Origin of the sequence: Anabaena sp. CCY 9910 (genome assembly GCF_963920875.1) — a bacterium.
In the GTDB taxonomy this organism is placed as follows: Bacteria; Cyanobacteriota; Cyanobacteriia; order Cyanobacteriales; family Nostocaceae; genus Trichormus; species Trichormus variabilis.
Genome location: NZ_CAWUDJ010000014.1, coordinates 1 through 57,671, shown reverse-complemented (window position 1 = coordinate 57,671; position 57,671 = coordinate 1). Strand labels below are relative to the sequence as shown.

Genomic DNA, 57,671 nt, shown 5'->3' with positions numbered 1-57,671 from the left:
TTTTTCACAGCTCAAGTCGAAATTTATCTCAATGTTGTCGAAGTCATAGGTCATAAAATTCAATTCCGTATGGAAAAAGGGACTTTTGTTGACTTCACAGCCAATTTAGAACTGAAAGATTGTGGCGACGGAACCCTGCTAATTTATGGTGTGCAAGCTACCCCTAATATTCCTGTACCTTCTATTTTCATCCAACAAGCGATGAACTTTGAACTACCTGCCAATATGCGGAAAATGCGACAAGTTATCTCCAATTCTGTTAATTTCTGATTGGTGTTGGCAATAGCAGAGTGTTCAATCCTTGCTGAGTAAAATATTATTCTGCCAATTCCCCATCCTAAAAAACCGTATATGGATGAATCAATTGATATCCAGCTTCTTTGATTTTGCGATTGGAAACTTTGGCATTATAGGGACGATTACTCTTGAGGGTCTCATCCCAAATTACCTGAGCGAGATTATATTTACTCAACAGAGTATCTAACAATTCTCTACTAGGTAAATGCGCGTCATCTACTAGATTATAAATGCCTTGTAACGAGTTGTTGCGGGCAAATTCTATAGCCCCAACAATATCATCTAAATGAATCCAGTTTGTGGCATCACTGCCATCACCAGGACGAGTTGTACCGGGAACTCTACTAAATATTTTCACTAGTTCCCGTCCGGCTCCATAAATGCCTCCTAAACGTAAGATACAAACACGAAGATTGACGCTAGAAGCTGATAGTAAAATATCTTCTGTTTCCTGAAGAATTTCTCCATTTCGGCTGACGGGTGTAGTAGGTGTTTCTTCATCTACCCATTCACCATTTTTGTTACCATAAACTGAATAGCTGCTTGTATATATCAGTTGTTTAACATGAGAATTTTGCTGTAAAGCGGAGACTAAAGTTTTGGCTGTGTTGAGGTATGCTGCTTCATATAAGTCGCTGCCTTTTGCTCCCACACTCAACAAGACAACATCTTGATTTTGTAAAATATCTATTAATTTATCTAGATCATCTCCTTGAGTGACTACAACCTTGTGTGCCACTTTTTGTAATGCTGTCACACGTTCAGATGTAGTTGTTGTAGCAGTTATAACCAGATGAGGATTTTGTTGCCAATGTTGGGCGATCGCACAACCAACATAGCCACAGCCAATAATTGCAATATTCATTGTTGATTCAGAGTCATTAGTCATTAGTCAACAGTCCATAGTTCTTCTCTCTGCTTCCCAGTCCCTAGTCCCCAGTCCCCAGCCCCCAATTTTTAGGGAATTTCTACTGATTTACAGCATAAATTTCTCAAAATTAATATATTTATTCAATAGGGTTGATATTGCCCATTCTTCAGCAAATTTAATTAGTTATGCCCCTAGATTTAGAAAGATTTTATCAAGCTTGCAATCCTAGCAGACCTTTGACGATGGGTAATGCTAGCGATCGCTGCTATTATATCGATTTTGCGGCGGTACGGGGTGGTAAAATTATTGAGGCTTTACTACGTACAATTACTAAAATATCACCGGATGCTCCGACTTGTCAGCTATTTACAGGGCATCTTGGCTGTGGCAAATCCACAGAGTTATTGCGACTCAAAGCCGAGTTAGAAGAACAGCAATTTCACGTAGTTTATTTTGAGTCTACCCACGTCTTAGAAATGGCTGATGTGGATGTGACTGATATTTTACTCGCCATCGCCGGTCAGGTGAGCGAAAGTTTAGAAGCCATAAAAATTCAAATCAAACCCAACTACTTTACTAAGTTGTTTGGGGAAGTTGTGGATTTTCTGCAAACGCCAATTGAACTAGGGGTGGAAGGTGAGTTATCTATAGGAATTGCCAAGATTACCGCCAAAACCAAAGAAAGCCCCCAGCTACGGCGAAGATTGCGAGATTACTTAGAGCCACGGACTCAAAATATACTACAATCGATTAATTCGGAATTATTGGAACGTGGTAATAAAGACCTCAAAGCCTTAGGAAAGAAGGGATTGGTGGTTATTGTTGATAATTTGGATAGGGTAGCAATTCGACCTTTACCATCCGGACGATCGCTACCAGAATACTTGTTTATTGAACGGGGTGAGCAGTTACGCAAGCTCAATTGTCATGTAGTTTACACCATTCCTTTGGCTTTAACTTTTTCTAACTATAGCGCCGAACTGCAACAACGCTTAGGGGGAGGGGTAGCACCGAAGGTTTTACCGATGATACCCGTACGCCTACGGTCTGGGGAAATTTTTACTCAGGGATTAACAATGATGCGACAAATGATCCTCGCTAGGAGTTTCCCTGACATTAACCCTAGCGATCGGTTAGGCTTAATTACAGATGTGTTTGATAATTTAGAAACATTAGATCGCTTGTGTTTGATCAGTGGTGGTCATGTACGGGATTTATTAGGATTGCTGTTCGATTGTCTGCGTGAACAAGACCCACCTTTTGGGCGGGAATGTGTCGAATTGGTGATTCAACGACAACGAGACTACCGTGCTAACGCCATTGACCCCCACGAATGGGAGTTAATTTTTCAAGTGGTGCAGCAGCAGAGGGTAAGAGGTGATATTGAATACCATACACTTTTGCGGAGTCTGTTTGTTTTTGAATACCGTGACCATCAAGGAGCTTGGTTTGCTGTCAACCCAGTTATAGCGGAGACACAAAAATTCAAATCATGGTTGAAGGACACCCACCAGTAGATATTAAAGTAGCGAATGAGCGTGCTTTTACAAGTTTATGGAGAGCGATCGCTCTTTCTCATGGTAATTTTTCTGTAGCTTTGGTTTACTGTAATTATCGAGTCTTGCAGGAGAAAATATTGCAACGACTAGATGAAATATTTGCTGAGAATCCCGTTCAAAAAGTTGTCTTACCTCCTAATACCAGAAGTCTTTATACAACTCTCCATTTAAATTTACTCCCTCAACAGCAACAGCCATCAGCCTTGATGGTTTTGGGTTTAGAATCAGTCGAGGAAATTGACGATTTACTCAGAGCCATTAATCATATTCGAGATGAATTTCCCAAACGTCATTCATTTCCGATGATTTTTTGGGTGAATGAAGAAGTTTTGCAAAAAGTCATCCGTTTAGCGCCGGATTTTGCCAGTTGGGCGGCGACACCGATTCGGTTTGAGATGACAACACCAGAGTTGTTGCAATTTCTCCAACAGGAAACCGACTCTTTATTTGCCAGAGTCTTACCCAAGGATATGGGACAACCCCAACAGCCTCAATTTGGTGATGATTATTCTACTTTAGAGCAGGTATGGGAACACAGTAATGAACTGCACTACGCTATTGCTGAACTCCATGAGAGGGGTATTACCTTAGAGCCAGAATTAAACGCCAGTTTAAAATTTGTGTTTGGCTTAGATGATTATGTCAGCGATCGCATTCATCACGCCTTAAATCATTTTCAACAAAGTCTGCAAATTTGGCAACGGTTGGGGAACGGGGATTGGGGATTGGGGACTGGGGAATGGGGTATATCTTTTCCTGTCCGCCCTACTCCTTTATCTTCCCCAATTCTCAGACAGGGGGTTTTGCAATTATATATAGGGTTATGTTACTGCCGTTTAGCCGAGCAGAATCAGCTAGATAATCGTCGTCATTGGGAAACAGCCAAATTCTATTTTCAAGAGTGTTTGGAGATTTTGCAGGTAGCTGGAAGACCAGATATAGCATCAGAATTTATTGGTCAATTGGCGGAAGTTTTGGAACATCTGCAAGGATGGGATGAACTACGAACCGTTGCAGAGACAGCACTGGAGTTACATCATACCTACGGTAGTCAAATTCAACTGGCTTGCGATTATGGTTTTCTGGCGCAGGTGGCGTTACAGCAGTCGCGCTGGGTGCAGGCGAGTATTTTGGCACATGTATCACTATTAAAATTAACTGAGGCGCAAAACCATAACGATAGTGACCGTCATCATTGCCTATTTCCCTTACTGTTAGCACAAATATATTATTTAGTTTTAGCTAAAGCCCAACAAAACTTAGGTGAACAAGCAGTTGCACAGGAATATTTAGATAAAGCAGCCAAAGAATTACCAGCCGCTTTAGAAAATAGCACCCATCAATATGACGCTCATCGTTATATTAGACTGCTGCGGACATTGCGATCGCTCTATTTTGAAGCAGGTCGATATCTAGAAGCCTACCGCATCCGCCAAAAACGCCGTTCTGTAGAACAGCAATATGGTTTTCGGGCTTTTATTGGTGCGGGAAGATTGCAACCCCAAAGACAAGCAACCAACCCCGCTTTGATGTTACCCTCTGGAAGCAGTACTGTAGCCTTAGAAATCGCCGCTTCCGGTCGAGAACAAGATATAAATAACTTAATCGGCAGAATTAGCCGGGCTGACCAAAAATTGATCGTGATTCACGGCCCCTCTGGGGTGGGGAAAAGTTCCACCGTCACAGCTGGTTTAGTCCCAGCGTTACAAAATCGGGCGATCGGTGATCAAATTGCCATGCCTGTAGTATTGCAAGTATACACCGATTGGGTGCGGGAATTAGGAAAGGCTTTAACTGAGGCGGTGGCGCATATTTCCGGAGATGTCAGCATTACGCCGGAGATTTTATCAACACCGACACCAGCAATGGATGTGGGCTATGCTCGACCGATGGCGATCGCTGATATATTAGGACAATTACGCCAAAATGCCAATAACCACCTGATCACGGTGCTGATTTTCGACCAGTTTGAAGAATTTTTCTTTGGTTATAGCGATGGCGTTCCGCCCACCGTAGGTGATCGTCAACAAAAGAAAGAATTTGATCAATTTCTCAGTCAATGTCTGAATATATCCTTTGTCAAAATCATTTTTTCCATCAGAGAAGATTATTTACACCGATTATTAGAATTTAAACATCTTTCCTACCTGGAAGCGGTTAATAATAACATCCTTGATAAACAAATCCGGTATCAATTAAATAACTTTTCCCCAGAATATGCTAAAGTCATCATTCAAAAATTAACAGCACGTTCTCAAGTCAATTTGGAACCAGCTTTAATTGATGCAGTAGTGGAAGATTTATCAACTGAATTAGGGGAAGTCCGCCCCATCGAATTGCAGGTAGTCGGCGCACAAATCCAAGATGAGCGCATTAATACCTTAAAACAATATCAGCAATATCGACCAAATAAACTCATAGAAAGATATATCAAAGAATTGATCAAAGAGTGTGGCCCTGAAAATGAGCGTGCGGCTTTACTTGTTTTATATTTATTAACAGATGAAAGCAACAAACGACCTTTTAAAACCCGTGCCGAATTAGCTATTGAATTGGCAGAATTAGAAGACCCTGAAAAATTAGATTTAGTCTTAGATATTTTAGTTAATTCTGGCTTAGTTGTCTTGTTTCCTGATATTCCCGAACGTTATCAACTAATTCATGATTATTTAGTCGATTTGATTCGCTATCTCCAACAACAAGAGTCCAGCTTACAAGCACAACTTGACCAACTACGCCATAAAGTCCAACAAAGTCAAACGGAAATTGCCCGCCTTAAAAGCGAACTCAGCCAAAAAAAGCAATCTAAACTCACAGATACTCATCTCCAACAGGGTTTAGATTTAGTTACAGAATTAAGGGAATTACGCAAGCGAGAAGAACTAACTCAACTAGAAATTGAACAATTACGTGCCGAACTCAAAGAAAAGGAATTAACCGCCCAACTAGCCGAAAGCCAGAAACAACAAAGGCTCAGCCAAGCCAAACTCAATCGTTCACTAAAAATTGCCCTGGCGGCCTCATGTCTCGCCATTCTGGGGTTAAGTGTTTCTATTATTACAGCAGTAGATAGCGAAATTAAAACCCTCAGCGTCTCCAGCGAAGCCCTGTTTGCTTCCCAAAAAGGTCTTGATGCGGTGAAAGAAGGTGTCAAAGCCGCCAGAAAACTGCAACGGGCTATTTGGGTAGACCCTTACACCAGAGAACAGGTGCAAACAGCACTCTATCAAGCCGTTGTGGGAGTGAGGGAATACAACCGTCTAGACGGGCATACCGCAGGGGTAAACAGTGCGGTCTTTAGCCCCGATGGTTCCCTGATTGCTTCCGCCAGTGCCGATAATACTATCAATCTCTGGCGTAATGATGGCAGCTTAATCAACACCTTATCCAAACATACTAATGTAGTAAATAGCGTCAACTTCAGCCCTGATGCCTTGTTACTTGCGTCCGCTAGCCAAGACAAAACCGTCAAACTATGGAACCGAGTCGGTCAACTAGTAACCACCCTACAAGGGCATAGAGATGTAGTAAATAATGCTAGTTTTAGCCCCGATGGTTCCCTGATTGCTTCTGGGAGTAGCGACAAAAGTGTAAAACTATGGAGTCGAGAAGGAAAATTACTCAAAACTTTATCAGGTCATAATGATGCAGTTTTGGGTATAGCTTGGACACCAGATGGTCAAACTCTCGCTTCCGTAGGCGCTGACAAAAACATCAAGTTTTGGAGTCGGGATGGTCAACTACTCAAAACCTGGAAAGGACATGATGATGCAATCTTGGGTGTAGCTTGGTCGCCCAATGGGGAAATACTCGCCACCGCCAGTTTTGATAAGACTATTAAACTGTGGAATCGCCGAGGTAATTTATTAAAAACCTTATCAGGACACACGGCGGGAGTCACAGCCGTCACCTTTAACCCCAACGGTAAAACTATCGCTTCCGCCAGTATTGACGCAACCTTAAAACTTTGGAGTCTTGGCGGTCTGCTGTTGGGAACCTTAAAGGGTCATAACAGTTGGGTAAATAGCGTCAGTTTTAGCCCTGACGGTCGCACCTTCGCCTCTGGTAGCCGAGATAAAACGGTGACACTCTGGCGTTGGGATGAAGTGCTATTACGAAACCCCAACGGTGATGGTAACGACTGGGTGACAAGTATTAGCTTTAGTCCTGACGGTGAGACGTTGGCGGCGGCGAGTCGAGACCAAACTGTAAAAATTTTATCTCGGCAAGGGAAACTATTAAACACCTTCAAAGGGCATACAGGGTCAATTTGGGGCGTAGCGTGGTCGCCCAATCAGCAGATGATAGCCTCAGCCAGTAAAGATAGAACCGTGAAATTATGGAATCGAGATGGCAAATTATTACATAGCTTACCAGGTCATCAAGATGCAGTCTTAGCTGTAGCCTGGTCGTCGGATAGCCAGGTAATAGCTTCTGCCAGTAAAGATAAGATGGTGAAAATCTGGAGTCGAGAAGGGCAACTACTCCACACCTTACAAGGTCACACCGATGCAGTCAATTGGGTCAGCTTTAGCCCTGATGGTAAATTGTTAGCCTCCGTCAGCGATGATACCACCGTGAAATTATGGAATCGAGAAGGTCAACTACTACACACCCTCAAGGAACATAGCCGCCGAGTGAATGGAGTAGCGTGGTCGCCAGATGGACAAATTGTAGCTTCTGCCAGCATCGACGGGACAGTTAAACTGTGGAATCGAGACGGTAGCCTGTTAAGAAATCTACCGGGTGATGGTGATAGTTTTATTAGTGTCAGTTTTAGCCCCGACGGTAAGATGTTAGCGGCTAATAGTGATGATCAAATCAGGCTTTGGAACCAGAAAGGCACATTGCTGATGGTTTTAAAAGGTGACAAAGATGAATTAACCAGTGTTACCTTCAGTCCCGACAGTCAAATTTTGGCAGCAGGCGGCGGCAATGGTAAAGTGATTTTCCAGAATTTAGCTGATATTAAACTCGAAAATTTACTAGCGCGGGGGTGTGATTTACTACAAGATTATTTAAAAACTAATCTAGATGTGACAAAAAGCGATCGCACCTTATGCCCTAATACTAACAACAGGTGAGAGTCGAAATTTAGGGTGCGTCAGTATGAATAATTTCCTGGTGCAGCTAGGTTTTCTCACACTGACGCACCCTACTAAACTAATCTGGATGTGACCAAAAGCGATCGCACCTTATGCCCCAATACTAACAACAGGTGAGACTGTTGACTATTGACTATTGACCATTGACTATTGACTCATCTCTCCACAACTTCCCGTACTAGAACTGCCAACTTATCAGCACTATCGGGAACAGCGATCGCCTTGGCATTTTCCCCCATTTTGGCTAACTCTGCGGGGGACTGTAATAAATTTAAAACTTGAGTTTGCAATAACTCTGCTGTCAAATCAGATTGCTTAAAGGTTAACGCTGCGCCAGCTTTGGTAAATACCTCAGCGTTGTAAGATTGATGGTCTTCCGCCGCAAAGGGGTAGGGAATCAAAATTGCTGGTGTGCCACACACAGCCAATTCTGTTAAGCTACCAGCACCAGAACGGCTAATTGCTAAACTAGCCCGTTGCAGCAAGGTTGCCATATTGTCGTAGAAGGGTAATTCTATATATTGGGGATGTTTGAGACTATCAACATCAGGATCGCGATCGCCTGTTAAATGTACCACGTAAGCCCCAGCCTCAAACCAAGCTGGAGCCGCTTGACGCACTAACTGATTTACCGCCACCGCCCCTTGGCTACCCCCAAACACTACAATTACAGGGACACCGCCAGGAATGGCTAAATCTAGTTGCGAATTATTACTTAGGTTTAAGAATTGCGATCGCACTGGAGTCCCCACACAAACATTCGTCGCACGGGGTAAATACTTCGCAGCCACATCAAATCCTAAGGCGACTACACTACACCAAGGGCCAAAAAAGCGGGTAACTTTGCCGGGTAAAGCATTCGATTCATGAAAAATTACAGGTAAACCCAGAGAACGCGCCGCAATTACGGCTGGCCCGGCGATATATCCCCCTGTGGTGACAACTCCTTGAAAATTACCTTGTTTCAACAGTCGGCGGACTTTCAGAATCGAACCGATCAGTTTACCTAATATTACTAAAGATGAAAGTCCCAAGCCTTGCTGAAACCCTTCGACTGCAATAGTATTCAAAGGATATTGTTTAGGGACTAGCTGAGTCTCTAGGCGATTGGGGACACCAAGCCATTCAATCTCATAGTCTGGTAATTTTTCTGCCAGTGCGATCGCCGGAAACAAGTGTCCACCAGTCCCACTGGCAGCTATTAGTAATTTTATTGGTGCGTTTACCATGCAAACTCTACCGTTTAGCGCCTAGCTTAACTAAGATAAAACAATTTCCTGTCCTTCTCCACTCCCATCAGTAAACTCTTCGCTATGACAAAGATGATTTTTTTATTACTGAAACGCCAAAGTAGATTTCCTCGTAGCATTTGGCTGATTTTGTGTATTTTATCCTTGGGTCTCGTCAACATTTGGCAACCTACCCAAGCAATCGAAGTAGCCCAAAGCAGAACTACCCAAAACGCCCCTACTGAATTAAAAAGTCTGTTGACGCAAATTGATGCTGCGGCTAGTAAAGGGGATATTAAAGGAGTATTACAGTTCTATACCCCCACTTTCACTCATGGGGATGGGTTAAACCGCCAAACTCTGGAACAAGCCTTAGTAAAATTTTGGCAGCGTTACCCCAAATTGCAATACACCACACAACTACAGTCATGGAAGTCTGAAGGTAACGCCATTATCGCAGAAACTGTTACTAACATTACTGGTTCAGCGTCAGGAAATAATAACTTGGCTCTCAATGCCACTGTTAGATCCCGTCAGCGTATTACAGGCGGAAAAATCTCCCGCCAAGAAATTTTAGCGGAACGTACCTTAATTACTTCTGGGAACAAACCACCCCAAGTAGATGTTAAATTACCACAACAGGTAAAAGTTGGACAGCAGTATAGTTTTGATGCGATCGTCCAAGAACCCTTAGGGGAAGATTTGCTATTGGGAACCGCATTAGAAGAAGCAATTCAACCTGCCAAATATCTCAACCCCACATCCGTAGATTTGCAATTACTCAATTCCGGTGGTCTTTTTAAAGTGGGACGCGCCCCATCTACCCCAGGTAATCGCTGGATTTCCGCCGTTATCCTCCGTGGCGGTGGTATGACAATGGTGACACAGCGTTTACAAGTGGTGAGATAGTAGTAGGTGGGTCAATAGTCCCTAGTCCATAGTTGACTGTTGACTATTGACTATTGACCATTGACCATTGACTCTTAACCTATGATTTCCCTGAAGAATCAAATCGTTTTGATTACCGGCGCAAGTAGTGGGATTGGTAATGCTTGCGCTAGGATTTTTGCTGGTGCGGGTGTAAAACTTATCTTGGCGGCGCGAAGGCTGGAAAGATTGCAGCAGTTAGCTGATGAACTAAATCAAGATTTTGGTGTAGAGACTCACCTATTACAGTTAGATGTGCGCGATCGCCCCAATGTTGAATCTGCTATTGCTAGTTTACCCCCTGCTTGGTCGGCAATTGATATTCTAATTAATAACGCTGGTCTCAGTCGCGGTTTAGATAAGCTTTATGAAGGCGACTTTCAAGACTGGGAAGAGATGATTGATACCAACATCAAAGGTCTGCTTTATCTAACCCGTTATGTGGTTCCAGGGATGGTAAATCGTGGCCGTGGTCATGTCATCAACCTTGGTTCTATCGCCGGACATCAAACCTACCCTGGTGGTAACGTTTACTGTGGGACAAAAGCTGCTGTCAAGGCAATTTCCGAGGGCTTAAAACAAGATTTGTTAGGTACTCCAGTACGGGTGACTTCTGTTGACCCTGGTATGGTGGAAACAGAATTTAGTGAAGTCCGCTTTCATGGTGATACAGAACGGGCGAAAAAAGTTTACCAAGGAGTCAACCCACTGACACCAGAGGACGTTGCTGATGTCATATTTTTTTGCGCCACGCGATCGCCTCATGTCAATATTAACGAAGTCATCCTCATGCCTGTTGACCAAGCCAGTGCCACATTAGTTAATCGCAAAGCATAATACTGGGACTGGTGTGAGGGTGTGAGAGTGTAAGGGTGTAAGAAAAAAAAGAGTTATCACTAAACCCCCTAAACCCGTGCACCCCTACACCCCAACCCTTTTCATACGTAAGTCCTGAACAAAGTAGAATCTGGACATTTGTTGATTTATCCATTAACCTAGTGCAGAGGTTATCATATGAGCAACACTTACTGCTAGTTATACAAACGGGTGTAAGTATTTAACTCTTTGTCAAAAAATTCTGATTGAGTATGCTAGAGATGTAATGACCTGCATCTACCGAAATTACTGCATTATCTCTGGGCAAGTTAAAATCTTCAACTCATCATAATAGTGCTAATTGAGAATTAAAAATTAGCTGACATATCATCTTGGATTAATATAAATTCGACAACGATAGGATTAAGTATTTCTGAAATATAGGTAGTAGGGTGGACAATACCCAAACCAAAGATACTCAGATATTTTTTAGTAATCAACTCGGATTTCCATAACATAATTTAGTTTAGCATTTTGAGCCAATTCAGCAAACTATGACCGATTATTGCTATAAACGTGCAGTATCGTCAGTTGGCTAATTCATCAATAAGCCAGGCTTGTAATCAAACATTAAGAGTTAGTCTCTCAATAGCTTTCAGCAAACATGACAAGTGTAGCAGATGGAAATATATACTTTTAACATAATGTTAAGATATTGTTAACTAATTTTTAACGATATATAATATCATGAAGTAATATTGTAACTAAAAGTTAATAAATTATTGAATAACAGGCGTTGGTACATGATAAATTATCAAGGTTTAAACAACAGTCTTAACCAGGGTTTGTAATAGCTAGTAGGAAAATTGGTAGATGTCTCAACAGAACGGGAATTCTCAAAGAGAATACTATAATTTCAGAAAAAACGTAACGCTAGATATTAATAAAATCAGGCTAGTACTAGCAGGATGGAAAGTTAAGTTAGTAGAATCAGTCCCATTTCTGTTAGCTTGTGCCGTATTTTTAAGCGTTATCAGCTTAAAAAGCCCTTTGCTCCTTTTTTGCTTACTATTTGGTAGTTTAACCGCTATCATAATTCAACAAATTGGACAACAATTGCATTTACCAAAGCGGTGGCTTATTGTATGCCAAATATCAGCAATAGCAGTCATTCTTAGTTTATTTTGGTTAGATTATTTCGCCTTTCCTGCACAGGCACAATTTTTTGGCAAGGCGGAAAGTTTTTTCAAAAATACATTAACCCAAGGCACTACAAATAATACTAATACGCAACCAGCAGTAAGTTTAATTTTTAACGTATTACGGGGAATATTCTTACTGTATATTGCAGTATCTCTCATTGGCGTGATCAATGCAGTACGTAAAGATGAGGATTGGCAAAGTATTGCCAGGACTCCTCTGTTAGTTGTAATTGCTGTCACTATTGCAGATGTTTTAACAGGATTTGTCATAGGTGATACTAGTAAGTAGATGATGGATTAAATGTTTACGGATTGTTTATGTCTGAGGAACGGCAACCAGAATTTCGCCCAGTCAATCAAATTTTAGGCTCTCAGCCCTCACTAGGGCCAATTCCTGCCGATCAAATATTTCCTTGGACAATCATTTGTCTATCTGCTTACTTCATCATCAATGGAATTTTTGGGGGTATTTTCCCAGATGACTTTCAAAGATGGCTATGGACTTTTCTCATTGCTGGTTGGGGAATGGCCACTTGGTGGATATTATCGGGTGGTAGAAGCTGGCGCTTTTTAAGTAAGTTTATTGGAGTTCCCACTTGGACAAGAGGCTTTGCTCGTTATCACAGCTTGCTAGAAGTTAACTATGAAGCAAAAAATCGGAAAACAAAGCATCGGTCTCGCCGGACAAGAAAGTAGATTAACGCCGTTTGAAGATGCGTTACATTTATCAACCATGCTACGCATCGCGTTGGATGGTCGTGATATTGGCGCTTATATTTTAACGAAAGGAACTCAGAAAGATAAATTTTGCTTTGTTTTTGGGTTTGAATGTAAAGGCATCCACACCACTTTAAGAAAAGAACAAATAGACACAATCTTCAATAACATTGAATCTGGATTAAAAGACATTCCCGAAGGGGAAAGAATGACACTACATATGGGGTCTTTTAGTTCAGATCAACAACGGCAAACAGAATTAACAGACTTGATTCGGCGCGCTCCCTCTAGAGATATTAAATATTTGTTGATGGCGGAGAGAGCTAGAGCGCAAGAACTTACTGCGGCGGGGATTCGGAAGCCAAAATTCCTGAAAATATACGTTACCTATACAATTGAACCGAGTTCCACCAATGCCGATGATTGGATTGAAAAACTGTTAGGAAAAGCAGAAGGATGGTGGTTAAAGTTCAAAGGTGACATTGCAGAAGTTGAAAACCAACGAATCGAAAGTGTGATTGCTAAGGCTTACCAACAGGGATTTTGTCGTTGGGAGCAACTTTTATCTAACAAAATGGGTTTAGATATTAAACCTTTAAATGCTGTGGAACTTTGGGAAAACGTTTGGAGAAGGTTTAATGATACACAACCAATCGAGATTCCCCAATTAGTAAACTTGGATGAAAATGGACTGTATGAACAAGCTCATTCAGAATTATCGAGTACGCAATTATTGATAGAAAATATCCACAGTACAACACTGTTGATGGAGTCTGGTGTACCTTGTGCCGATCGCCGTTGGGTCAATGTGAATAATAATTACATTGGGGCGATGACTTTTTTGGAAAAACCAGGTGGCTGGCCGAATAAATTTGCCCAACTACGCTACCTATGGGAACTCTTGGCGCGGGAATCGGTAGTAGATACAGAAATTGTGTGTCAACTGACGGCGGCGAATCCAGCTTTGGTGAAGACGACTCTGCAAAGAGTGTTAAAGCAGTCGAACATGACGGCTATGTTAGCCCAGGAAAAGAGTAAAACGATTGATGTTAACGCTCAATTGAAATTGAGAAAATCCGTTGCAGCCCAAGAACAATTATTTGAAGGAGCCGTACCAATTTACACAGGTTTGGCTATTTTTGTCCATCGTCCCACTGTTGAGAAATTGGATGAAGCCACACGGTATATTGAAAACTGCTTTCAACGTCCGGCGCGGGTGGTGAGAGAAACTGAATATGCTTGGAAGATTTGGCTACAGTCTTTACCCATAGTTTGGGAAGGTTTATTAGTCAAACCCTTCAACCGTCGCCAGTTATATTTAACTAGTGAAGTACCTGGTTTAATGCCTTTAGTAATTACCAAAGCTGGTGATAAACACGGCTTTGAATTAATTGCCGAAGAAGGTGGTACACCAGTACAGTTGGATTTATTCAACCAACATAAGAATTTAGCCTTGTTTGCCACTACCCGCGCAGGTAAATCGGTGTTGGTATCAGGAATTTTAACCCAGGCTTTGGCGCATGGTATTCCTGTAGTCGCCTTAGATTTTCCTAAACCTGATGGGACATCTACCTTTACCGACTATGCCCATTTTATGGAAGGGAATGGGGCATATTTCGATATTTCTAAACAATCAAATAACTTATTTGAGCAGCCAGATTTACGATCGCTCGATCCAGAACAACAACGCGATCGCTTACTTGATTATACGGGCTTTTTGGAATCAGCCCTCATGACAATGGTTTTAGGCTCATCCAACGACAACCAACTATTAACACAAACCGTCCGTTCCCTACTCAACTTGGCTTTAAGCGCCTTCTTCGCTGATAAAGGGATACAAGAAAGATATAAAATGGCGATCGCTGGTGGATTTGGTACTCCAGCCTGGCAAAAAACCCCTACTCTCCACGACTTTCTGCATTTTTGTTCCCCAGAACATCTGCAACTAGATTCTGTCAGTGGCCGAGTGGAAGATGCACTCAGTCAAATTCATCTGCGCTTACGTTTTTGGCTTTCCAGCCGCGTAGGACAAGCCATATCTGCACCCTCTAGCTTTCCTACAGACGCACAACTATTGGTATTTGCATTACGCAACCTCTCAGATAACGAAGATGCAGCCGTACTATCCTTAAGTGCTTATTCAGCCGCCTTACGCCGCGCCTTAAGTAGTCCGGCCTCCATATTCTTTATTGATGAAGCACCGATTTTATTTGAATTTGATCAAATATCTGATTTAGTGGGTAGGATGTGTGCGAACGGCGCTAAAGCTGGGATTAGGGTTATTTTATCCGCACAAGACCCAGACACTATCGCCAAATCTAAAGCCTCATCCAAGATTTTACAGAACTTGACCACAAGATTAATTGGTCGTATCCAACCAGTTGCAGTAGATAGTTTCGTCAGCATCCTCAAATATCCCAGAGAAATTATTGCACGTAACGCCTCAGAAAGCTTTTTCCCCCGCAAAGAAGGCGTTTATAGCCAATGGCTATTAGATGATAATGGCATTCATACCTTCTGTCGTTATTATCCAGGTTATGAACAATTGGCAGTAGTTGCTAATAATCCCAACGAGCAAACAGCACGTCAACAAGCAATGCAAGATTACAGAAATAAATATGAAGCAATATCAGTATTTGCACGTCAGTTAGTAGCTAGTTTGCGTAATAGTTAATAAAAAATATGAATGGTGATAGCAATGAAAAAAACTATTTTCTTAACATTGGGATTACTGGGATTACTTATCGTTCCAGCAACAGCGCAACTGGGAAAAGTTTGGACTGAATTTCAATTCTACTCCACAGATTTGCAAAATTATTTAAAATATAACTTGAGTGAAACTTTAAAACCGCTAGAAACAAGCAGTCAAAATGCTTTCAACAGTGCAACAGGTGATTTGAATATACCCAATCCTATTGCAGCTGGTGAGCAGGTTCGCAAAGATATCATATTTTTCAATTCCATACCTGACAAATTTGAAAGTAATCAAGCGATACGTTCCAACTCCGTGACAAATGAAATTAATCGTTACCTCACCCGCAGTTCGGTAGAAGGAACACTAGGGAAAAATGGACAAAGAAGAATTAAAGCAAAATTGGAAGATACAGAAGCAAGTGTCACTAAAATTGAAGAGTATTCTGCTTTAACCGATCAAATTCAATCAGGTTTAGCCAGCATCATCGCTGCGGCTGCAAGTGCGGCTAATCCGGCACTTAGCGCCAGCCAAAGTCAAGCTGACTTGCAAGTGCAAAGTATTAAAATTCAAACTGAGCAATCAAAGATTATCAGTGAAAACTTATATCAAACGGTATTGGCAAATCAGTCTCTACAATATTCTAATTTAAATCTGGCAAATATTTCTCAACAGATGGAAGAGGCGAATCGGGCGCGGCGAGTAGACACATCCACTGAAGCAGCGAGGCTGTTGAGAACTACCTCTCAAATCGATTTATTTGGCCGAAAAAATGAAAATTAAACTACTACTTTATCTATTTTTCTCTGGTCATTATTTTCTTTCATAAAGACATAGAGAATATAGTTCTATAAATATTATGATTACACTCCCGGTTTACACAATCATAGCTGATATTGGCGTTACTGATACCTTGAATAGCGGTATGGCAACGGCTCGTAGTATTGCGGAAGGTTGGGATAATCAATGGCTAGATTTATTACAAAATAATACCAATGATAACTTATATGGAGCCTTAACAAAACTAGGAGTATTCTTTGCTGTCGGAACCTTATTATTCTTCGTCCTCCAGTGGTTTAATGATATGATTCACAGCGAATACTCCCGTCCAATATCGGCTCTTGTTTGGCCTTTTATTGTAGTTGTGCTGTTAAGCAATTCAGGTAATGGTAGTCTTCTTTCTACTTTGACATTAGGTGTCAGAAATTTTATTAACACGGTCAATCAGCAAGTAGTTACTACCGCAGATGCTGACTTAGTTTATCAGCAAGCATTAAACATGAGCATTGCGGAAGAAGTAGCTGGTTCACTACTCCGTCCTTGTCAATCTTTAACTGGTGAACAACAAACCCAATGCTTTACTAAAGCTAGTGAAAAAATCGATAACCTTTGGAGAGAATATAGAAATTTATATGGGAATAAGCCTTGGATAGTTAGGCTGGAAACTCAAGTCAATCAAATCAGATTTGGTACAGGTAATATATCAGAAACTGACTTTAGCTCTTTGATAGGAAATACAGTCCAAACTAGTGTTAAAAACTTTCTAGTTTCACTACAATATGCTTTTCAAAATCTCATAGAAGCAACTATGTTACTCATAGCAGTCTTAGGGCCGCTAGCTGTTGGCGGTTCCTTACTTCCGGTAGCTGGTAAACCGATTTTCTTATGGTTGACAGGGTTTTTATCAGCAGGAATTGCCAAACTTTCCTTCAATATTATTGCTATTATCACCGCCTCTGTAATTGTCAATGGCCCCGCACAAGACCCTAATGCTAATCCAGATTTGATGTGGTTTATGATCTTCTTAGGAGTTTTAGCACCACTATTATCTTTAGTTTTGGCAGGGTTGGGGGCTGTAGCAGTATTTAATGGTATTAGTAATGCAGCAACTATTGTTAGGGATAGGATATAGAAGTGGTAATTGGTAATTGGTAATTGGTAATTGTAGAGTTTAAATTTTCAAAATTAAATAGAGTTTTATATAAATTGGGTGGGGAAAATGGTCAATTTTTTACAGCAGAAAAAACAAACGGTTAGTATTCTGACGACATTTGCGATCGCCACCTTTAGTTTGCACTTATTAGTATTAGTTATCTTTCTCGTCCAAGGCTTAAATATCCGCCAGTTGAGTATCCGCAAACCCCCCAATTTTGTACAGACAATCGATGGTAAGCCAGCAGGCGTTACGGACGATTTAGCCAGAGATCCCTTAGTGATTCGCCAATTCGTTAGTAAAACGATGATATCCATGTTTAATTGGTCGGGAACTCTACCACCACAAAATGCGGAAGACATCGCCAAACCCCAGCCAGACCCAGGAATATTGATTAGAACAATACAAGGAGGTAGCCAGCGAGTCAGCACCAGTAGTTGGGTAGCGAGTTTCGCCTTATCAGAGGATTTTCGCAAAGGTTTTTTAAGTGCGATCGCTGATATGACTCCACCCGAAGTTTTTGCCAGCAATTCTACTCAAGCGATGTCAGCACAATTAACCATTAAACGAGTTTACCCCCCAGTAGCGATCGCACCCGGAACCTGGCGAGTGGGGATGGTAGCTGACCTGATTCAAACCAAAGGTAGCGATAACAGAAAAACAATTACTCCTTTCAATAAAGATTTATTAGTACGTGCAGTAGACTATTTTCCTTATCCCTTAGCTGAAAATAGCACCGACCTGCAAAAAGCAATTTATAGTAGTCGCACTGATAAATTAGAAATTTATGAAATCCGCAACTTATGTTTATTAGATGACTATAAAAACACAAACCCCAATGCAGCCTATCCCTGCGAAGCCGGCAGCTTTATTAGATAATTTACCCAGAAAAAAAGTTAGCAGTTAAAAATTATCTCTCCCCCAATCCCCAGTCCCCAGTCCCCAAACTTATGCAGCTACTTAAACCAGAAAATAAAAAAACTAGTATTTTACCCCTGTTCGCTGTGGGGACATTTGGGTTAAACCTGTTGACTTTACTGTTACTGATGTTCCACGGGTCGATGTTACAGCAATTAAATCGTCAATTTACACCCCGGAGTTTGGTACAACTAATTGATGGAAACGCCATTACAGCAGACCCCAAACCAAGTTCAGAGCGACATCCAGAAACAGTCCGCCGCTTTGTGGGTGAAACTATGAGCCTCATGCTTACTTGGTCACGCAAACAACCACCAGCAGCCATTTGGGAAGCTAGTTCACAGTTATTAGTTAATAATTTACAAGCAAAATTTTTATCAGAAATTAATCAGTTAAATTCTCCGAGCCAATTTGGTAATACTAATAGAGGTGATGATCATGTATTAGTAATCCAGAAAATCTCTCAACCAAAACTAGTGAAAGAGGGTCAATGGAAAGTAGAAATTTTTGCCAATCAATTAATTTTTAATGGTTCTGACAATTTAGGTAAGTCAATTCCTTTTAATAAACAAATTGTAGTTCGAGCTATAGATGAACCGTCTATTTCTCTACCATCCCAACCCCAGCCTTGGCATTTAGCAGCTTTCCGCTTAGGGGAATCTCGCTTAGAAATCTATAATATCTGCGATATCGAAGATACAAATTGCGCCGGAACTTCTAACTAACTCCCCACTCCCTAATTAATAAACCATGACTCCTTACTCCACCACTCCCGAAACTCAACCAAAACCCCTAACCCACCCCGAAGTAGATGCCTTTGATTGGGAATCCCACATGGCTAAATTAGTGGGATTGGCAGCAGAACCCACCAAAGAGGTGGCAGAGATAGCACCAACAAACCAGACATCCTCCGCACCACCACAAGAGGTACAAACAGAGCAACCCCTCGCATCTAACCCTTTTGCTAAATTAGCCTTGGTAGGTACGGGTACTTTAGTCTTAGTTGTCATAGCTGGCGGGTTTTTATCCCAGCTCATGAGTGCTAACAATCAAAAGCCAACACAGAATCCAGCAGCTGTGTCTCAGCCTGAAGCCGCAGCCACCAACTTCACCCCAAAGCCAAACCTGGAACAAGAAGTAGAAACTTTAAAAACTAAATTAGCACTGGCTGAACAAACCCAGGCGGTAAAAGTCGCCCAGCAAAATCTCAGAAATGCTGCCAGAGTTTCCGTTCCCCAAACAAACAATCCTGTTACACCGTTAGCATCGCCAACAACGCCTACATCAGCACCCCGCACGGTTATTATTGAGCGTCCTGCTCAAAATTCCTATCCACCTGCACCGATGCCAGTAGCCAGTTCTGCAAGTCCCCCACTACCGCCACCACCTTTAGCACAGCCGAATTCTGCACCCACCCCTCCCAACCCTTGGGAAGAATGGTCGAGGATGGCTAAGTTAGGTAGTTACGGCCAGGCAAATGCTGTAGATCAACCAAGTATGACCGTCTCTAGTCCGCCGCCACTTAATGTCCCACGGCCGACTACGAATTCTAATGGAGAACAACCGCCACAACCACCAAGTTCGCTGATCAGCCAAAGGCAATCCCGTAGCCCACAATCATTGAAGGTGGGAACTAGTGCAAAAGCAGTGTTGGCAACAGCTGTCTTTGGCGAAACAACTAGAGGCAGAGGCAACAATGACGACAACAACGAAAATAAAAATTTGTTTGTGGTTCGCTTAAAAGAACCCCTCAAAAGCGTGGATGGAACGATCGCCTTACCTGCCAACACCGAGTTATTAACTGAATTGCGATCGGTTTCCGAACAAGGGGTGATGCAACTCAACATCGCCAAAATGATTGTGGAGAATAATGGCGAACTCTCGGAAAGAGATATACCTAACAATGCACTGGCAATTCGGGGGTCTAAAGGTTCTCCTCTATTAGCACGCCAATACCCTGATCGTGGTTCATCTATTGCCGGAATGGATGCAGGCTTGTTTATTTTAGGTGGTGTGGCTAAAGCCGCAGAGTTATTTAACCGCACAGAATCCCAAATAACGACTTCGACCGGTGCTGGAACTACAATTAGCAGCAGTAACCCCCAACGCAACTTAGCGGCTGGAATTGTGGAAGGTGGTTTAAACTCCGTCGTCCCGCAAATTTCCCAGCGTAATCAACAGGCGATCGCCCAAATGATGCAACAAACAAATGTTTGGCTCCTTGGCGCTGGAACCGAAGTAGAAATTTATGTCAATCAACCAATACAACTTTAAGTAATTCGTTGCATGAAGGCTAAAAATAATTTTTCCCCCTTGTCTTTAGCTACTTGGATTTTTTCTGGTGCGATCGTTTTACTGGGAAGTCGTGCTGTAGCTGAAAATTCTGTTCTGCGTTCTATTTTTTCCTGCCAAGCACAAGGCTTAGGTGGATTAGTCCCGACTATCAAAGTCTGGTACGAACAAGGGACAAACCTGAGCTTTATTCCCGCAGGCGAAAAAATTCGCAAAGTTTGGTTAAATGACCCTTCTCAGGTAACACTAGACTTTGACGGCCCCATGTGTATGCAGTTTGGCCCAGAAAGCGGTGCTGATTGTAAAAACTCAGCCGCTAATGTTATTCAACTGCGACGGATTCCTAAACTCAATCTTCCGGGTGTGCGGAGTACCGATAATACACTTTTAACAGTAATTACTGAAGCTCAAGGTCAAAGTAAACTTTATACTTTTAAAGTTCTTTATGAAGATACCCCGCCAGAATATCATACCCTAGCTATTTTCGCTGATCCCGGAGGTGGTGGGGCATCTTGCGCCAGAGTTTCTAACTAAAGTTGTGAGTCATGACTGTTGACTAGTAACCAATTGTCAATCCTCATTAGAGGGAAATACTAACTCTATCTTGAAAGAGTTGTTTCCAGAGCGTAAAACCACTACTTTATTGTGGGGTAATAAATCATTTGTTACTCAATAACAATATTTAGTATCGGAAATGACGCGCTCTCCAAATCACCGTCGTTTATCTCTAATTCTTGCCAGACGCGCCAGTCTGGTATTAGGAATTATGGCGCTAGCAGGAATCGCTACTGGTGCTTGGTGGGCAAGAAATTATATATATAACGATTTAGCACCTTTAGTTGAGACTAACCTAGAGCAATTGCTCGGACGTTCCATAAAATTAGGGCAAGTCGAAGGTTTTACACTCTCCAGTCTCCGATTTAGCTCTCTATCAATACCAGCAACTCCCACTGATCCTGACACAGTAACAGCACAAGCTGTAGATGTGCAGTTTTCCCCGTGGCAAATTCTTGTCACTCGGACACTAGTATTAGATGTCACCTTAGTTAAACCAAATGTCTATATTCAACAAGAGCAAGATGGTCGTTGGGTAACGGCTGAAGTAAAGACAGGTGAAGGAAGTGGGCCAATCCAGACTCAGTTACAAACCTTAAATATTGTTGATGGAAATATTGAATTATTATCAGCCTCCGCACCAACTAAACCCCAAGGCTCGGTTGTACTAACACAGGTCGGTGGTATTGCCCGATTTTCGCCTGATAATGAGAGAATAGGTTATCAAATTAATGGTCAACTCACCAGGGGAGGAACGGTTAAAATATCTGGTGAAACACAACCAAAAACACAACTTACTAATCTTCAGGTTGTAGCCCAAAGCTTACTAGCATCAGATATCAGTCGTTTAGTTCAGTTGCCCATTGTTCTACAATCTGGACGTATTGATGCGGACTTAGCAGCGCAGATTCCCACCAATCAGTCAGAAATATCGATTACGGGAACGGCCACCGCCAATCAAGTTACAGCTAAAGTTGAAAATCTTCCGCAGCCTTTTTCTAAAGCCAATGGCAGATTAATATTTCAAGGACAGACAATTGCTTTAGAGAATTTGAGGACAAACTTTGGTCAAGTTCCCTTGTTGGCAAATGGTACAGTTAATACTCAAACAGGTTTTAATCTGGCGGCTCAAGTAAAGTCGGTTAGTGCCAAACAACTCTTAGACACCCTTAAGGTAAATTCTCCAGTCCCCGCAGTGGGAGAAGTAACAGCAGATATTAAAGTCCAAGGTGAATTACAGCAACCGATTCTGAGTGGTACAGCCAGCAGTATTAAACCGATTCAAGTTGACCGTGTTCTATTTACAGGCGTAAAAACTAATTTCCGCTTGAGTGTATCTGAAACGGCAACTCAAATTGCTGTACCGAATCTGATATTAATTCCCGCCGCAGGTGGTCAAATTACAGGAAGTGGTCAAGGTCAACTGGGCGGTAATGTAAATTTTGATATTCAGGCTGATGGTGTCTCAGGGGATATACTGTCACGTAGTTATGGCATAACTCCACCTATTCAAGTGGGAAATATCTCCGCTAAGGCAAAAATCACTGGTTCTTTGGGACAACAGCCTTTAGCTCTAAATATTTCTAGTGTTCAAGTGCAGCCACCATCTGGGGGGCAAATTGTTGGGAGTGGTCAAGTCCAACTTGCGCCCCAAGGTAACGTTTCGTTGAATATCCAAGCCCAAAATTTACCAGGGGATGCACTGGTAGAGACAAACGCAGCCATCAAAGTTGGTAATGTATCGGCAAATACTAGAGTTTCTGGCACTCTGGGCAATTTGTGGGCTGTGACCCAAGTACAAGCACCAACGGCTACCTATCCCACTACAGGGGAAATTGTTGTTGCTCAACAAGGAAGTAATCTGCTTTTACCCAGTGCTGTTTTGAATGTGGCAGGTGGTACTATCAGGGCTACAGGTCGGGTTGCTCAACAACGCTGGCAAGCGGTGGCGAATATTTCTCAAATTCAACTCGACCGATTTGAGCAGATACCGCCCCAGTTGCAGGGAGTCATCAGCAATGCGGTATTTAATTTATCAGGTAGTACAACGGCTATTCAACCTTCAACTATCCAAGCGACAGGACGGGCAAACCTAAATGTGGCAGGTGGTACAGTCAACCTGAGGAATGTCAACCTCAATGCTGGGCGTTGGCAAGCAGTGGCGAATGTTTCCCAAATTCAACTCGACCGATTTGAGCAGATACCGCCCCAATTTCAGGGAGTTATCAGCAATGCGGTATTTAATTTGTCAGGTAGTACGGCGGCTATTCAACCCTCAACTATCCAAGCTACAGGACGGGCAAACCTAAATGTGGCAGGTGGTACGGTAAACCTGAGGAATGTCAGTTTAAATGATGGTCGCTGGCAAGCTGTGGCTAACGCTGACCAGATTCAACTCAACCGCTTTTCCCCGCAACTACAAGGACGACTCAGCAGTAATATTCAGTTGGCAGGGACGACAGCATCTTTCCAACTAGCAGATATTCGCGCCGCAGGACAAATCAACGCTTCTCAAGGGTTGGCACAGTTGGCTCAACCAATTACTGCTCAATTTCAGTGGAATGGCAAGCAGATTATAGTACAACGTGCCACAACTCCGGGATTAAGTGCCAGTGGTGCGATCGCTGTACAATTACCTCAAACGGGTACACCCCAAATCGCTGGCTTGAATTTGAATGTCCAAGCGCAAAATTTTGACCTCAGCAAAACCGGTTTTCAAACCCCTGGAGATGTAGCCATAGCTGGGTTACTCAACTTTAATGGACAAGTGACCGGCACTCTCAATACTCCTGAGGCTAGCGGCAATATCCGGCTACGAAATTTCCATGTCGGTAGTTTAGCATTTGACCCGGTTTTAACTGGTAATGTGAATTTTCAAGGAGGACAAGGAGCAAGTTTGCGTCTAGCCGGGACACAAGACAAGATAGCCCTGAATTTAGATGCCAATTATCGCCCCAGTTCGTTTTTAGTCCAACGTGCTGGCGCTGTCGCGACAGGTAGAACTGAGGGAGATAACTTAATCATCAACGCCCAACAGTTCCCCATCGCTTTGGTGAGTGGTTTTTTACCTAATAATCAATTCAGACCTTTAGGTGGGGAGTTATCGGGGAATTTAGTTGTTAATTTAAATAATTATGCCGTAGCCGGAGATGTGGCAATTGCTAGTCCCCGGATTGCTAGAGCCTCAGCCGACGAATTTCGCGGTAATATTAACTACGCTGATGGTACTGCTAGTTTAGCTAACGGGTTATTACGGTTAGGTGATAGTAACATTGCTGTCAGTGGCAGTTTGCAAGCCGGTAATGACCCCAGCTTTCAACTACAAGCGAATTTAAATCAAACGAGAGTTGAAAATCTATTACAAGCATTTAATATATTTGATTTTCAAGATTTTGGTGGGGGTTTAGAATCACCGACGCTGGCGGGTGCAGAAGTACTCAACACTACACCTGTGCGTTTACCTAATGCAGATTTGCAAACCCAGTTAGAATATTTCACCAAAATTCAGGCATCCATCAGACAACAACAACAAGCAGATACACAACAAACACCAGCGTTGCCCAGCCTATCAGAATTAACTGGTGCTTTAAGTGGGGCAATTACAGCCAGTGGTTCGTTGCGGACTGGGTTAAATGTCGGCTTTGATTTTCAAGGCGCTAATTGGCGATGGGGTGATTACTCCATTAATGAAGTCGTTGCTAATGGTAATTTTGCTGATGGTATTGTCACCCTGTCACCATTACGTATAGGGATAAATCAGGGATTGGTGGCTTTTGCAGGACAGTTAGGAACTGAGGAGTTATCAGGACAGTTGAGGGTAGACAGTCTACCTCTATCACTCTTAGATCCATTCATCGCCCGATATCCTATAGATATTACCGGACAAGTAAATGCGATCGCTAATTTAGCAGGCAGTTTACAACAACCTAGAGTGACTGGGGAAGTAACCCTAGCCAATGCAACTTTCAACCAGCAACCTATACAAACAGGGCGAGTGAACTTTGACTATAACAATGCTCGTGTGAATTTTGATAGTACTTTACTGTTAACAGGCACACAACCCATTGCAATTACAGGTAGCATACCAGCCGAGTTACCTTTCGTCACCGAGCCACCAGATAACAATCAAATTAGCGTTAATGCCAGTGTGAACAATGAAGGCTTGGTGCTGTTAAATGTCTTGACTAATAATCAAGTTACTTGGGTAGATGGTCAAGGACAGGTAAATCTCAACGTTCAAGGGACTTTCGAGCAGCCAATAATTAATGGTAATGCCACAATTACCAATGCGACGATTGGCGCTCAAGCTTTAGCCAATCCCCTCACCAACGTTACAGGCACATTACAGTTTAATGGCGATAGGTTGGATGTCCAGGGAATTCAAGCCACATATAATCAAGGTTTAGTATCTGCATCGGGCAGCCTACCAATTTTCGCAACTGGGGAAACTGTAACTAATCCCCTAACAGTAGCAATCCAAAATCAACTCAATTTCCAGGTTACAGGCTTATATACAGGAGATGTCAGTGGTAATGCTGTGATTCGCGGAACAGCACTCAGACCTCGAATTGGTGGTGAAATTACACTCAGCGATGGTCAAGTGACTATTGGCAACACTACACCTAACTCAAAACAAACAACGACAACAGAAACTAACACTCGTGCCACAACTATAGAATTAAACAGCAATATTCCCGAAGCAACAGTCACACCACAACCACCAACTCGACCGAATTTGCCTGTAGAGTTTGCAGATTTACGCTTGAATCTGGGTGATGATGTGCGTGTCACCAGCCAGTCTCTACTGGGTTTTTTACCAGGGGGAGAGGTTTTTAGTCAGCCGATACTTAGTTTCGATGCCGAAGGCGATTTAACAATCAATGGTACCTTAGCAAATCCTCTCCCTGAAGGAGTCATTCGTTTAACGGGGGGAAGAATCAGCCTATTTACAACCGAGTTTACCTTGGCGCGGGGCTATGAACAAACCGCGCGATTTACCCCAAATCAAGGACTAGACCCGACTTTAGATGTGCGACTGGTGGCAATTGTACCAGAAGCATCGACTAGGAGCGATCGCACCTTAGAATCACCTTTTTCTGCGGAAATCAGTGATGTTTCTGCAAATAATTTCGGGACTTTACGCACCGTTCGCGTCCAAGCAAGGGCGACAGGGCCAGCTAGTGAATTGACAAATAATCTGGAACTAACAAGCGAACCACGCCGTAGTCGAGGCGAAATTGTTAGTCTGCTAGGTGGCTCGATTTTGAGTGACTTTGCTCAAGGCGATGCGACACAAGGGCTGACTAATTTTGCTAGTTCTACTCTTTTAGGTGGTTTGCAAGGCACAATTACAGCGATTGGACAGGCTGTTGGTTTTAGTGAATTTCGCATTTTTCCTACCCCTACCACTAATCAGGAATCTAGAAGAGCTTCAGTTCTCGATTTATCAGCAGAGGGTGTGTTTAACCTTAATCGCAATCTATCCGTCTCTTTATCACGAGCTTTTTCTACTACTGAACCTTTGCGCTATAATCTGCTTTACCGCCTTAATGATGAAATTCTGGTGCGCGGCTCAACTAATTTAGGAAACGAAAGTCAATTATTATTTGAGTATGAAACTCGATTTTGATTATTGTTCCCGTAGCCATACTGACTTGCGTAGACTGGAAGACAAACCCAGTAATCTTTAATTTTGAATGTAGGTTTTTTACAATGATGCTGAACAAGTCAGAGAAGAGATAAATAGAGAATCTATCGTAGGATGTGACTAGCTCTGATGTGAAAAACCTACACCTGTAAAGCTTTAGTTATAATCAAAATTTGTCAACGGTTTCCTGAACAACAAGGGGTTTTTACGCCTATTTTTATGTTTAGCGCTAGTCAAATAATTATCAGCATAGCGGAAAGCGGATGCACCATCATAAGCAGCGATCGCCACAGCTTGAAAAAATACCTTGGTCGGGACGAACTGATTAGATAACTTTTGAGTCAAAATTAACAAATCGTCATCCGTTGCTGGTACAGTTACTGTCTCTGCCCATTCTGAAGTATAAAAATTATCGTCAAAATTATCTTCAATTAGCAGTTTGGACATTTTCTACCTCCCCAAAGGCATAAGATGCGAAGCCTGCGATTAAGTTAAGTTGCTGTTCGCGTGTTTGTAGGTTTTCTGGGAGTTCAGTATAACTACAACCGATCTCTTGCAAGATATGTAAACAGTAGGCACTGATTTCACTACACGAGGCTCGCTCCCACTCATGAGCAATTTCTTTTGCCATCGCCTGATTGACGCGAATGACGTTCGTTACAGGGCTAATCATTAACTCACCCTCATAAACTGGATAATCGAAGTTTTGATCAAAAGGACAAAATTACGTAACCGTGATTCTGCTGAATTTATCAAGGCGGGAAAGGAAATCATCAGCGCATTTGCGGAACGATATCTCAGGCGATCGCCTCTTCTTCTGAAATTTGATACTACATAAAAACCATTTTTATGAACTATACCAGGGATTCTTACGCAGAAAATTATTACAAAGTCACATAATTATAAAAACAACCTGAAAATCTTATATCCGTATACTATAGAGTTTTTACTCATTACCAGTCTTTGTGCATTTTTGTCGTGTTACTACGTAGTTTTAAACCTTTATTTTTTGTCATCAGCAATTATGATTCAAGCTATAAAGATAAAGATTGAAACACTAGTATTTTTTGCCTAATTTCTTGAGCAACAGATTATTTAGTTTGTATATTCTGAAAGTAAATATTTTTTATGAAATAAATCAATAGATAATTTATTTGTGTTCGATCTATCTAAAGAATGATTTTAATGTAAATAATAATCAAGCCAAATTCAGTCTACTGGTCGATGTAGTAGTTTATTTTTTTAAGATATAAAATTATCATGCAAGCCTTTGAGCAAGAATAATTAAAACCGAGTGAATGCTTGAATTTTTCAATCAAATACAAGTATACCGAAATAATTATTCGCCAAGCTTGTAACTTAACAACTTCAAGGGAAGCAGTCTATTTATTTAATTTGCTTAAATAAAAATATGTGCTTCTTTCTCAAAGTAAGAGTTAAGAGTAGTTGATGCTAATAATGAGGGTTACAAATGAAGATTTTTAGTGTTGTTTTATCTATGTTACGCCCAGTCCGCTTTTTAATTGTTGCTTTTACTTGTGCATTGCTATTTCTATCTAGCACAGTTCCTGCTTTTGCCATTAGTAGCTACCAAAGTGAGCCTACAGAAGCTACAGACCAACTTTTAGAAACACAGAAAGCAACTGATGAAGTTGCCAGATCCGCACCTCCTGGGCTAAAAGAAGTTCAAAAGAAATCTAATGAAGGACTAAATGAAGTTCAAGGAGCCGCAGATATCGATAAGCAGAAGCGTCCTGCAAATTCCCAAGACTCAACCTCAGTAGAAGGTGAGATTCAAAACTTACTGGAAAAAGTCACCGGCAAAAAGTAAACATAAATAATCTGACAATCTCCAACTGTAAGAAGATAAGCTTTTGATAATAGGTAATAGGTAGTTGCTCAAAACACCTATTACCTATTATTTAGTATTTGGGAGCAATTTCACGAATCAACCATTATGTTTTTTAGGAATAATCTTGAATTTTTGAATTACAAGTATTCTGGGGATTGCCAGTCATAAAAGGGTTTTATTATATATTTCCCACTCTGATAATATTGAGATTTTTCTATAATCCAATCTCCAAGTAGTCCTTTAGTTGTAATTATTTGTAAAGGACAATCCTTCTAGTGACCGATGTAAATCTAACCGATATTTTGAGAACTTAATCTATAAGTTCACCGGAGAATGAAAAGCAATGCCTAGAATAAACATTGGTTTAACAGACGAACAGCGTCAAAGTGTAATTAATCTGTTGAATCAAGATTTAGCAGATTCTTATTTACTTTTGGTGAAAACAAAAAAATACCATTGGGATGTAGTCGGCCCACAATTCCGCAGTCTACATCAATTATGGGAAGAACACTACGAAAAACTAACAGAGAATATTGATGCGATCGCTGAACGAGTCCGGACTCTGGGTGGTTATCCCATAGGTTCAATGGAAGGATTTCTGCAAATCGCTACTCTCAAAGAACACGCCGGAGATGTTCCCAGTGCTACGGGAATGGTGGCTAATCTTGTACAGGATCATGAGCAATTGATTCGCAACCTCAGAGACCATGTAGACCGCAGTGGTGATGAGTTCCAAGATCAAGGAACTGCCGACTTCCTCACCGGACTCATGGAAGAACACGAAGAGATCGCTTGGATGTTGCGCTCATTTATTGAAGGGCAACCAATCGAGCCAAGTGGTACACAACCAGCAACAGAAACTAAAACACCTGTTGGTGTGTAATGCTTTTAGTCAATAGTCAAAATCAAAATTTTTGGACTGTGGACTATTGACTATTGACCACCCTCAGAAAAGTTTTTTGGTTCAGTGCCTAAGTCCTAAGAATAAATAAAAATAAAATTAGGGAGTATACAAGTGCCAGAAGTTTATCAAGCAGAACGTACTATCTCTGCCGTATTTAAAGAGCAGAAACAAGTTGATGATGTAATTCGCCGTTTGTTAGATAGAGGCGTACCTAGAGACCATATCTCAGTCATGGGTAGAAACTTTCAATCCGAAACTCGGATTGCAGGTTTTATCACCAAAAGAGATGTGATTTTGGGTGGTTTGCGAACAGGAGCGATTTTTGGTTCCTTGTTTGGTTCCTTCCTTAGCTTGTTAACAGGTGTAGGCGTACTGTTTATTCCCTTCGTCGGGCCGATTGTGGCAGCAGGCCCCATCAGTGCTTTACTATTGGGGGCGGCTAGTGGGGCGATCGCTGGTAGTGCTGGCGCTGGTTTAGTCTCAGTTCTGACCACCTTGGGAATGCCAGAAGATAAAGCTGCAATCTACCAAACCCGCCTACAAGCCGGTGAGTTTTTGTTATTAACCGAAGTACCAAGCGATCGCGCTGGTGAATTTCAGCTACTCTTGGAAAGTGCTGGTGCAGAAGAAATCAGCACAATTGATAAAACTTTGGCTCGTCCTTGTCCAGGGCCTTGCAAGAGTTCAGAAGATTTATCTCCTGAAGTGCGTTCTCATCTTTCTTCGGAAGCTCAAAGCACCTTTATTGAACGCTATAACGGTGTATTGAACGAGACTAGTGATGAGTTTACAGCTGAACAAGCAGCTTGGGAAGCTGTTCATCAAAAATTTGACGAAGATGAAAACGGCGTTTGGTCAAAAGCTAAAGTCGGAGTTTAGCAACGATATTTTGGTTTTTTGTTAATAGTTTCAGAGCTAAAAACTGAGATAACCGATTTATTAAGTAAGTCGGTTATTTTTTGCTAATTAACAAAGATAATCGAGTTATACCGTTTCTTAATGTAGCTTGCCTGGCGTAGCCATAGATGCACTTTATTCTGTACTGTAGAGACGTTGTATGCAACGTCTCTACATCATTTATTTGACGCAACTTCATAGAGAATTGGTATTAATGAAAAATATGAAGCAGTCAATATGATAAGTGGCAACTCATGGTAAATTACTAAAGCTTGGTGTTGGGAAACTCCGGTGCGATTCCGGGGCTGTGCCGCAGCTGTAATGAAAAGTCACAAGCGAAATTCTTGTAACTTTCCGAGTCAGAATGCCAATTCCAAGAGTTAGCTGTCTAATCTCTGCGTCGCACAGAGAAGGAGTGATTGTCTTGTTGTCTGGTTCAACACCTTGTCCTGGCTTGTTTTATGCCACACCTGCCCAAGATGGGATCTTGTCTCGCATCAGAATACCAGGTGGAATTATTAATAGTAAACAATGTCAGGCGATCGCAGATATTGCTGACGAATACGGCGGCGGTTATGTGGATGTGACCAATCGTGCTAACATCCAAATCCGGGAAATTCGCGCCGACATCGATTCTCCAGTCCTCAAGCGCCTGCAAGAACTTGGTTTGGGTTCTCGCAATACAGGTGTAGACCAAATCCGTAATATTATGACCAGTCCCACGGCTGGTATTGATCCCCAAGAATTAATTGATACCCGTTCCTTCGTTACAAGTTGGGATAGTTACATCACTGAAAATTCTGCCTTGTCAGGACTATCAGCAAAGTTTAGCGTGTGTTTTGATGGTGGTGGATTAGTTTCGGTAAGCGATCGCCTCAACGATATCACCTTTGCTGCCATTTTAGTAGAGAACAGAGTTTACTTCCGTCTGTGCTTAAGTATCGGTGCAAAAGGAAAACCACCCATTGACACCGGAATTTTGTTGTCACCAGAGGAATGTTTACCAGTCCTCATGGCTTTGACAGGGGTTTACTTAGCTCATACTGATGCTCATAATAAACGCAAGCCCCGACTCCGAGAAGTAGTGAATAGTTTGGGGTTAGATAATTATCTTCAAGAAGTTGAAAAACGTTTAACTATTTCCTTTGGGGAAAAGAACCTAACCCCCCTACCCCCTTTTCTACGAGGGAAGGGGGAGAAGACAAAGCATTTCTCCCCTCTCCTACAAGGAGAGGGGTTGGGGGAGAGGTCACATACTAAATACCACCACATTGGCATTCATCCCCAACACCAACAAAACTTATACTACATTGGTCTTGTTTTACCCCTTGGTCGCTTGGAAACTTGGCAATTAAAGAGTCTAGCTGATTTATCTGCCAAATATGGGAACGGGACTCTCAGGCTGACACCTTGGCAGAATTTATTGTTAACAGACATTCCCCAACAATGGCTGACTGAGGTTCAGAGTCACATTTTGGGGCTAGAATTAGACTTCTCAGCCGCAAATATTAAGAGTGGCTTAGTAGCTTGTTCTGGTATTCAAGGTTGTGCGGCTGCTGCTACAGATACCAAAAGTCATGCCCTCGCGCTAGCAGATTACCTGGAATCCCACATCACCCTAGAACACCCAGTAACTATTCACTTTAGCGGTTGTGATAAATCCTGCGCCCACCACGGTGACAGTGATATTACTTTGCTTGGTGTTAATAATAAAACTGGAGAAGGATATCAAGTTTTTGTAGGTGATGGTGATATTTATGAAAAATTCGGTCGGGAAATCCACCCCTATATAACTGTTGCTGAATTACCGACAACAATAGAACGAATACTAGAAGTGTATAAGAACGAACACGCAAAAACAGACGAATCCTTCGAGCAATCCACTAATCACCATGAAACACCCCAACTAAAGCAGTTATTTTCTCAAGCAAATCCCATGTCTGACTACATCCACGATGCTAATGAAATCTACCGCAATTCCTTTGCTATCATCCGTTCGGAAGCAAACCTAGATATACTCCCGCCAGATATAGCAAAAGTTGCAGTACGCCTGATTCATGCCTGTGGAATGACTGATATTGTCACAGACTTGGGATATTCAGCCACCGCAGCACAGTCTGGCAGGGCAGCACTAGCAGCCGGCGCACCGATTTTGTGTGATTGTCGTATGGTAGCCGATGGGGTGACAAGGCGGCGTTTACCTGCTGACAACCAAGTTATCTGCACCTTGAATGAACCAGAAGTACCAGAACTAGCGAAAAAATTGGGTAATACACGTTCGGCGGCGGCTTTGGAATTGTGGAAACCCCATCTAGAAGGGGCAGTTGTCGCCATCGGGAACGCACCTACAGCCCTATTTCGCTTATTGGAAATGCTAGATGCAGGATGCCCTAAACCTGCCTTAATCTTGGGTTTCCCAGTCGGGTTTGTGGGTGCGGCTGAATCAAAAGCCGCATTGGCAGCAGATAGCCGTAATATCCCATATATGACTTTACACGGTCGGCGCGGTGGGAGTGCGATCGCCGCCGCCGCAGTTAACGCCCTGGCAACGGAGGAAGAATAATCATGACAGCTAAAGGTCGTCTCTACGGGGTGGGTGTAGGGCCAGGAGACCCCGAACTATTGACCATCAAAGCATTGCGGTTATTACGCGCTGCTCCTGTCATTGCCTATCAATCAGCCACAGATAAAGAGAGTATAGCGCGAGCGATCGTTTCCCAATATCTCACAGGTGAACAAATCGAAGTAGCCTATCATCTCCCCCGCGCCTTAGAACCAGAAAAAGCCCAGGAAATCTACGACCAAGAAGTTGCACCCATAGCCGAACACTTAGCAGCCGGAAGAGATGTAGTCGTACTGTGTGAAGGCGACCCGTTTTTTTACGGTTCATTTATGTATGTATTCACACGCCTTTCGGAAAAGTATCAAACGGAAGTCGTCCCTGGCGTTTCCTCACTAATGGCTTGTCCAGTTTCCTTGGGTGTACCCTTCACCTACTACAACGATATTCTCACCGTACTACCCGCACCCCTCCCAGCAGAAGAACTCACTTCCAAATTACTGACAACCGATGCAGCCGCCATTATGAAACTAGGTCGCCACTTCACCAAAGTGCGCGATGTCCTACATAAATTAGGGCTAGCATCACGGGCATTATATATCGAGCGGGCAACAACAACACAGCAAAGGATTGTACCTTTAGATGAAGTTGATCCGGCTGAAGTACCTTATTTTGCCATGATTGTGATACCTAGTAAGAGTAGGTTGTAAAAATCTGGTACAAGTTGATAACCGTGCTTGTTTTGAATATCTCATAGCTATAAAAGCAGATGTTGGTACACCTTGAGAAGATACTGATGTTAAACTTAGATAATTATTCAATTGACAAAAGATAATAAAGTGCAGCATTCTAGCGATCGCCCTCTTGTTTTTTTAGATACGAATGTTGTGGCTGCTTATCTACGTGGCGAGTCACCTAGTTCGCGTATATTCTCTCCTGAAATACTAGAAAAAGTCCGTCTGGCAATAAATCCCGTCGTACTTCAAGAGCTTTTTTTTCTAGCAGAGACTCGTAGGCATCCTGAAATTGTTCAAGAGCTTCAAGAAGAAGTTAATGTGCTGCCTCTCAATTTAGATAAGGCTGAAGAATATCTTAAACACGCTACCAGCCTCCGCAACCGTATAGCCCACTCAAATGATGTTTTAATTCTGAGTAGTGCAGCAGAATGTGATTACTTGGTGACCTACGACAAAGCATTGAGCTATTTATCTACCGACAAGCCACAGGTAGTTACACCAGAGCAACTGTTATCTCAACTTGGAACTAAAGTGTGAAGGTCTATATCGATACTGGTGTCTTTATTGATTATCTCAGTCCACAAGCAATAGGTGGCTCAACATTACGCTCTGTAAATCGTCGGGGTCGTACACCAAAAAATCTATTTGAAGATGCAGAAAAAGTTCTGAAAATGATAGCTTCTGCACATATAGGAGCTACATCCAGTCTTACCTATTATGAAGTTGAAGAAGCCTTATTTAAGCAGCTAACATCAGTAGCCACAGGAATGACTAATGCCAGTACACTGCGGGTATTAGCAGCACGCTCTATCGTACCGCAAACTGTCATTGCTGTCAGATTTTTCGGTATTAATGTACTTGATCTCACAGCCGGAATTGTAGAAGCACAATTAAACAATGTAGAGCTATATATTAGGGGTGTACGGGCAGCTGATGCCCTTCATGTTGCAACTGCTATTAATTTTGATGCAGAAGTTGTCATTACCGTAGATGAGGATATGCTTAAACTTGACGGTGTAATTAAAAATAAAAGTGGTACTCCTATTAAATTCTGTGATACAGATATAGCATTAACAATATTTTAGGAATTTGATTGGAAAGATATCAATTTTGCATGATGTCTATTCAATTTCAAAAAGTCTCATGATGATCAAGGTTGCACCTGCTGTTGTAGTATTGGGTCAAAATAGTGTCGCGCTAGCCCGTAAAATAATGACTGTCTTACCAGGGGCGACACTATACGGTTTAGCAGGACGCACTTCTGGGGTAGATGTTAGTTTTACGAATTTTGGTGAAACCCTGCGGGAGTTGTTTGCTGGGGGAACGCCGATAATTGGGATTTGTGCGGCGGGTATTCTCATCAGAACATTAGCATCCCTGATTTCCGATAAACGTCAAGAACCGCCTGTGTTGGCTGTGGCGGAGGATGGTAGCGCGGTTGTACCTTTGTTGGGTGGACTCAATGGGGTAAATGATTTGGCGCGGCGCATTGGTGAGGCGCTAGAGGTTAAGGCTGCAATTACAACAACGGGTGATATTCGTTTCCGCACGGCTTTGTTATCTCCTCCCCCTGGATATTATTTAGCAAACCCAGACGATGCAAAAAAGTTTATCTCAGATTTGTTAGCAGGGGCGCAGGTAAGATTAGAAGGAACGGCACCTTGGTTAAGTAATAGTCAATTACCTATCGACCCTAAGGGTGATTTAACTATTCTGGTAACTGAACGCCTGGTGACTCCCTCAGCTAATTGTTTGGTGTATCATCCCAAAACTATAGCGATCGCCATCACCCACCCCTCTGTTACTATAGAATCCATACAGCAGTTACTTGCTGACGCGGAACTTGCACCTCCATCTGTCGCCGCAGTATTTGCACCCATCACCATCGCCGCAAATCCAGTAATTGACGCTGTAGCCAATACCTATGGTGTCCCGACCCGATTTTTCTCTTCAAGTCAAATAGAAACCTTACACACAGAAGGTTATAACCTCGCTGAAGCCACTGCACTAACCGCCACAGATAAATCTGGTCAACTAGTTGCTTCATCTTCTCATATTGCGATCGCCATTTCCCCCCAACCCATCGACCCCGATACCATCGGTCAACCACGGGGGCGGTTAGCCATTATTGGGACTGGCCCTGGTGGTTCACAATGGATGTCACCTGAAGTCAAGGACATACTCAAGTCAGCAACAGACTTAGTTGGTTACAAAACCTATCTAGATTTAGTTGGTTCTCTGGCTGATGGTAAGCAACGTCATGAATCAGACAACCGCGAAGAAATTGCCCGTGCAACAATGGCGCTTGATTTAGCCGCCACTGGGCGATATGTGGCTGTAGTTTCTTCTGGCGACCCTGGTATCTATGCAATGGCGGCGGCTGTGTTTGAAGTTTTGGATTATCACTTGAAACCAGAATGGGAAAGCATTGATATTCACGTTGCGCCAGGGATTTCCGCCATGCAGGCCGCCGCCGCCACCATTGGCGCACCCTTGGGGCATGATTTTTGTGCTATTTCCCTATCCGACATCTTAAAACCTTGGTCAATCATTGAACAACGCATCGCCGCCGCAGCCCAGGCTGATTTCGTTATAGCCTTTTACAATCCTGTTTCTAAAGAACGCACTTGGCAATTAACAGCAGCCAAAAATATATTATTGCAATATAGAAAACCTTCTACCCCCATAGTATTGGCGCGGAATATTGGCAGACCAGGACAAACTGTCAAAGTAATCACTCTTGACCAATTAGCAGCAGATAGCGCCGATATGCGAACCGTGATTCTGGTTGGTTCTACGCAAACCCGGTCTATTCAGCGTAGTGATGGTAGTATCTCGGTTTATACACCCCGGCGATACACGACAGACTGATGTGATTTTTGAAATTACGAATAGAGATTGGTAATTGGTAATTGTTTTATCTATTACCGACACCCACAGAGATTATTAGTTTTTCAATTGGTAGGATAGTACTCGTATTTGTGAACAAAGTAAAACCCCAGAACTGGGAAGTTTCTGGGGCTATTAACCTGACCACCTCTACTTTTATAATTTAAAATTAGGGGTGAAATATAAAACTTTGCAGACGTAAATACCCCATTTTTGTCTAACTAAAAACTAGAAAACATGAGCATTATTTATTATTTAAAAACAGTATATAATGTGAAATTTATGGAAAAATATCTAAATATCCCTTTCATAAGAAATGTCCAGATTTCACCTCTAATATAGGAATACGAGTTGATTATTTGTAGGGTGGGCATTGCCCACCGTATTATGGTTGTGGTGGGCATTGCCCACCCTACGTATGTTTCTACGTATATTTCAGAAATCAAATACTATTTTTATAGTATGTTAATAAAAGGGAAAAATTCAAGATATAAATCAGTGACTTATGTCTAAAATTATGATTTTATGGGATTGATTTATGATTTTGGATCAGCAAAAATAAAAGCATCATGATTCAAACATGATTGTAGCCGATTACAGTGACAGAAAGCCTCATAAATGTCTGCATATGCAGGCATTTTTTATTGGCGAAAACTGTAGATGAACTGATCCAATACTAAGCACTTCTTAAGGCCACAATAGGATCAAGTTTAGCTGCACGGCGGGCAGGAACCACGCCAAAAAATAAACCGATCGCCCCAGAAATACCCACGGCTGTGGCAATGGCTACGGGAGAAATGGCGGCTTCTAGGGGTGTCAGGGCTGCCACTAACATGATGCCACCAACACCAACACCAGTCCCCACTAAGCCACCAATGGCAGACACAATCACAGATTCAATAATAAATTGCAATAAAATATCTTGTTCCGTCGCGCCAATGGCTTTGCGGAGTCCAATTTCTTGGGTGCGTTCGGTGACGGAAACAAGCATAATATTCATGATGCCGATGCCACCAACAAACAATGATATACCAGCGATCGCCGCTAACATAATTGTCAATGCACTGGAGATTTGTCCGACTGTCTGCAAGGCATCTTTTTGGGTACGGATGGTGAAGTCATCTTCGCCGGTGATTTTGTGGCGTTGTCGCAGTAAGTTAGTAATTTGGAATACGGCTGCGTCTACACTCTCGGCATTTTTCGCGGAGGCGACAATAAAGGTTACCTCTAATCCATAGGGAGAGGTGCGTCCCACAATCCGGTTAGCTGTGGTAATGATTGGCACCATTGCCGCATCATCATAATCGACACCAAGATTTGAGCCTTTGGCTTCCAATACACCAATGACTTGAAAGCTAGCATTTTTGATACGTAATTGCTGCCCCACTGGGTTGGTATTTCCAAAAAGTCTTCCAGCTAATTTTGCACCGAGTACCGCAACTTGATTGCTGCGTTTCATATCTATATCGGTAAAAAATCGCCCTCTATCAACATTAAAATCCCGCACTCTTAAGAAGTTGGGATTTGTACCAATAATATTAACGTTGGTATTTCTGTTACTGTAGGTGACTACTTGCCGACTATTTAACTCTACCGTCACGGCGGCGATGGTTGGTACTTGGGTGGCGATCGCTTCTGCGTCTGCTAATACGAGAGTTTTGGGTAATTCGTTAGAGATCCGTTGAGTAGCTTGGTTCCCTGGAATGATAAACAGCACATTTGGGCCTAGTGACTCTAACTGTTGCTGAACAAACCTCTGTCCCCCTTCCCCAATCCCAATCATGGCAATGACTGAGGCGTTACCAATAACAATGCCCAACATCGTCAGGGCGCTACGCAGCTTATTTGACAGCAGGGTTTTCCCTGCCATTTGCATACTTTCTAAGAAATTCATCGATTTGCTTTTTCTTTGGCCTGTTGGATTCTGTAGTCTTGGGGTAAGTCAACAAACACGCGATCGCCTGTTTTCAATCCCGATAAAACTTGAGTTTGGTCTTGGATTTGTGCACCAATGGTCACTTCTCGAAACTGGGGTTTATTTTGGGCATCTGGTACGAGAACACCTGTTTTGCCATTTTCCGTGACAATGGAAACTGTCGGTAATACCAGAGCATTATCGACGCGATCGCCCAAGAAAGTTAAATCTACATTTAAGCCAGACCGTAGTTTATCCACTCCCGTATCGATGGCTACTCGCACTTGAAAGGATGTCACACCCTGTTCTATAACCGCCTCCGGGGCAATTAAACGTACACGTCCTTGAAAAACTTCATCAGGATAGGCATCTGCCACAATTTCTACTTGTTGCCCTTGTTTAATGCGGCCAATGTCAGCTTCTGGGACTTGCGCCAAGATTTCTACACCCCTTGCTAACGCCACAATGGAACTAGAAGTTGCAGAAGCACTGGTGGAAGCGGAGGTTGTAGGAGTGACGAAAGCACCCACGTTGGAGTACTTCTGAGTCACTATGCCAGAGAAGGGCGCGCGAATAATCGTATCTGCTAATCTCACTTGGGCGGCTGCTAGCTGTGCTTGGGCTGCTTTCACAGCTGCTTGACGTTGGGCAATTTCTTCGGGGCGGCTACCTTCTTGTGAGAGTACTAATGCTGCCCGTGCTTCGGTTACAGCAGCTTCCTTTGCAGATATCACCTCACTCCGAGTGCCACTTTGCAATAAGGATAATTGCTTTTGTGCTTCCGCTAAATTAGCTCTAGCACTTTTGTCTTCACTGACGGCTTGATCAAATAATTGTTTTCTCTCTGCCCCTTGGTTAAAGAGATATTGATAACGTTTTACCTGTTCCGATGTGTAATTTACCCTGGCCTGGGCTGCATCAACTTGAGATTGGGCTTTAGCAACTTCTTGGGGACGATTCCCCGCCACCGACTCAGCTAATTGAGCTTGAGCTTGGGCTAGACGCGCTTTAGACTGAGCAATTTCTTGAGGACGATTCCCCGCCCTAGCTTCATCCAACTGGGCTTGAGCTTGGGCTAAATTGGCGCGATATTGAGCAATTTGAGCTTCGATCTCACCCACATCCATCCTGGCAATGATCTGTCCTTGCTCCACGCGATCGCCTTGTTCTACATATAACTGCGCCAGAACGCCAGGGTTTTTTGGGCTAAGATTCACACTCTGCACCGGCACAACTTTACCACTGGCGGTAATTCTGATAGTGACATTCTTAGCTTCTACCGGAACCGTTAATTGCGTTACATCTTGCTTACTATTTCCCTGTTGAACTATCTTGTAGGTTGTGGCCGAGCCAACTACTAAAACACCAACAGCTGCTAGTCCCACCAGCCAGCGCGCCGGGTATTTAACTTTACCAATCATCGGAACTTCTATGTACGCAGTCATAAGTAGCGGCCTATTAACCTTGGTTCGGGGAGTGGTCAGAGATAAAATGCTTTAGAGCTATAATAAAGTAAATATTTGTTTAAATTCAGTATTTGGACGTAAAATACGTGATATCGTTCCTCCCTCTAACCTAATATTATTCCTGAGTAAATATATATGCCTTCACCTAAATGGGTGAACTCAGGTCATAAAACAGTCCAAATGGCACAATATCTCTACCTGCTACCCCTACTGGCGTGGCAAGACTAAAATGTTGCATTAAAAATTAGTTTTATTCTAGACACGCCATTAGTTTGACTATGACAATTGCGTAAGTTCTATTCATTAGGCTGATACGATTAAACCATCTTGAACTCGAATTACTCTTTTTGTTTGAGCTGCAATATCCGGTTCATGGGTAACAATAACAATCGTAATTCCTTGCTGATTTAATTCTGTCAATAAATTCATCACTTCATAGGATGTTTCGGTGTCTAAAGCTCCTGTCGGCTCATCAGCTAAAACTAAAGCTGGTCGATTTACCAAAGCGCGAGCAATAGCTACTCGTTGTTGTTGTCCCCCAGAAAGTTGACTGGGACGATTGAGAATCCGTTCTCCCAATCCTACTTTTTTTAATGCTTCTAATGCTCTTTCACGACGTTTGCGTTTAGGTAAGTTAGCATAAACCATCGGTAGCATTACATTTTCTAAAGCTGTTGCCCGTGATAGTAAATTAAACTGTTGAAATACGAAACCTATGCGTTGATTGCGTATATAAGCTAATTCATCATCGTTATAAGTGGTTAGATTTCTACCTTCAAAAATATAGTGTCCGGCACTAGGACGATCCAAACATCCCATAATATTCATGAGTGTAGATTTACCAGAACCTGACGCACCCATAATAGAAACATATTCTCCTTCTTCAATACCCAGTTGAATACCTTTAAGTATAGGAACGCGGACTTCTCCTAATTGGTAGGTTTTAGTAATAGATTCCATCCAAATCATTGTTGTCATATTAGTAACACTCAGGAATTAATTGTTAATCACTGCGTAAGGCGGTAATGGGGTCTAGCTTGGAGGCATTTCTAGCGGGAATTACTCCGGCAATTAAGCCAACGGTGAGTGAGAGTCCAAAGCCAACAATAATGGAAATCATAGATATTACAAAGGGAAATTTGAATATAGTAGCGGAGGCAAAAGCAATTAAAATTCCCCCGCCTATACCTATACCACCGCCAACAATAGAAATGACGATCGCCTCGGCTAAAAACTGATTGAGAATGGCTGAATTTGTTGCTCCTACGGCTTTACGAATGCCAATTTCCCGTGTTCGTTCCACAACGGAGACTAGCATAATATTGGCAATACCTATACCACCAACAACTAGGGAAATACCAGCGATCGCCACTACCATAATCGTAAATAAACCCACCACATTTGTGAAGGTACTCACAATGTCGGCTTGATTAGTCAGGCGGAAATCATCGACTTGTGGCGGATAGATATTATGGCGCAAACGTAAAATATTTGTAACTTGAAATTGTGCTGCCTCTAACTGTTCCTGATTACTAGATTTAACTAAAATTCCACTTACCGAAACGCCAGTCAGGGCATTATTTCCCACCAACCGCTTTGACATACTTGTCAGAGGAATAAATATCTGGTCATCTCTATCCATCGGGCCTTGAGAACCCTTTGGTTCCGTAATTCCAATCACATCATAAGCCTCTCCTTGAATGCGGATTTTCTCACCTATGGGTGTACCACCCTGGCCAAACAGTGTCCTCTGGACTGTTGGCCCAATCACTGCAACTTGGGCGGAGGAATCTAATTCTTGTTGAGTAAAATATCTTCCTTCTTGGGGGTGAGTATTTCTCGCTTCTGGGTAGTTTAAATCTGTGCCGTAAATTGTGGTAGAAGTGTTCTCCCCGCCATAAACAACTTGGGCGTTGCGCTGGAGGTAAGCAGAAACAATCTCAGCTGAGGGCGCTTGTTGGGCGATCGCTTTTGCATCTTCCCAAGTTAATGTACTAGTAGAACCTAAACCCTGTCGGACATTGCCACTTCTAGGCGCACCCGCCAAAATTTGTATAACATCTGTCCCTAAGGCTTGAATTTGTTGTTCTACACTCTTCTGCACCCCCTGACCCACGGAAGTGATAGCAATAACTGAAGCAATACCAATGATTACACCCAACATAGTTAACCCTGTGCGTAATTTATTACTCCACAGGGTTTCAGCCGCCATTAATAATATTTCTAGAAATGGGACGGTACGAGTATTATTTTTTTTATAAAAACCCTTAAACATAAATGGGGATTGGGGATTGGGGACTGGGGAAGGAATAATTTACGGACTTTGTGTACAAATTCTCTCTCACCTTAAGGTGCAGCGTTACGCGAACGACCACCGGAAGAACGACCACCACCGCCGCCGCCTACCCCTGGAAAAACTCCTCCTCTTGGTGTTGATTGGGGTCGCATTCCTGGAGGGAAACTGAGCAGGACTCTTTCGTTACCTTTCAAGCCAGATTGGACTTCAGTAAAACTATTAACAGTCGCTCCAGTTTTAATCGGAGTAAACACTGGTCGGTTATTTGCTCCTGAGACAAAAACACCTGTGGCATTTTCCCGGCGCACAACTGCGGCTGTGGGTACCACTAAAGCATTATCTAATTGACCAGCTTGGAATTCTGCTGACACATTCATCCCCGATCGCAATAATCTTTGAGAATCACTCAATGACACTTTGACTTGAAAACTGGTGACATTCTGCTCTACTGTGGCTTGAGCAGCAATCTGACTAACTTTACCTTCAAAGGTTCTACCTGGATAGGCATCTGCGGTAATCGTCACTTTTTGACCTAACCGGATTTTGGCAATATTCGATTCAGATAAATTGGCTACAACTTCGTTACGTGAAGCTAACGCCAAAATTGAAGAAGAGGTGGCGGAAGAAACAGCACTTCCTGAGGTTGTGGGTGTGACGAAAGCACCTGGATCAGCGTATTTTTGGGTCACAATACCGTCAAATGGCGCACGCAGTACGGTGTCATTGATTTGCGCTTGGGTATTTTGTAGGGAACCACGGGCAGATGTTACCTGCGCTCTGGCTGCATCAATATCTTCTCGGCGGTTCCCCGCTTTTAGCAGCGCCAAGGCTTCTTGTCTTTGTCGGACTGTAGCCCTTGCTTGCTCGATGTCTTCTTGGCGTGAGCCGGCTTGTTGTAAAGCCAATGCTTGCTGGGCTTCATTAACTTGGGCTTGAGCGCTATCGCGTTCTGTACGTTTTTGATTGACGACTTGTAGAGCGATCGCCCCGTCATTATAAAGTTGCTGATTACGGCGTAAATCGTCTTCTGCTTGAGTTAAGCTGGCTTGTGCGCTTTTTAAGCGTGCTTGGGCTTGAGCAATATCCTGTGGTCGATTACCTGTCTCTAGCTTACGTAAGTTCGCCAAGGCTTCATCTAACTGAGCCTGGGATTGACCGATATCTTGAGGACGATTCCCTGCTTGTACCTTTTGTAAGTTTGCCTCAGCTTGTGCTAATTGTCCCTGCGCTGAGACGAGTTGTCCTCGTAAGTTGGAATCATCCATGTAGGCTAAAACTTGCCCTTGTTTAACAACATCCCCTTCCTTGACTAGCAATTGTTTGAGTATGCCAGAATTCTTCGGGCTAAGATTGACTGACCGTTCAGGTTTGACGGTTCCATTTGCGGAAACTGTAATTGGTAGAGTCTGCCTTTCTACAGCTTGTGTCAGTACCCTGCTTCTAGCTTGCTGACGAGGAACTACTGTTAATTGGTAATAAATTGCGTAGCCGATACCACCGACAATCCCTAAGACAATCAGCCAAGAAAGCCAATTGATTTTGGCTTTTTTCTTGGTCTGTGGCAGCAATATTGATGAATCTACGGGGTGGGTTGTCTCAGTTGTCATTTGCACTCCGTTGTTAAAAAATTTAATACAGAACTAGTAAATCAATACTAGTTCTGTAGGTTTCTAGACTTTAAATAAAATTCAAGACTACAGTCTTACTAGGACTCCATTAGGTAACCTAACGCTACCATCTCTTAGCCTGACAATGCTTCTAACAGGAACAATTTCCTGACTAGGAAGAACGATATCACCATTAGGTAGTCTCCAATAACCTTGATTACGCAGTCTGACTAGTCTGTTACCAGGAATAACTTGCCCATTAGGAAGCCTATAAGCACCATTACGGAGTCTGACTACTCGCTGGTAAACTGGTCTTTGGTAAACTGCTCTTCTTTGGTTTACTTCTCTATTGTTATATCTGCTTCCAGCATTGGCAGGAGTAGCCAAAAGCATAGGAGCAAACATGACGACAGCAGCTAAAAATATAGTGGCACGATTTTTTTTCAACATAATATTTTCTTCTTGTTTGTGCTGATGTTGCTGTTTGTTTAGGTTCAGGCGTTGGGAATTTGCCAACCTATATCAGCAATTATCAGCCAGGCAGACTAGATTTCATAAGTGACAAAAGTCATTAGTATTTGCTCATTTATCTATGACTATAGTCACAATCATTGTTGATTTTTTATCTACTGCTAGAGTTAAAATAAATCATTTTTCTGCACTACATAAGTTGATAATTGCCTGAGAAACCGGGAATTAAACAGGTGATAAGTTCTGCCATTATTTATTAATAAATATGAATTATCCGTAATTTGGGGTGATGAGATTGACCCAAATTATGAGGCGGATGAGTAAAATTGTGTAGCTTTTATGTAAGCACTTGGCGTTGTTTTGATATTGATAATTATCTAATGCCTAACATAGTTTCAAAGCGGATATAGGAATGCGATTTGATGGATGATTGAACAAACGTAACTATCTGTAAGCAATGCCCACCCTACTTCCATAACATTTCAGTCCCCAGTCCCCAGTCCCCAATCCCCAATCCCCAACATTCCCCTTGTTCGCGCAAACGACTGTAACATTTACCTGCCGCCTTAGGCGGAGATCGTTTAAGCTAGCTGAAAGATTATTTGATTTATGGCTCAAGAGGGCGGTAGTGTGCCTAAACACGTTAGTTTGATTTCTCTTCTGGTTGTCTGTGGTTTGTGGAGTATGCCCCAAGCAGCTCATGCACAGGCGTTGATACCTCATACATTGCAACTAGATCCAGCAAAGTTGGAAAAGCAAGGGTTGAGTTTAGCCCAAGAAGCGGCTCAACTGGGGCAGTTCCAACAGTATGAGTTGGCTTTAGCAAGAGCAAGACTGGCTAGCCAGTTAGCTCCTGGGAATGATAAAGTGTGGTTTCTCTTGGGTGGTTTGCAGTTGCAAACTAAAAATTTTGATGGAGCGATCGCATCTCTCAATAGATCAAAAACAATCAATCCCAAGAATGCTGATGTCTTGTTTGCTTTAGGCTCGGCTAATTTTCAACAAAAAAAATATCAAGTAGCTATTGAACATTACCAAGCTGGTTTGGCATTGAAACCCAACGAAGCAGATGGATTGTTTGATTTAGGAAACGCCTATTACATGATAGGACGATTGCCAGATGCGATCGCTCAATACAATAAAGCTGTAGCTCAAGACAAAAAATTCTGGCCAGCAATTAACAATATTGGCTTAATCAGCTACGAACAAGGTAACGTGGACGAAGCCATTAAGCGATGGCAATCTGCTGTTGCCATTGATAAACAAGCCGCAGAACCATTGCTAGCTCTAGCAGTGGCGCTGTACACCAAAGGCGATCGCCAACAGGGTATATCTTTAGGAGAAGCCGCACTCCGGATTGATCCGCGCTATGCCAACATAGATTTTCTCAAAGAAAATTTGTGGGGCGATCGCTTATTGTCTGATACAAAACAATTCTTGGAATTACCTCGCATCCAAGCAGCTTTAGGACAGCGAGAAAGCGCGCCTACTCCTAGACAGTGAAATTAGGGGTGTAGGGGTATGAGGGTGTAGGGGTGTAGGGGTGTAGGAAATTGGTGAGACCAATAACTTATAACTTGATTCACTCGCTGAATATACTGAGTTTTGCCAATAGTTATCAAGAAAGGCAGAGACCAGTACCCGGAGACATAAAGCCAGGCAGAAGAGATTGATTTCTCTTCAACCCCTAAACCCCTACACCCTTACACCCTTACACCCCTAAACCCCTATTTCCCCTAACCACTTGCTTATTACTCATACTCGTAGTACGTTTATACTATAAAATTGGGAACCATCACCCAATCTTTTTTTGAGTGATGGTTCCTGAAAAAATTTATAAAGCGTTCAGTGGTTGTCACTGGGGAGAAGAGCTATGATTTGGTCAACGAATTGCTGGTGGTCTACAACGGGCTTAGAGATGTAGCCATCAGCACCACTCAGCCGGAGAAAGTTCTCGCGATCGCCTTCCATAGCGTGTGCTGTGACGAGAATTACTGGTAAGTTGGCTGTTTGGGGGTCAGACTTTAACATTTGTGTAATCTTGATCCCATCCACAGATTTACCTTGATAAACGCTTCTAGATAGAGAAACATCCATTAGAATTAGGTCTGCCTCTCCTAACTGAGCAATTTTCATCACCTCATCTACATTTTCAGTATGTTTCACACCTAAGCCACCGCGCTTGGTCAAAATTTTGGAAAATACACGAGCATTAATTAGATCGTCTTCGACAATCAAAACAGTTTTCATGAGAATTTTATTTATAGAGGTAATAGGATGACAATCTGAATAAACACAGTTGTCTAGCTTCTTTTTAGTATCAATATGCTTTGCTGTCATCAAGGATAATACTACGGCTTTTTATCCGGTGAACACCAATATTGTGTTATGAATCCCATTTCATCCGTTATGCTGTGTTTGCTGCCGTGTTTAGTGCAAGCGACTTTTATGTAATTCAATCTCAGGGAAAAAACTCATGGCAAAACAGTTAAACCTTCTCTCCACGGGACAGGTAATCACAACAGCCCTGCACACAGAGATGCAACGGTCTTATCTCGAATATGCCATGAGTGTGATTGTTGGCCGAGCATTACCAGATGTTCGTGATGGCTTAAAGCCAGTTCATAGGCGGATTTTATATGCCATGCACGAACTTGGTTTGACCCCCGATAGACCATACCGGAAATGCGCCCGTGTGGTGGGGGATGTGCTGGGTAAATACCACCCTCATGGCGATCAAGCTGTTTATGATGCTTTGGTGAGGCTGGTGCAGGATTTTTCCAGCCGTTACCCTTTACTGGGTGGACATGGTAATTTTGGCAGCGTTGATAATGACCCCCCGGCGGCGATGCGTTACACAGAAACGCGCCTAGCTCCCATTAGTCATGAGGGAATGCTGACAGAAATTGGCGAAGAAACTGTGGAATTTGTGGGTAACTTTGATAACTCCCAACAAGAGCCGACAGTATTACCTGCTCAGTTGCCGTTTTTATTGCTGAATGGTTGTTCAGGAATTGCGGTGGGGATGGCGACAAATATTCCCCCTCATAATTTAGGGGAAATAGTTGATGGTTTGATTGCCCTCATTGACCAACCAGATTTAGCTGATGAAAAATTATTAGAGTTAATACCGGGGCCAGACTTTCCCACTGGTGGGGAAATAGTTGGTGAGACTGGGATTCGGGAAGCCTATATCACAGGTAAAGGTGGTATTGTCCTGCGGGGTGTGGCTACCGTCGAAGAAATTCCTGGCGGTAGAGGAAGTAAACGCCGGATGGCAATTATCGTAACTGAATTGCCTTATCAGGTGAACAAGGCTGGCTGGATTGAGAAAGTCGCGGAATTAGTCAATCAAGGCCGACTGCAAGGAATTTCTGATCTGCGGGATGAAAGCGATCGCGAAGGGATGCGGGTGGTGATTGAACTTAAACGGGATACCAATCCCCAAGAAGTTCTCCAACATTTGTATCATCAAACAGCTTTGCAGACTAACTTCGGGGCAATTCTTTTAGCCATTGTTGAGGGACAACCCCGCCAGTTAAGTTTGCGGCAATTGTTACAGGAGTTTTTGAATTTTCGAGAACAAACCCTCAATCGTCGCTACAGTTATGAGTTGGGTAAAGCAGCCAGCAGATTAAACACCGTTGAAGGTTTGCTCAAAGCTTTATCGAACTTAGATGAGGTCATCGAAATTTTGCGCCAAGCACCTGATGGAAGTACAGCAAAAGTTACTCTATGTAGCCGACTAGATTTGAGTGAAGACCAAGCAGATGCAATTTTATCTATGCCATTGCGTCGCCTTACCAGTTTAGAACAGCAGAACTTACAGCGTGAGTTTGGTGAACTGAGCGAACAGATAACTTTGTTGGATCGGTTATTAAGCGATCGCAAAGAATTACTCAAGGCGCTGAAAAAAGATTTGCGATCGCTCAAACGAAAATACGGCGATCCTCGACGCACAAAGTTAGGCGCTAAAAGTTTGGAGGAACTACCCAAAAATAAAAAGGCTGATAAACACAATGGTTCTGCCAAAACAGATGAAGATACAGAAAATCTTTCACCTTTAGAACCTGCGGAAGAAGCGATTTTAGAGATTACCCATCGCGGATACCTACGCCGGATTCAGCCAGGGAAAAAATCTAAGGTGGAAAATGGTCTGCTAGAGCATGACTTCCTTATCCAAACCAACATCACCGACACCCACAAAGAATTATTAGTACTCACCAACGGCGGTAAACTCTACCCAGTGAAAGTGGGAGATATTCCCCTAACTACTGGACGTTCACCAAGGGGAACACCATTGATTACCATGCTAACTACCACAGCCCAAGGTAATCAAGAACCTGTAGTCAGCCGCCTTTTACTACCAGAAAATTTGGCGGCGCAACAATTAATTCTCTTAACTAAGCAGGGAAGAATTAAACGCCTATCGTTGGAAGAATTAACTAACTTGACTCGTCGTGGTGTAACGATTTTAAAACTCAAAGATGATGATGAATTGCTCTTAACTCAGTTCAGTAAACCAGGACAGCACCTAATTTTGGCTAGTTCTGGGGGACGATTGTTGAGATTCTCCGCCAATGATGAACAACTACCAATTATGGGTAGGACGGCGATGGGTTTACAAGCATTCCGGCTGCTGAGAAATCAGTGTATGGTTGGTTGCGTGAATGCAGCACAAGCAGAGTATTTATTATTAGTCACTGAAGAAGGATACGCGAAACGCTTGCCAGTTAATCAGATCAAGTCAGCAAATCGAGGTGACTTAGGTACACAATCCATGAAATTTGTCAATAAAACCGATAATCTCGCGGCTATGGTAGGGGCAAATACCTCTAGTGAAGTGGCATTACTTACCAATAGAGAGCGAGTAGTGCGGATATCCACAGACACAGTACCGATATTGCCCAGAGATGGTAAAGGTGAAAGCATCCTCCAACTCAACCGCGATGAAAAAGTGATTGCAGTTGTGGAAGTGCGATAAGTTTAGGGATTAGGGACTGGGGATTAGGGACTGAGTACTGGAAGAATGAAAAGTGTCCCACCTTCCCTAATCCAATACGTTTCGGTTAAGGGATTTCTTGGTTAAGGCAGGCAGGGGAAGTCAGGGGAGAAGAGAAGCAGGGGAAGAGAAAAATTATGAAAATAAACTCCTTTCCTCCCCTGCCTATCCGAAGCATATTGTTCCCCAATCCCTTAAACTAGGCATTACACGCCCGTTCGTCACGCCACAATTTATATAGCTGATTTGCTGGCATGGTTAAATACAAAACATCACCTTCCCTCAGGTATGTTGCTAATAAGTTCCAGCCGTGAACCCTTTGACCATTAGCTTCTACATATAAAGGCACAAAGTCAGCCGACATGGCTATATCTTTGACCACATGACCACAAAAAGGATGTGACGGCGTAATTAAAGTGGCAAATGCTACCCAAAGTTTATCTGCGGTGATGCCGTTACCAAGGATACGTCCGCCCAAAGCCGCCGCCGCAAAGGCTGGTGCTGCCAATTCTGCTGAACTTAATACCGCTTCAAAGTCAAATACTTGTTGTGCTATACCTGCAAAATCAGGGTCGGCATAGTGGACAATTACAGGAATCTTAGGGGCTAAACCTTTAGCTTTTAGGGCAATCTCTAGGTTCGTAGCATCATTATTGGTTACGGCTAGCACGGCAGCCGCAGAATCTATATTGCTGGTTTTGAGGGTGGTACGGAAACTGGCATCGCCTTGAATTACGGGAATACCTAACCCACGTACAGAATTGACGTATTTATTGTTGGAGTCAGTTTCAATCACTACCACTTCATAACCACTGGTATGAAGTTGCTGAACAATTTTACTACCAACACCGCTTAAACCACAGACAATATAGTGATGGCGCAGGGGAATCCGGGCTGCATCCCAAAATTGCTTGAAGCGTGTACCCAGAATAAAATCTGTGATCATGGCATACCAAATACCAATCACCACAGCGCCAACCAGCATCATAACCACAGTGAATAATTTGATACTGTTGGGAGCATTTTCCGCTACCTTGTCATTGCCACCAGCACCAGTAATCATACCTACAGAAAAATAGAGCGCATCAACCATAGATAAGCTCAATTCAGTAGACATATAGGTGAGGGTGGCAATTATAACGATCGCCAGTAAAACGATCGCCCCCACAATTATCGATTGTCCATGTTGCTGAAATTGCCGTAAACTAGTGAGAACTTTCAGGCATTTTTTGATTAAGGATCGTCTGTTAGAACGGATACGGGGCTGAATACCCACGATTAAGCGATCGCCTATTCTTAAGTGTTGTCCAGACAGCACCGCCGATACCAAACTCATCTCCCCTTCCACAGGTAAGTAATAAATCGGCATCCGTGTCGGACACTCCCACAGGTCACTTAACTTACGACCAAGCCAAGGATGATTTTCATCAATATACTCTTCTTGGACAGGCCAAGTTTGCTCATATAACTTGATCTGCCCGATTGCTTGATTTCCTAAAGCGGCAAAAGTAAATAATGGTGCGGCTAATCCAATCACACTCATACTCAGGTGTTCTGGCAGAGTTTGATCTAGGCGATCGCCTAAATTAATATTGTAAAAGCGGTTAATAATCCGAATATGCGGATTTAGCACCCTTGCCTGCATCATAATCGACAAATTTACAGCATCATCCGAGCTAGCAATCACCAAAGTTTGTGCTTGATGAATCCCTGCTGCTGCTAAGGTAGCAGCCGTTTGTAAATTGCCAATAATTACATCTCCCCCAGCTTCGCCAGGGATGGGTTTGTGATGAATACCTACTACAAACGCACCCTGCTGTCTCAGCAAACGGAAGATTTTATATCCAGTTCGTCCTAAGCCACAAACAATAATTCGAGGTTTCATGTGACAGCAGCATCGTTTATAGGTAGGGCTGCACTTCTATTGATTAATCAACATTGTGGCTTAATTGCATCGGGCATAACTGTAACTGAAAACACGTTACGCTGGGGATTGGGGAGGAAAAAGTAAAAAGTAAAAAGTAAAAAGGTAAAAGATTTTTTCTTGTGACTTTTGCCTTGCACTGGGGATTGGGCAGGAATTTGTGGAGTTATTTGAAAAGTATAATTGCTAACATAAAAGTCTGACACCGTTTCTTAATGAAGATGTGCTTTATTCTGGACTGTAGAGACGTTGCATGCAACGTCTCTACATCATTTATTGGGTGCAACTTTATAGAGAATTGGTATTACAGATATAACTACCTATTCCCAACAGCAAGAGTTAATTGACCAATTACCAATTACCCATTTACCCATGTCAAACACAATTTCTCTTACCGATTCCCTCGTTCCTAATCCTGCACCACAGTCAGCAATTATTCGCCTAGAAAATATTTTTAAAGTTTATGGTATTGGGGAAACTGAAGTTAAAGCCCTCAATGATGTGAATTTGGTAATTAATGAGGGTGAATATTGTTCCATTATGGGGCCTTCGGGTTCTGGTAAATCCACAGCGATGAATATTATTGGCTGTTTGGATCGTCCCACAGAAGGACATTATTATTTAGATGGTCTGGATGTGGCGCAAATGAATGATAAAGATTTGGCGCATATCCGCAACAGGAAACTGGGGTTTGTGTTTCAGCAATTCCATTTGTTACCCCAACTATCGGCTTTAGAAAACGTTATGCTACCGATGGTGTATGCCGATGTCAACCCCAACGAAAGACGCGATCGCGCGACGGAAGCTTTAATTCGTGTAGGCTTAGAAAAACGCCTCAACAACAAACCTACTCAATTATCTGGTGGACAACAACAAAGAGTAGCGATCGCCCGTGCCATTGTCAATCGTCCTGTCGTCCTCTTAGCAGATGAACCAACAGGCGCACTTGATTCGCGCACCACCCAAGAGGTATTAGATATTTTTACCGAATTAAATAGCGGTGGAATTACTGTAGTTATGGTCACACACGAACCAGAAGTTGCTCGTCAAACCAAACGCATTGTATGGTTTAAAGACGGTCAAGTAGTTCATTCCCACATGACACCTGCTGATTTAACAGAAGTAAATAGTCATTAGTCATCCCTTCTTCCCCAATCCCCAGTCCCCAGTCCCCAATCCCCAGTCCCCAATCCCCAATTCAATTCGGAATATTCTATAATCTGGAGAATAATAAATTATCAAGCTCTCCAAGTTTTGCTGTAACGAGCAAGACTGTTCAGCATTTACCAGGATTTACGATATAAAAACGCCCCAAATTCCTCAGCCAGCGTCGTCTACCAAACGTATGTGAGAGCTACTCTTCACCAAGGGGATTTCGGGACAAAGTTCATATACATTTTCATGCAGCCGCGCCTGTCAGAACATGATCTGCTGCTTAAATCCAGATTGCCTAAATCCATTAAATGCTGATGGAAAAAAGTCGTGTCAAAGTTGTGGTACTACCTTAGTACCGCTTTTGAGGAATCGTTTTCGTGTTGTGCGAGTACTTTCTGATGAGGGGGGATTTGGCAGAACTTATCTATCAGAAGATAAAGATAAATTAAATGAACCTTGTGTTATTAAGCAACTAGCACCAAAGTTTCAAGGTACTTGGTCACAAAAAAAAGCGGTGGAGTTATTTGCTGAGGAAGCCAAGCGCTTACAAGAACTCGGCGAACACCCCCAAATTCCCACCTTGATGGCTTATTTTGAGCAAGACAACTGTCTGTATTTGGTGCAACAGTTTATTAATGGGCAGAATCTCCTCAAGGAGTTGCAGCAGCGTAAGAATTATCGACCAGGAGAAATTCAGGCAATTTTGCTAGATTTACTGCCTGTTCTTAAGTTTATCCACGATCGCGGTGTAATTCATCGAGATATCAAACCAGAAAATATTATCCGGTGTCGCACTGATGGGCGATTAAATCTCATTGACTTTGGTTCATCTAAACAATTAACCGCCAAGGTACAGAATTTTGGCACATCCATTGGTTCACATGGTTACTCACCACTAGAACAAATTCGGGATGGTAAGGCTTATGCTGCTAGTGATTTGTTTGCTTTGGGTGCTACCTGCTTTCACCTCATAACTAGCGTTTCGCCATTCCAATTGTGGATGGAACACGGTTATAGTTGGGTGTCCAATTGGCGGCAATATTTACGCAGTCCCTTAACGCCTGAATTGGATTTTGTGCTGGACAAGCTGTTGCAAAAAGACCTCAAGCACCGCTACACATCGGCTGATGAAGTTATTAAAGATATCACTCCCAAACAACCGCTTGCTTTACCAGCCGCCGGTCAGACTTCTGGAAAAATCCCTGTACCTCAGACAACATATTTATCTAAGTCACCCAGAAAATACTCCCTACTCAGAAGCGTAGTTTTGCTTAGTGCGTTAGTCTTGCTATTTGGTTTTAGCGAATCTTGGTTTAGCCAATATCGACGGATTTACAGCAGTTTATCCGCCAGATTAATTCACAATAACTCTGGTGAAGTGGTTTTAGCACATCCCCACAAAACAACTTTGAGAACCATTTCTCTGGCTAACACTCTTCCCGGCGACGAAAACGCGTTTGTTTCTCTTGCTGTTAGTCCTAATGGTCAGATCATAGCTAGTTGTGGTAGCGATCGCACCATTAAAATTTGGCAGTTAGCTACAGGTGAAGATATTTCCACCTTGAACGGACACTCCCGAAAAGTGAATGCTGTAGTTTTTAGCCCAGATGGGAAAACCTTAGTTAGTGGTAGTGACGATAACACTATCAAAATCTGGAATCTGAAAACTGGGAAAGTAATTCGCACCATCACAGGACATAACGATGCAGTTCATACCCTCGCCATCAGTCCCAATGGCAAAACTTTAGTTAGTGGTAGTGATGATAACACTGTTAAAGTCTGGAATTTAAATACAGGAAGATTGATAAATACTCTCACCGGACATACATTTTGGGTACGTTCTGTTGCTATTAGTCCCGATGGTGTGAATATTGCTAGTGGCAGTTTTGATAAAACTGTGAAAATTTGGAACTTAGAAACTGGAACTTTAACTCACACACTGGCGGGAAATGGCGAAACGGTTACATCAATCGCCTTTAATCCCGATGGTAACACTCTTGCCAGTGCCAGCCGCGATCGCACCATTAAAATTTGGAAGGTAGGCGCAGGTACCAGAGTCCGTACATTAAAAGGTAGTACAGAAACAATTACATCAATTGCCTTTAGTCCCGATGGTAACACCCTCGCCAGTGCCAGCCGCGACCAGACTATCAAGTTGTGGAATTTAGAAACTGGCGAGGAAATTCGCACCCTAGAAGGACATGAAAATACTGTGACAACTGTCGCCTTTACTCCCGACGGCACAAACCTAGTTAGTGGTAGTGAAGATAACACCATGAGAATTTGGCGTATTGGTAATTGATTAGGACTTATGCACCCAGGTTGTCTGTTGAGGCTGGGTGTAGGAGCGTAGGGGTTTTAAACATTGCTGTTTCAGCTAAAAATCTGGGGATCTAATTGACTGGTAAAATATACCTATAAAATTAGAATAAATTATCATGACTGCTGAAACTAACGTAGCCAATTCTGATACAAAAGGTGCTGATGCTATTGATGAGGCGATCGCCAAAGGTATCGATTTTGATGGTACACCTATTCCCTCTGTGAAGCTAGAACTATATCACAAAGTCATGGCTTTGGAAGCAAATAGACAGCGTAGTGGTGTATCTAATACTATGCGATCGCGCATCATCCGTATTGGCGCAAAACATATTCCTCAAGCAGAACTTGATCAATTGCTGATAGAAGCAGGCTTTGCACCCCTGAAAGAAAAAGATATTGCCTTTTTCTACGGCGGTAAGTAAGTTTGGGCGTAGGCTAGGCCTACGCTTGTCATATTTTATTTAGATAAAGCGGCTAATTATTAATTGACGAAGTTCTTACAGTCAAAACCTGGGGTGGTGTGGAATCTGGTGGATAAATTACATCTACTTGCACATTGCGTCTACTTGATGGTGGCATAACAAGCTGCACTAATGGTTCTAAAACCTGTCCGGTTCTATGCCATAAGTGTACGTAACGCGTCTTTTGTTTTCCCTGGTCATCAAAGTAACGTAGCCTGACTGTACCTCGGAAAAAAGGAAAGTCTAAGGAAGGTTTACGAAAGCGTACACCACCTTGAGATAACTTATCTTCCTTTAAGGGTGTTTCTAAAGTAATAGTCACCTTTTGCGTTTGGTTAGTGTTATTCTTCAAGGGCAAGTTGAGGTTATATTCCACACCGTAATTACCATGCGCTTCATAAGCTGTATCAGGATAGCGCACCAGCATCTTAGCTGTTTGGTTTTGTCCTGTACCCAATCGACCACCACGCAGAGTTACTATAGGGTAAGAAATGCCTTTGCCTACTTGGGGTATGGTGAGAGTTGTTGCCTGGGGATTATCAGTGAGAATGGCTTGCCATTGGGAACCTTGAGAAACGCCAGCCACACGACCATAAATCAACGCCCCACTGGTAGCATTGGGTGGAGTAGGCGTTTTATCCCGTGGCCCAGCAAAGTTACCATTATTGAGTAAAGCTTGCCATTCAGCCATAGTAGGCGCACGGTCAGAACCATCAGTATTCTTTTTAGCAAACATCGCCAAGCTTGCTGTGTAAATTTTATCGCTACTCCGCAAACGCAAAAAACTTGAGCGACCATTGACAGGCTTTTCCAAATTCCGCACAGGAATAGGATGATTCAGCAACATCCGGCTTTGTCCAGGGGGAATCACCAACTTAGCGGGAAAATCAGCCTGTCTCACACCCCGCAGAACATCAGCAACAGCCCTAGCCCCTGGCCCTGAATAGGCTTTACCATCGTTGTTTTCTATGTAGGGGGGTAAGGTGACAAAAGGTGCATCCTCCATGAGATAACTGGCTGCTTGCAAGACATCGACTGTCACAGGTTTTTTCCCAGGATTATTGACAATGACCCCCAAGTAAAGCGTTTGTAAATCCTTGGGAGTATGGGTGTAATGGTGAGCGAATAAATCAAACCGTCCCTGAAAAGGAAAATTGAGGTGTGCTGCTGGTGTTTTTTTACCATTTGTGGGGAAAGTAGACAGCAAAATTCCTTCAGTCTTCACCCACTCTGGGCTATTACTGTTAAATACAGGGATGTTATCTAACTTTCCTGGTAAAGCCCTAATTTCCCCTGGTTGTACAACAATTTGAGGTTCTGGCTTCGTTGAAGTTTGGGCAACGACGGAATTATCTGGACTATTTGCACAGCCGATAGTTTGAGTAAGAGTAAGTCCTAATACGAGTATGAGTAAAGGGGAAAATACTGTATTTGGCATAAGAGATGTGGTGTTAAATACAACTGATCATCACTACAAACTTATGTATACTAATTTCTGAGGGCGATCGCTGTTTTTATGCAAGTATAATTAACGTAGTGAGTAACATATAGTTATAAATCTATCCATATCATTACCTTTCTAGATAAATAGCTTGGGAATACTCAATTTTTTATCGTTATAGGTTAAATTTGAAATTAGTTTAGTGTTTCAGGTCTGGAATCAGTTAAATGGAAATACTTATTGAGTCCACAAAAGAATTTGAACACGATTTAAATAAGTTTAATAATAAAGAAAAATTTAAAATAGTTAAAAAGCTTAATCGCTACGTTGAGTTATTATCGAAGAATAAAAAGTTATTAGAAAACCAAGCTTTTAGATTAAAAGATATCAAACTTGATGCAGATTATGAATCTTCTCTTTACGCCTTGATTATCGATAAAGATGTCAGATTAATAATTACTATTGACGACGATCCAATTTTTGACGTGACGGTAATAACGTTATTTAGAGTAGTCCATACTGAAGACGCTTCAAAAGCTTACAATTCAATAGCTGAATCTCTCTATCACGATTTTAGTGTGAAAAATCAAGAACTTGAGGTTCACTCCAACTGATGTCACGGATTAAGCCACTTTTAGATGAGCATGGTGTCATTCATGAGGCTATGGATATATTACCTGATCATCTAAAAATTGATTTTCTAGAAGCTTTGGCAGAACTAGAAGATCATGAATGTCATCGAACTAGAACTTTTCCCAAAACTAGACTCCGTAAAGTCAAAGGTATCAAACAGGCAATATATCGTGCTGATATCGATAAATTATCAGGATGGCGACTTCATCTTCAGTATATTGAGGGTAAAATTCATTTAAAAGATATTATCGATGGTCAACGTCATGATGATGTTATTGAAGTAATTAAATCAAAAAAGCATAGGTATGATTAGTCATTATATTTCAATACGGTTCAGTTAAGAGAATAGTAGGTTGGGTGGAGCGATAGCGTAACCCAA

Annotated in this window: 43 protein-coding genes, 1 pseudogene and 1 riboswitch (1 of these 45 running past the window's edge); of the genes and pseudogenes, 31 read left to right on the top strand and 13 right to left on the bottom strand. The window is 42.5% G+C overall.

Going from position 1 to position 57,671, the window contains the following annotated elements; all coding sequences use genetic code 11:
- A protein-coding gene (locus ACM5QX_RS12905) for an SRPBCC family protein (RefSeq protein WP_011319643.1) crosses the window boundary here: on the top strand, positions 1-270 show its 3' portion. It extends 294 nt beyond the left edge of the window; the window shows 270 of its 564 coding nt (coding positions 295-564); its start codon lies beyond the left edge, outside the window; its stop codon occupies positions 268-270.
- A gap of 67 nt (positions 271-337) precedes the next feature.
- Here the strand turns inward: ACM5QX_RS12905 and ACM5QX_RS12900 are convergent, their stop codons facing one another.
- Positions 338-1,162 carry an SDR family oxidoreductase gene (locus tag ACM5QX_RS12900; RefSeq protein ID WP_414753922.1) on the bottom strand — a complete coding sequence of 275 codons (825 nt, stop codon included), beginning with the start codon at positions 1,160-1,162 and terminating at the stop codon, positions 338-340.
- 191 nt (positions 1,163-1,353) lie between these two features.
- Between ACM5QX_RS12900 and ACM5QX_RS12895 the strand changes: the two genes are divergently transcribed.
- Positions 1,354-2,685 (top strand): P-loop NTPase fold protein, encoded by a 1,332-nt coding sequence (locus ACM5QX_RS12895; protein WP_414753856.1) that lies wholly within the window; start codon positions 1,354-1,356, stop codon positions 2,683-2,685.
- Positions 2,661-7,811, top strand: coding sequence for an eIF2A-related protein (locus ACM5QX_RS12890; RefSeq protein WP_414753854.1), 5,151 nt, complete (start codon positions 2,661-2,663; stop codon positions 7,809-7,811). Before ACM5QX_RS12895 ends, ACM5QX_RS12890 begins: the two co-directional genes overlap by 25 nt.
- 176 nt (positions 7,812-7,987) lie before the next feature.
- Here the strand turns inward: ACM5QX_RS12890 and murG are convergent, their stop codons facing one another.
- A complete protein-coding gene (gene murG, locus ACM5QX_RS12885) occupies positions 7,988-9,061 on the bottom strand; it encodes an undecaprenyldiphospho-muramoylpentapeptide beta-N-acetylglucosaminyltransferase (protein WP_414753853.1) in 1,074 nt (357 codons plus the stop codon).
- Between the two features lie 84 nt (positions 9,062-9,145).
- Between murG and ACM5QX_RS12880 the strand changes: the two genes are divergently transcribed.
- The 12 genes from ACM5QX_RS12880 (at position 9,146) to ACM5QX_RS12825 (ending at position 26,742) form a co-directional block, all read left to right on the top strand.
- Positions 9,146-9,970, top strand: a complete 825-nt coding sequence (locus tag ACM5QX_RS12880) for a nuclear transport factor 2 family protein (RefSeq protein WP_414753851.1) — start codon at positions 9,146-9,148, stop codon at positions 9,968-9,970.
- 81 nt (positions 9,971-10,051) lie between these two features.
- The gene (locus tag ACM5QX_RS12875) at positions 10,052-10,825 is read left to right on the top strand and encodes an SDR family oxidoreductase (protein ID WP_414753850.1); all 774 of its coding nucleotides are present in this window, start codon (positions 10,052-10,054) and stop codon (positions 10,823-10,825) included.
- Between the two features lie 852 nt (positions 10,826-11,677).
- Positions 11,678-12,295, top strand: a complete 618-nt coding sequence (locus tag ACM5QX_RS12870) for a hypothetical protein (RefSeq protein ID WP_414753849.1) — start codon at positions 11,678-11,680, stop codon at positions 12,293-12,295.
- Between the two features lie 29 nt (positions 12,296-12,324).
- A complete protein-coding gene (locus tag ACM5QX_RS12865; RefSeq protein WP_011319635.1) occupies positions 12,325-12,702 on the top strand; it encodes a hypothetical protein in 378 nt (125 codons plus the stop codon).
- Positions 12,650-15,397, top strand: coding sequence for a hypothetical protein (locus ACM5QX_RS12860; protein ID WP_414753848.1), 2,748 nt, complete (start codon positions 12,650-12,652; stop codon positions 15,395-15,397). Before ACM5QX_RS12865 ends, ACM5QX_RS12860 begins: the two co-directional genes overlap by 53 nt.
- Before the next feature lie 24 nt (positions 15,398-15,421).
- A complete protein-coding gene (locus ACM5QX_RS12855; protein ID WP_414753847.1) occupies positions 15,422-16,198 on the top strand; it encodes a hypothetical protein in 777 nt (258 codons plus the stop codon).
- Positions 16,199-16,274: 76 nt separating this feature from the next.
- Complete coding sequence (locus ACM5QX_RS12850; protein WP_414753846.1) at positions 16,275-17,327, top strand: hypothetical protein; 1,053 nt, start codon at positions 16,275-16,277, stop codon at positions 17,325-17,327.
- Between the two features lie 87 nt (positions 17,328-17,414).
- Positions 17,415-18,227, top strand: a complete 813-nt coding sequence (locus tag ACM5QX_RS12845) for a hypothetical protein (protein ID WP_414753845.1) — start codon at positions 17,415-17,417, stop codon at positions 18,225-18,227.
- Between the two features lie 71 nt (positions 18,228-18,298).
- A complete protein-coding gene (locus ACM5QX_RS12840) occupies positions 18,299-18,991 on the top strand; it encodes a hypothetical protein (protein ID WP_414753844.1) in 693 nt (230 codons plus the stop codon).
- A gap of 25 nt (positions 18,992-19,016) precedes the next feature.
- Positions 19,017-20,540 (top strand): TrbI/VirB10 family protein, encoded by a 1,524-nt coding sequence (locus ACM5QX_RS12835; protein WP_414753843.1) that lies wholly within the window; start codon positions 19,017-19,019, stop codon positions 20,538-20,540.
- 12 nt (positions 20,541-20,552) lie between these two features.
- Positions 20,553-21,092 carry a hypothetical protein gene (locus ACM5QX_RS12830; protein WP_414753842.1) on the top strand — a complete coding sequence of 180 codons (540 nt, stop codon included), beginning with the start codon at positions 20,553-20,555 and terminating at the stop codon, positions 21,090-21,092.
- Between the two features lie 160 nt (positions 21,093-21,252).
- A complete protein-coding gene (locus ACM5QX_RS12825; RefSeq protein ID WP_414753841.1) occupies positions 21,253-26,742 on the top strand; it encodes a translocation/assembly module TamB domain-containing protein in 5,490 nt (1,829 codons plus the stop codon).
- 174 nt (positions 26,743-26,916) lie between these two features.
- Here the strand turns inward: ACM5QX_RS12825 and ACM5QX_RS12820 are convergent, their stop codons facing one another.
- Together ACM5QX_RS12820 and ACM5QX_RS12815 are read right to left on the bottom strand one after the other, a co-directional pair.
- Positions 26,917-27,207 (bottom strand): hypothetical protein, encoded by a 291-nt coding sequence (locus tag ACM5QX_RS12820; RefSeq protein WP_011319626.1) that lies wholly within the window; start codon positions 27,205-27,207, stop codon positions 26,917-26,919.
- Entirely contained in the window at positions 27,188-27,433 is a 246-nt protein-coding gene (locus tag ACM5QX_RS12815; RefSeq protein ID WP_414753840.1) for a hypothetical protein, read from the bottom strand. Before ACM5QX_RS12815 ends, ACM5QX_RS12820 begins: the two co-directional genes overlap by 20 nt.
- A 798-nt stretch (positions 27,434-28,231) precedes the next feature.
- On the opposite strand from ACM5QX_RS12815, the gene ACM5QX_RS12810 reads away from it, so the two are divergent.
- From ACM5QX_RS12810 to cobJ, 9 genes and pseudogenes are all read left to right on the top strand, one after another.
- Positions 28,232-28,591 (top strand): hypothetical protein, encoded by a 360-nt coding sequence (locus ACM5QX_RS12810; RefSeq protein WP_011319624.1) that lies wholly within the window; start codon positions 28,232-28,234, stop codon positions 28,589-28,591.
- A gap of 364 nt (positions 28,592-28,955) precedes the next feature.
- Complete coding sequence (locus ACM5QX_RS12805) at positions 28,956-29,495, top strand: Dps family protein (protein ID WP_414753839.1); 540 nt, start codon at positions 28,956-28,958, stop codon at positions 29,493-29,495.
- 132 nt (positions 29,496-29,627) lie between these two features.
- On the top strand, positions 29,628-30,395 hold the full coding sequence (locus ACM5QX_RS12800) for a ChaB family protein (protein ID WP_414753838.1): 768 nt from the start codon (positions 29,628-29,630) through the stop codon (positions 30,393-30,395).
- Positions 30,396-30,669: 274 nt separating this feature from the next.
- A riboswitch (cobalamin riboswitch) is annotated at positions 30,670-30,800 on the top strand.
- A pseudogene (gene cobG / locus ACM5QX_RS12795) lies at positions 30,778-32,256 on the top strand (precorrin-3B synthase); the annotation flags it as partial. (Overlaps the previous riboswitch by 23 nt.)
- A 93-nt stretch (positions 32,257-32,349) precedes the next feature.
- The gene (locus ACM5QX_RS12790; protein ID WP_414753921.1) at positions 32,350-32,976 is read left to right on the top strand and encodes a precorrin-8X methylmutase; all 627 of its coding nucleotides are present in this window, start codon (positions 32,350-32,352) and stop codon (positions 32,974-32,976) included.
- Between the two features lie 2 nt (positions 32,977-32,978).
- Positions 32,979-33,683: a precorrin-2 C(20)-methyltransferase gene (locus ACM5QX_RS12785; RefSeq protein WP_414753837.1), complete on the top strand. Its 705-nt coding sequence runs from the start codon at positions 32,979-32,981 to the stop codon at positions 33,681-33,683.
- A 111-nt stretch (positions 33,684-33,794) separates the two neighbouring features.
- Entirely contained in the window at positions 33,795-34,247 is a 453-nt protein-coding gene (locus ACM5QX_RS12780; protein WP_414753836.1) for a type II toxin-antitoxin system VapC family toxin, read from the top strand.
- Positions 34,244-34,795: a type II toxin-antitoxin system VapC family toxin gene (locus ACM5QX_RS12775; RefSeq protein WP_414753834.1), complete on the top strand. Its 552-nt coding sequence runs from the start codon at positions 34,244-34,246 to the stop codon at positions 34,793-34,795. Before ACM5QX_RS12780 ends, ACM5QX_RS12775 begins: the two co-directional genes overlap by 4 nt.
- Positions 34,796-34,856: 61 nt before the next feature.
- Positions 34,857-36,581 (top strand): precorrin-3B C(17)-methyltransferase, encoded by a 1,725-nt coding sequence (gene cobJ, locus ACM5QX_RS12770; protein ID WP_414753920.1) that lies wholly within the window; start codon positions 34,857-34,859, stop codon positions 36,579-36,581.
- A gap of 694 nt (positions 36,582-37,275) precedes the next feature.
- Here cobJ and ACM5QX_RS12765 read toward each other — a convergent pair.
- The 6 genes from ACM5QX_RS12765 to ACM5QX_RS12740 all read right to left on the bottom strand — a co-directional run bounded on the left by ACM5QX_RS12765 (position 37,276) and on the right by ACM5QX_RS12740 (position 44,333).
- Positions 37,276-38,493, bottom strand: a complete 1,218-nt coding sequence (locus ACM5QX_RS12765; RefSeq protein WP_414753833.1) for an ABC transporter permease — start codon at positions 38,491-38,493, stop codon at positions 37,276-37,278.
- Positions 38,490-39,959 (bottom strand): efflux RND transporter periplasmic adaptor subunit, encoded by a 1,470-nt coding sequence (locus tag ACM5QX_RS12760; RefSeq protein ID WP_414753832.1) that lies wholly within the window; start codon positions 39,957-39,959, stop codon positions 38,490-38,492. Before ACM5QX_RS12760 ends, ACM5QX_RS12765 begins: the two co-directional genes overlap by 4 nt.
- 324 nt (positions 39,960-40,283) lie before the next feature.
- Complete coding sequence (locus ACM5QX_RS12755; protein WP_414753831.1) at positions 40,284-40,958, bottom strand: ABC transporter ATP-binding protein; 675 nt, start codon at positions 40,956-40,958, stop codon at positions 40,284-40,286.
- Positions 40,959-40,983: 25 nt separating this feature from the next.
- Positions 40,984-42,255 carry an ABC transporter permease gene (locus ACM5QX_RS12750; RefSeq protein ID WP_414753829.1) on the bottom strand — a complete coding sequence of 424 codons (1,272 nt, stop codon included), beginning with the start codon at positions 42,253-42,255 and terminating at the stop codon, positions 40,984-40,986.
- A gap of 71 nt (positions 42,256-42,326) precedes the next feature.
- Positions 42,327-43,883 (bottom strand): efflux RND transporter periplasmic adaptor subunit, encoded by a 1,557-nt coding sequence (locus ACM5QX_RS12745; protein WP_414753827.1) that lies wholly within the window; start codon positions 43,881-43,883, stop codon positions 42,327-42,329.
- A gap of 87 nt (positions 43,884-43,970) precedes the next feature.
- The gene (locus ACM5QX_RS12740) at positions 43,971-44,333 is read right to left on the bottom strand and encodes a hypothetical protein (RefSeq protein WP_011319608.1); all 363 of its coding nucleotides are present in this window, start codon (positions 44,331-44,333) and stop codon (positions 43,971-43,973) included.
- A gap of 630 nt (positions 44,334-44,963) precedes the next feature.
- Here ACM5QX_RS12740 and ACM5QX_RS12735 point away from each other — a divergent pair.
- Positions 44,964-45,857 (top strand): tetratricopeptide repeat protein, encoded by an 894-nt coding sequence (locus tag ACM5QX_RS12735; protein ID WP_414753826.1) that lies wholly within the window; start codon positions 44,964-44,966, stop codon positions 45,855-45,857.
- Between the two features lie 342 nt (positions 45,858-46,199).
- Here the strand turns inward: ACM5QX_RS12735 and ACM5QX_RS12730 are convergent, their stop codons facing one another.
- Positions 46,200-46,604, bottom strand: a complete 405-nt coding sequence (locus ACM5QX_RS12730) for a response regulator (protein ID WP_010994618.1) — start codon at positions 46,602-46,604, stop codon at positions 46,200-46,202.
- A gap of 226 nt (positions 46,605-46,830) precedes the next feature.
- On the opposite strand from ACM5QX_RS12730, the gene gyrA reads away from it, so the two are divergent.
- Positions 46,831-49,338: a DNA topoisomerase (ATP-hydrolyzing) subunit A gene (gene gyrA, locus ACM5QX_RS12725; RefSeq protein WP_414753825.1), complete on the top strand. Its 2,508-nt coding sequence runs from the start codon at positions 46,831-46,833 to the stop codon at positions 49,336-49,338.
- A gap of 217 nt (positions 49,339-49,555) precedes the next feature.
- Here gyrA and ACM5QX_RS12720 read toward each other — a convergent pair whose 3' ends face one another.
- Positions 49,556-51,241, bottom strand: a complete 1,686-nt coding sequence (locus tag ACM5QX_RS12720; RefSeq protein ID WP_011319605.1) for an NAD-binding protein — start codon at positions 51,239-51,241, stop codon at positions 49,556-49,558.
- A gap of 411 nt (positions 51,242-51,652) precedes the next feature.
- On the opposite strand from ACM5QX_RS12720, the gene ACM5QX_RS12715 reads away from it, so the two are divergent.
- From ACM5QX_RS12715 to ACM5QX_RS12705, 3 genes are all read left to right on the top strand, one after another.
- Positions 51,653-52,417 (top strand): ABC transporter ATP-binding protein, encoded by a 765-nt coding sequence (locus ACM5QX_RS12715; RefSeq protein WP_414753824.1) that lies wholly within the window; start codon positions 51,653-51,655, stop codon positions 52,415-52,417.
- Between the two features lie 286 nt (positions 52,418-52,703).
- On the top strand, positions 52,704-54,737 hold the full coding sequence (locus ACM5QX_RS12710) for a protein kinase domain-containing protein (protein WP_414753823.1): 2,034 nt from the start codon (positions 52,704-52,706) through the stop codon (positions 54,735-54,737).
- Positions 54,738-54,873: 136 nt separating this feature from the next.
- The gene (locus ACM5QX_RS12705; RefSeq protein WP_190565947.1) at positions 54,874-55,179 is read left to right on the top strand and encodes a DUF4090 family protein; all 306 of its coding nucleotides are present in this window, start codon (positions 54,874-54,876) and stop codon (positions 55,177-55,179) included.
- 52 nt (positions 55,180-55,231) lie between these two features.
- On the opposite strand, the gene ACM5QX_RS12700 is transcribed toward ACM5QX_RS12705, so the two are convergent.
- On the bottom strand, positions 55,232-56,656 hold the full coding sequence (locus ACM5QX_RS12700) for a DUF3370 domain-containing protein (protein ID WP_414753822.1): 1,425 nt from the start codon (positions 56,654-56,656) through the stop codon (positions 55,232-55,234).
- A gap of 230 nt (positions 56,657-56,886) precedes the next feature.
- Between ACM5QX_RS12700 and ACM5QX_RS12695 the strand changes: the two genes are divergently transcribed.
- The gene (locus ACM5QX_RS12695; RefSeq protein WP_011319600.1) at positions 56,887-57,273 is read left to right on the top strand and encodes a hypothetical protein; all 387 of its coding nucleotides are present in this window, start codon (positions 56,887-56,889) and stop codon (positions 57,271-57,273) included.
- On the top strand, positions 57,273-57,605 hold the full coding sequence (locus ACM5QX_RS12690) for a hypothetical protein (protein ID WP_010994610.1): 333 nt from the start codon (positions 57,273-57,275) through the stop codon (positions 57,603-57,605). The genes ACM5QX_RS12695 and ACM5QX_RS12690 overlap by 1 nt, the downstream gene beginning before the upstream one ends.
- Positions 57,606-57,671 lie beyond the last annotated feature (66 nt).

Excerpts from the sequence above, each read along its gene's own strand:
- ACM5QX_RS12875 (WP_414753850.1), top strand. The coding sequence starts at position 10,052 with ATGATTTCCCTGAAGAATCAAATCGTTTTGATTACCGGCGCAAGTAGT.
- ACM5QX_RS12895 (WP_414753856.1), top strand. The coding sequence starts at position 1,354 with ATGCCCCTAGATTTAGAAAGATTTTATCAAGCTTGCAATCCTAGCAGA.
- ACM5QX_RS12880 (WP_414753851.1), top strand. The coding sequence starts at position 9,146 with ATGACAAAGATGATTTTTTTATTACTGAAACGCCAAAGTAGATTTCCT.
- ACM5QX_RS12825 (WP_414753841.1), top strand. The coding sequence starts at position 21,253 with ATGACGCGCTCTCCAAATCACCGTCGTTTATCTCTAATTCTTGCCAGA.
- ACM5QX_RS12860 (WP_414753848.1), top strand. The coding sequence starts at position 12,650 with ATGAAGCAAAAAATCGGAAAACAAAGCATCGGTCTCGCCGGACAAGAA.
- ACM5QX_RS12810 (WP_011319624.1), top strand. The coding sequence starts at position 28,232 with ATGAAGATTTTTAGTGTTGTTTTATCTATGTTACGCCCAGTCCGCTTT.
- ACM5QX_RS12735 (WP_414753826.1), top strand. The coding sequence starts at position 44,964 with ATGGCTCAAGAGGGCGGTAGTGTGCCTAAACACGTTAGTTTGATTTCT.
- ACM5QX_RS12705 (WP_190565947.1), top strand. The coding sequence starts at position 54,874 with ATGACTGCTGAAACTAACGTAGCCAATTCTGATACAAAAGGTGCTGAT.
- ACM5QX_RS12785 (WP_414753837.1), top strand. The coding sequence starts at position 32,979 with ATGACAGCTAAAGGTCGTCTCTACGGGGTGGGTGTAGGGCCAGGAGAC.
- gyrA (WP_414753825.1), top strand. The coding sequence starts at position 46,831 with ATGGCAAAACAGTTAAACCTTCTCTCCACGGGACAGGTAATCACAACA.
- ACM5QX_RS12870 (WP_414753849.1), top strand. The coding sequence starts at position 11,678 with ATGTCTCAACAGAACGGGAATTCTCAAAGAGAATACTATAATTTCAGA.
- ACM5QX_RS12745 (WP_414753827.1), bottom strand. The coding sequence starts at position 43,883 with ATGACAACTGAGACAACCCACCCCGTAGATTCATCAATATTGCTGCCA.
- ACM5QX_RS12755 (WP_414753831.1), bottom strand. The coding sequence starts at position 40,958 with ATGACAACAATGATTTGGATGGAATCTATTACTAAAACCTACCAATTA.
- ACM5QX_RS12790 (WP_414753921.1), top strand. The coding sequence starts at position 32,350 with ATGTCTGACTACATCCACGATGCTAATGAAATCTACCGCAATTCCTTT.
- ACM5QX_RS12720 (WP_011319605.1), bottom strand. The coding sequence starts at position 51,241 with ATGAAACCTCGAATTATTGTTTGTGGCTTAGGACGAACTGGATATAAA.
- ACM5QX_RS12830 (WP_414753842.1), top strand. The coding sequence starts at position 20,553 with ATGAAGGCTAAAAATAATTTTTCCCCCTTGTCTTTAGCTACTTGGATT.
- cobJ (WP_414753920.1), top strand. The coding sequence starts at position 34,857 with ATGATCAAGGTTGCACCTGCTGTTGTAGTATTGGGTCAAAATAGTGTC.
- ACM5QX_RS12835 (WP_414753843.1), top strand. The coding sequence starts at position 19,017 with ATGACTCCTTACTCCACCACTCCCGAAACTCAACCAAAACCCCTAACC.
- ACM5QX_RS12805 (WP_414753839.1), top strand. The coding sequence starts at position 28,956 with ATGCCTAGAATAAACATTGGTTTAACAGACGAACAGCGTCAAAGTGTA.
- murG (WP_414753853.1), bottom strand. The coding sequence starts at position 9,061 with ATGGTAAACGCACCAATAAAATTACTAATAGCTGCCAGTGGGACTGGT.
- ACM5QX_RS12715 (WP_414753824.1), top strand. The coding sequence starts at position 51,653 with ATGTCAAACACAATTTCTCTTACCGATTCCCTCGTTCCTAATCCTGCA.
- ACM5QX_RS12690 (WP_010994610.1), top strand. The coding sequence starts at position 57,273 with ATGTCACGGATTAAGCCACTTTTAGATGAGCATGGTGTCATTCATGAG.
- ACM5QX_RS12695 (WP_011319600.1), top strand. The coding sequence starts at position 56,887 with ATGGAAATACTTATTGAGTCCACAAAAGAATTTGAACACGATTTAAAT.
- ACM5QX_RS12820 (WP_011319626.1), bottom strand. The coding sequence starts at position 27,207 with ATGTCCAAACTGCTAATTGAAGATAATTTTGACGATAATTTTTATACT.
- ACM5QX_RS12700 (WP_414753822.1), bottom strand. The coding sequence starts at position 56,656 with ATGCCAAATACAGTATTTTCCCCTTTACTCATACTCGTATTAGGACTT.
- ACM5QX_RS12865 (WP_011319635.1), top strand. The coding sequence starts at position 12,325 with ATGTCTGAGGAACGGCAACCAGAATTTCGCCCAGTCAATCAAATTTTA.
- ACM5QX_RS12890 (WP_414753854.1), top strand. The coding sequence starts at position 2,661 with ATGGTTGAAGGACACCCACCAGTAGATATTAAAGTAGCGAATGAGCGT.
- ACM5QX_RS12765 (WP_414753833.1), bottom strand. The coding sequence starts at position 38,493 with ATGAATTTCTTAGAAAGTATGCAAATGGCAGGGAAAACCCTGCTGTCA.
- ACM5QX_RS12850 (WP_414753846.1), top strand. The coding sequence starts at position 16,275 with ATGATTACACTCCCGGTTTACACAATCATAGCTGATATTGGCGTTACT.
- ACM5QX_RS12855 (WP_414753847.1), top strand. The coding sequence starts at position 15,422 with ATGAAAAAAACTATTTTCTTAACATTGGGATTACTGGGATTACTTATC.
- ACM5QX_RS12840 (WP_414753844.1), top strand. The coding sequence starts at position 18,299 with ATGCAGCTACTTAAACCAGAAAATAAAAAAACTAGTATTTTACCCCTG.
- ACM5QX_RS12740 (WP_011319608.1), bottom strand. The coding sequence starts at position 44,333 with ATGTTGAAAAAAAATCGTGCCACTATATTTTTAGCTGCTGTCGTCATG.
- ACM5QX_RS12760 (WP_414753832.1), bottom strand. The coding sequence starts at position 39,959 with ATGACTGCGTACATAGAAGTTCCGATGATTGGTAAAGTTAAATACCCG.
- ACM5QX_RS12815 (WP_414753840.1), bottom strand. The coding sequence starts at position 27,433 with ATGATTAGCCCTGTAACGAACGTCATTCGCGTCAATCAGGCGATGGCA.
- ACM5QX_RS12900 (WP_414753922.1), bottom strand. The coding sequence starts at position 1,162 with ATGAATATTGCAATTATTGGCTGTGGCTATGTTGGTTGTGCGATCGCC.
- ACM5QX_RS12750 (WP_414753829.1), bottom strand. The coding sequence starts at position 42,255 with ATGTTTAAGGGTTTTTATAAAAAAAATAATACTCGTACCGTCCCATTT.
- ACM5QX_RS12845 (WP_414753845.1), top strand. The coding sequence starts at position 17,415 with ATGGTCAATTTTTTACAGCAGAAAAAACAAACGGTTAGTATTCTGACG.
- ACM5QX_RS12710 (WP_414753823.1), top strand. The coding sequence starts at position 52,704 with ATGATCTGCTGCTTAAATCCAGATTGCCTAAATCCATTAAATGCTGAT.
- ACM5QX_RS12730 (WP_010994618.1), bottom strand. The coding sequence starts at position 46,604 with ATGAAAACTGTTTTGATTGTCGAAGACGATCTAATTAATGCTCGTGTA.